Source organism: Planctobacterium sp. AWM4_229 (assembly GCF_056160305.1).
On sequence record NZ_JBSWWX010000012.1, the window covers coordinates 1 to 57,671 of the forward strand.

At 45.1% G+C, this 57,671-nt stretch carries 54 protein-coding genes (1 of these 54 running past the window's edge); 15 read left to right on the forward strand and 39 right to left on the reverse strand.

Annotation, left to right across the window (positions count from 1 at the left end):
• Together ACXAGP_RS20460 and ACXAGP_RS20465 are read right to left on the reverse strand one after the other, a co-directional pair.
• The coding region (locus ACXAGP_RS20460; protein WP_475263576.1) for a hypothetical protein at positions 1–672 on the reverse strand (672 nt) is incomplete at its 3' end.
• A 37-nt stretch (positions 673–709) separates the two neighbouring features.
• Positions 710–856, reverse strand: coding sequence for a hypothetical protein (locus ACXAGP_RS20465; protein WP_475263577.1), 147 nt, complete (start codon positions 854–856; stop codon positions 710–712).
• Positions 857–1,034: 178 nt separating this feature from the next.
• Here ACXAGP_RS20465 and ACXAGP_RS20470 point away from each other — a divergent pair, with 178 nt between their 5' ends.
• The 3 genes from ACXAGP_RS20470 to ACXAGP_RS20480 all read left to right on the forward strand — a co-directional run bounded on the left by ACXAGP_RS20470 (position 1,035) and on the right by ACXAGP_RS20480 (position 2,420).
• Positions 1,035–1,280 (forward strand): DUF2164 domain-containing protein, encoded by a 246-nt coding sequence (locus tag ACXAGP_RS20470; RefSeq protein ID WP_475263578.1) that lies wholly within the window; start codon positions 1,035–1,037, stop codon positions 1,278–1,280.
• A gap of 136 nt (positions 1,281–1,416) precedes the next feature.
• Positions 1,417–1,752, forward strand: coding sequence for a hypothetical protein (locus tag ACXAGP_RS20475; protein ID WP_475263579.1), 336 nt, complete (start codon positions 1,417–1,419; stop codon positions 1,750–1,752).
• Between the two features lie 47 nt (positions 1,753–1,799).
• Positions 1,800–2,420, forward strand: a complete 621-nt coding sequence (locus ACXAGP_RS20480) for a LysE family translocator (protein ID WP_475263580.1) — start codon at positions 1,800–1,802, stop codon at positions 2,418–2,420.
• Between the two features lie 4 nt (positions 2,421–2,424).
• On the opposite strand, the gene ACXAGP_RS20485 is transcribed toward ACXAGP_RS20480, so the two are convergent.
• From ACXAGP_RS20485 to ACXAGP_RS20495, 3 genes are all read right to left on the reverse strand, one after another.
• Positions 2,425–3,714: an NAD(P)/FAD-dependent oxidoreductase gene (locus ACXAGP_RS20485; RefSeq protein WP_475263582.1), complete on the reverse strand. Its 1,290-nt coding sequence runs from the start codon at positions 3,712–3,714 to the stop codon at positions 2,425–2,427.
• 294 nt (positions 3,715–4,008) lie between these two features.
• Positions 4,009–7,011, reverse strand: a complete 3,003-nt coding sequence (locus ACXAGP_RS20490; protein ID WP_475263584.1) for a TonB-dependent receptor domain-containing protein — start codon at positions 7,009–7,011, stop codon at positions 4,009–4,011.
• A gap of 807 nt (positions 7,012–7,818) precedes the next feature.
• Complete coding sequence (locus ACXAGP_RS20495; RefSeq protein ID WP_475263585.1) at positions 7,819–9,621, reverse strand: cyanophycinase; 1,803 nt, start codon at positions 9,619–9,621, stop codon at positions 7,819–7,821.
• A 320-nt stretch (positions 9,622–9,941) separates the two neighbouring features.
• Between ACXAGP_RS20495 and yfcC the strand changes: the two genes are divergently transcribed.
• Both yfcC and iadA read left to right on the forward strand, forming a co-directional pair.
• Entirely contained in the window at positions 9,942–11,426 is a 1,485-nt protein-coding gene (gene yfcC / locus ACXAGP_RS20500) for a putative basic amino acid antiporter YfcC (protein WP_475263587.1), read from the forward strand.
• A gap of 9 nt (positions 11,427–11,435) precedes the next feature.
• Positions 11,436–12,617, forward strand: coding sequence for a beta-aspartyl-peptidase (iadA, locus tag ACXAGP_RS20505; RefSeq protein ID WP_475263588.1), 1,182 nt, complete (start codon positions 11,436–11,438; stop codon positions 12,615–12,617).
• Between the two features lie 52 nt (positions 12,618–12,669).
• Here the strand turns inward: iadA and ACXAGP_RS20510 are convergent, their stop codons facing one another.
• Positions 12,670–13,476: a thioesterase family protein gene (locus ACXAGP_RS20510; protein WP_475263590.1), complete on the reverse strand. Its 807-nt coding sequence runs from the start codon at positions 13,474–13,476 to the stop codon at positions 12,670–12,672.
• 221 nt (positions 13,477–13,697) lie between these two features.
• Here ACXAGP_RS20510 and ACXAGP_RS20515 point away from each other — a divergent pair, with 221 nt between their 5' ends.
• The gene (locus ACXAGP_RS20515) at positions 13,698–15,146 is read left to right on the forward strand and encodes an MFS transporter (RefSeq protein WP_475263591.1); all 1,449 of its coding nucleotides are present in this window, start codon (positions 13,698–13,700) and stop codon (positions 15,144–15,146) included.
• 29 nt (positions 15,147–15,175) lie between these two features.
• Here ACXAGP_RS20515 and ACXAGP_RS20520 read toward each other — a convergent pair whose 3' ends face one another.
• The 6 genes from ACXAGP_RS20520 to ACXAGP_RS20545 all read right to left on the reverse strand — a co-directional run bounded on the left by ACXAGP_RS20520 (position 15,176) and on the right by ACXAGP_RS20545 (position 22,288).
• Complete coding sequence (locus tag ACXAGP_RS20520) at positions 15,176–16,405, reverse strand: allantoate amidohydrolase (RefSeq protein ID WP_475263694.1); 1,230 nt, start codon at positions 16,403–16,405, stop codon at positions 15,176–15,178.
• A 16-nt stretch (positions 16,406–16,421) separates the two neighbouring features.
• Positions 16,422–17,639 carry a pyridoxal-phosphate-dependent aminotransferase family protein gene (locus tag ACXAGP_RS20525; protein WP_475263593.1) on the reverse strand — a complete coding sequence of 406 codons (1,218 nt, stop codon included), beginning with the start codon at positions 17,637–17,639 and terminating at the stop codon, positions 16,422–16,424.
• Positions 17,640–17,668: 29 nt separating this feature from the next.
• Positions 17,669–18,493 carry a sulfite exporter TauE/SafE family protein gene (locus ACXAGP_RS20530; RefSeq protein WP_475263594.1) on the reverse strand — a complete coding sequence of 275 codons (825 nt, stop codon included), beginning with the start codon at positions 18,491–18,493 and terminating at the stop codon, positions 17,669–17,671.
• A 12-nt stretch (positions 18,494–18,505) separates the two neighbouring features.
• A complete protein-coding gene (locus tag ACXAGP_RS20535) occupies positions 18,506–20,065 on the reverse strand; it encodes a gamma-glutamyltransferase family protein (protein ID WP_475263595.1) in 1,560 nt (519 codons plus the stop codon).
• Entirely contained in the window at positions 20,062–21,234 is a 1,173-nt protein-coding gene (locus ACXAGP_RS20540; RefSeq protein ID WP_475263597.1) for an amidase, read from the reverse strand. The genes ACXAGP_RS20535 and ACXAGP_RS20540 overlap by 4 nt, the downstream gene beginning before the upstream one ends.
• Before the next feature lie 238 nt (positions 21,235–21,472).
• Positions 21,473–22,288, reverse strand: coding sequence for a MurR/RpiR family transcriptional regulator (locus tag ACXAGP_RS20545; protein ID WP_475263599.1), 816 nt, complete (start codon positions 22,286–22,288; stop codon positions 21,473–21,475).
• 50 nt (positions 22,289–22,338) lie between these two features.
• Between ACXAGP_RS20545 and cobB the strand changes: the two genes are divergently transcribed.
• From cobB to ACXAGP_RS20560, 3 genes are all read left to right on the forward strand, one after another.
• Positions 22,339–23,070, forward strand: coding sequence for a Sir2 family NAD+-dependent deacetylase (gene cobB, locus ACXAGP_RS20550; protein ID WP_475263695.1), 732 nt, complete (start codon positions 22,339–22,341; stop codon positions 23,068–23,070).
• A 32-nt stretch (positions 23,071–23,102) separates the two neighbouring features.
• On the forward strand, positions 23,103–23,741 hold the full coding sequence (locus tag ACXAGP_RS20555; protein WP_475263600.1) for a LysE family translocator: 639 nt from the start codon (positions 23,103–23,105) through the stop codon (positions 23,739–23,741).
• 113 nt (positions 23,742–23,854) lie between these two features.
• Entirely contained in the window at positions 23,855–24,688 is an 834-nt protein-coding gene (locus tag ACXAGP_RS20560) for a pirin family protein (protein WP_475263601.1), read from the forward strand.
• A gap of 770 nt (positions 24,689–25,458) precedes the next feature.
• Here the strand turns inward: ACXAGP_RS20560 and ACXAGP_RS20565 are convergent.
• Positions 25,459–26,070 (reverse strand): hypothetical protein, encoded by a 612-nt coding sequence (locus tag ACXAGP_RS20565; protein ID WP_475263602.1) that lies wholly within the window; start codon positions 26,068–26,070, stop codon positions 25,459–25,461.
• A 296-nt stretch (positions 26,071–26,366) separates the two neighbouring features.
• Between ACXAGP_RS20565 and ACXAGP_RS20570 the strand changes: the two genes are divergently transcribed.
• The 3 genes from ACXAGP_RS20570 to ACXAGP_RS20580 are packed head-to-tail and all read left to right on the forward strand — an operon-like array spanning position 26,367 to position 28,621.
• Positions 26,367–27,167, forward strand: a complete 801-nt coding sequence (locus tag ACXAGP_RS20570; RefSeq protein ID WP_475263603.1) for a hypothetical protein — start codon at positions 26,367–26,369, stop codon at positions 27,165–27,167.
• Positions 27,160–27,990, forward strand: a complete 831-nt coding sequence (locus tag ACXAGP_RS20575) for a glucosaminidase domain-containing protein (RefSeq protein ID WP_475263604.1) — start codon at positions 27,160–27,162, stop codon at positions 27,988–27,990. The genes ACXAGP_RS20570 and ACXAGP_RS20575 overlap by 8 nt, the downstream gene beginning before the upstream one ends.
• On the forward strand, positions 27,983–28,621 hold the full coding sequence (locus ACXAGP_RS20580; RefSeq protein WP_475263605.1) for a DUF2987 domain-containing protein: 639 nt from the start codon (positions 27,983–27,985) through the stop codon (positions 28,619–28,621). The genes ACXAGP_RS20575 and ACXAGP_RS20580 overlap by 8 nt, the downstream gene beginning before the upstream one ends.
• Positions 28,622–28,636: 15 nt before the next feature.
• On the opposite strand, the gene ttcA is transcribed toward ACXAGP_RS20580, so the two are convergent.
• The 11 genes from ttcA to ccoN form a co-directional block, all read right to left on the reverse strand.
• Positions 28,637–29,551 carry a tRNA 2-thiocytidine(32) synthetase TtcA gene (gene ttcA, locus ACXAGP_RS20585; RefSeq protein ID WP_475263606.1) on the reverse strand — a complete coding sequence of 305 codons (915 nt, stop codon included), beginning with the start codon at positions 29,549–29,551 and terminating at the stop codon, positions 28,637–28,639.
• 120 nt (positions 29,552–29,671) lie between these two features.
• Positions 29,672–30,604 (reverse strand): universal stress protein UspE, encoded by a 933-nt coding sequence (gene uspE, locus ACXAGP_RS20590; protein ID WP_475263607.1) that lies wholly within the window; start codon positions 30,602–30,604, stop codon positions 29,672–29,674.
• A gap of 102 nt (positions 30,605–30,706) precedes the next feature.
• Entirely contained in the window at positions 30,707–31,435 is a 729-nt protein-coding gene (fnr, locus tag ACXAGP_RS20595) for a fumarate/nitrate reduction transcriptional regulator Fnr (RefSeq protein WP_475263608.1), read from the reverse strand.
• A gap of 35 nt (positions 31,436–31,470) precedes the next feature.
• Entirely contained in the window at positions 31,471–32,136 is a 666-nt protein-coding gene (locus ACXAGP_RS20600) for a sulfite exporter TauE/SafE family protein (protein ID WP_475263610.1), read from the reverse strand.
• A complete protein-coding gene (gene ccoS, locus ACXAGP_RS20605; RefSeq protein WP_475263611.1) occupies positions 32,137–32,316 on the reverse strand; it encodes a cbb3-type cytochrome oxidase assembly protein CcoS in 180 nt (59 codons plus the stop codon).
• A gap of 1 nt (position 32,317) precedes the next feature.
• A complete protein-coding gene (locus ACXAGP_RS20610; RefSeq protein WP_475263612.1) occupies positions 32,318–34,717 on the reverse strand; it encodes a heavy metal translocating P-type ATPase in 2,400 nt (799 codons plus the stop codon).
• The gene (locus ACXAGP_RS20615) at positions 34,717–35,196 is read right to left on the reverse strand and encodes a FixH family protein (RefSeq protein ID WP_475263614.1); all 480 of its coding nucleotides are present in this window, start codon (positions 35,194–35,196) and stop codon (positions 34,717–34,719) included. The genes ACXAGP_RS20610 and ACXAGP_RS20615 overlap by 1 nt, the downstream gene beginning before the upstream one ends.
• A gap of 81 nt (positions 35,197–35,277) precedes the next feature.
• The gene (gene ccoP, locus ACXAGP_RS20620) at positions 35,278–36,231 is read right to left on the reverse strand and encodes a cytochrome-c oxidase, cbb3-type subunit III (RefSeq protein WP_475263615.1); all 954 of its coding nucleotides are present in this window, start codon (positions 36,229–36,231) and stop codon (positions 35,278–35,280) included.
• Positions 36,224–36,409: a cbb3-type cytochrome oxidase subunit 3 gene (locus ACXAGP_RS20625; RefSeq protein WP_475263616.1), complete on the reverse strand. Its 186-nt coding sequence runs from the start codon at positions 36,407–36,409 to the stop codon at positions 36,224–36,226. The genes ccoP and ACXAGP_RS20625 overlap by 8 nt, the downstream gene beginning before the upstream one ends.
• 8 nt (positions 36,410–36,417) lie before the next feature.
• A complete protein-coding gene (ccoO, locus tag ACXAGP_RS20630) occupies positions 36,418–37,023 on the reverse strand; it encodes a cytochrome-c oxidase, cbb3-type subunit II (protein ID WP_475263617.1) in 606 nt (201 codons plus the stop codon).
• A gap of 9 nt (positions 37,024–37,032) precedes the next feature.
• A complete protein-coding gene (ccoN, locus tag ACXAGP_RS20635; protein WP_475263619.1) occupies positions 37,033–38,475 on the reverse strand; it encodes a cytochrome-c oxidase, cbb3-type subunit I in 1,443 nt (480 codons plus the stop codon).
• Between the two features lie 264 nt (positions 38,476–38,739).
• Here ccoN and ACXAGP_RS20640 point away from each other — a divergent pair, with 264 nt between their 5' ends.
• Complete coding sequence (locus tag ACXAGP_RS20640) at positions 38,740–39,159, forward strand: hypothetical protein (RefSeq protein WP_475263620.1); 420 nt, start codon at positions 38,740–38,742, stop codon at positions 39,157–39,159.
• Between the two features lie 14 nt (positions 39,160–39,173).
• Here ACXAGP_RS20640 and bfr (ACXAGP_RS20645) read toward each other — a convergent pair whose 3' ends face one another.
• Together bfr (ACXAGP_RS20645) and bfr (ACXAGP_RS20650) are read right to left on the reverse strand one after the other, a co-directional pair.
• Positions 39,174–39,641, reverse strand: coding sequence for a bacterioferritin (bfr, locus tag ACXAGP_RS20645; RefSeq protein ID WP_338292560.1), 468 nt, complete (start codon positions 39,639–39,641; stop codon positions 39,174–39,176).
• A complete protein-coding gene (bfr, locus tag ACXAGP_RS20650; RefSeq protein WP_338292561.1) occupies positions 39,641–40,114 on the reverse strand; it encodes a bacterioferritin in 474 nt (157 codons plus the stop codon). The genes bfr (ACXAGP_RS20645) and bfr (ACXAGP_RS20650) overlap by 1 nt, the downstream gene beginning before the upstream one ends.
• A gap of 249 nt (positions 40,115–40,363) precedes the next feature.
• Here bfr (ACXAGP_RS20650) and ACXAGP_RS20655 point away from each other — a divergent pair, with 249 nt between their 5' ends.
• Positions 40,364–40,957, forward strand: a complete 594-nt coding sequence (locus tag ACXAGP_RS20655) for a hypothetical protein (protein ID WP_475263622.1) — start codon at positions 40,364–40,366, stop codon at positions 40,955–40,957.
• Here ACXAGP_RS20655 and ACXAGP_RS20660 read toward each other — a convergent pair.
• Entirely contained in the window at positions 40,954–41,229 is a 276-nt protein-coding gene (locus tag ACXAGP_RS20660; protein ID WP_475263624.1) for a 7(1) septoil knot domain-containing protein, read from the reverse strand. The genes ACXAGP_RS20655 and ACXAGP_RS20660 overlap by 4 nt on opposite strands.
• A 243-nt stretch (positions 41,230–41,472) precedes the next feature.
• On the opposite strand from ACXAGP_RS20660, the gene ACXAGP_RS20665 reads away from it, so the two are divergent.
• Positions 41,473–41,907 (forward strand): hypothetical protein, encoded by a 435-nt coding sequence (locus ACXAGP_RS20665; protein WP_475263626.1) that lies wholly within the window; start codon positions 41,473–41,475, stop codon positions 41,905–41,907.
• 31 nt (positions 41,908–41,938) lie between these two features.
• On the opposite strand, the gene ACXAGP_RS20670 is transcribed toward ACXAGP_RS20665, so the two are convergent.
• The 12 genes from ACXAGP_RS20670 to ACXAGP_RS20725 all read right to left on the reverse strand — a co-directional run.
• Positions 41,939–42,439 carry a GNAT family N-acetyltransferase gene (locus ACXAGP_RS20670; protein WP_475263628.1) on the reverse strand — a complete coding sequence of 167 codons (501 nt, stop codon included), beginning with the start codon at positions 42,437–42,439 and terminating at the stop codon, positions 41,939–41,941.
• Positions 42,436–43,296, reverse strand: coding sequence for a lipase family protein (locus tag ACXAGP_RS20675; protein WP_475263629.1), 861 nt, complete (start codon positions 43,294–43,296; stop codon positions 42,436–42,438). The genes ACXAGP_RS20670 and ACXAGP_RS20675 overlap by 4 nt, the downstream gene beginning before the upstream one ends.
• A gap of 8 nt (positions 43,297–43,304) precedes the next feature.
• A complete protein-coding gene (gene tssA / locus ACXAGP_RS20680) occupies positions 43,305–44,411 on the reverse strand; it encodes a type VI secretion system protein TssA (RefSeq protein WP_475263630.1) in 1,107 nt (368 codons plus the stop codon).
• Positions 44,411–48,385, reverse strand: coding sequence for a type VI secretion system protein (locus ACXAGP_RS20685; protein WP_475263631.1), 3,975 nt, complete (start codon positions 48,383–48,385; stop codon positions 44,411–44,413). The genes tssA and ACXAGP_RS20685 overlap by 1 nt, the downstream gene beginning before the upstream one ends.
• Before the next feature lies 1 nt (position 48,386).
• A complete protein-coding gene (locus tag ACXAGP_RS20690; protein WP_475263632.1) occupies positions 48,387–49,175 on the reverse strand; it encodes a DotU family type IV/VI secretion system protein in 789 nt (262 codons plus the stop codon).
• Between the two features lie 11 nt (positions 49,176–49,186).
• A complete protein-coding gene (gene tssK / locus ACXAGP_RS20695) occupies positions 49,187–50,575 on the reverse strand; it encodes a type VI secretion system baseplate subunit TssK (protein WP_475263633.1) in 1,389 nt (462 codons plus the stop codon).
• Complete coding sequence (locus ACXAGP_RS20700) at positions 50,575–51,072, reverse strand: hypothetical protein (RefSeq protein WP_475263634.1); 498 nt, start codon at positions 51,070–51,072, stop codon at positions 50,575–50,577. Before ACXAGP_RS20700 ends, tssK begins: the two co-directional genes overlap by 1 nt.
• Positions 51,069–51,473 carry a DUF4150 domain-containing protein gene (locus ACXAGP_RS20705; protein ID WP_475263635.1) on the reverse strand — a complete coding sequence of 135 codons (405 nt, stop codon included), beginning with the start codon at positions 51,471–51,473 and terminating at the stop codon, positions 51,069–51,071. Before ACXAGP_RS20705 ends, ACXAGP_RS20700 begins: the two co-directional genes overlap by 4 nt.
• Positions 51,474–52,031: a DUF3540 domain-containing protein gene (locus ACXAGP_RS20710; RefSeq protein WP_475263636.1), complete on the reverse strand. Its 558-nt coding sequence runs from the start codon at positions 52,029–52,031 to the stop codon at positions 51,474–51,476.
• A 1-nt stretch (position 52,032) separates the two neighbouring features.
• Positions 52,033–53,079, reverse strand: a complete 1,047-nt coding sequence (locus tag ACXAGP_RS20715; RefSeq protein WP_475263637.1) for a pentapeptide repeat-containing protein — start codon at positions 53,077–53,079, stop codon at positions 52,033–52,035.
• On the reverse strand, positions 53,057–55,603 hold the full coding sequence (locus ACXAGP_RS20720; RefSeq protein ID WP_475263638.1) for a DUF2169 family type VI secretion system accessory protein: 2,547 nt from the start codon (positions 55,601–55,603) through the stop codon (positions 53,057–53,059). The genes ACXAGP_RS20715 and ACXAGP_RS20720 overlap by 23 nt, the downstream gene beginning before the upstream one ends.
• Before the next feature lie 76 nt (positions 55,604–55,679).
• Positions 55,680–57,671: the 3' portion of a contractile injection system protein, VgrG/Pvc8 family gene (locus ACXAGP_RS20725; protein ID WP_475263639.1), read on the reverse strand. Its footprint extends 807 nt past the window's final position; the window shows 1,992 of its 2,799 coding nt (coding positions 808–2,799); its start codon lies off the right edge, out of view; it ends in the stop codon at positions 55,680–55,682.

Below are 57,671 nucleotides of genomic sequence, written 5' to 3' on the forward strand. Positions count from 1 at the left end.
GTCAGAGTCTTCATCTTCGTCAGAGTCTTCATCTTCGTCAGAGTCTTCATCTTCGTCAGAGTCTTCATCTTCGTCAGAGTCTTCATCTTCGGCAGAGTCTTCATCTTCGGCAGAGTCTTCATCTTCGTCAGATTCTTCATCTTCGTCAGATTCTTCATCTTCATCTGAGTCTTCATCTTCGTCAGATTCTTCGTCTTCTTCAGAGTCTTCATCTTCGTCAGATTCTTCATCTTCGTCAGATTCTTCATCTTCGTCAGATTCTTCATCTTCGTCAGATTCTTCCTCGATGATTTCCTGACAAAGTTCCTGGTCGGCCTGACACAATTGAACCAGCAGATCACAAAGGTTTTCATCCTCACAAATTTCTAATACTTGTTCGCAAAGTGCATCGTTGCTGTCGCATTCAAAATCATTATTGTTAACTCTGTTAAGTACATTGCTTATATCTGCGGCAGGTGTACCGTTGGAAGGTTGCTTTTGCATCACTGCGGATTGAGCATCACTTGCCAATGACTGCGGGGAAAATACGGTTAACGAGGAATACAAACCGGCAAGCATTGCCGTTCGTAATGTGGATTTTCTGAAATTCGGTTTGGTTAACACCGAAACACCTAAATAAGCTTTTTGAAATTTTACCGGTGTAATATTTGTTTTTTTGTTGATGGCTTTCACTTTTCACCTCCTGAGGCTCAAATTCATCGTGGTTTGTTCACTTGCGTAAATGCGCTGGCTTACTTTCAATAAACGCTGCAAAATCAAATTTGTTATTTGTTTTTTTGCCACGTTTTCCTGCAATGACGGATTGAGCCGAATTTTGAGGAATCGCTTTTTTAAGGAGTTGTGAAGCAGTTCTCATTTTCTAATCAATAAGAGAGTTTTTATGTCCGCATCAGGAAAGCATGAGAAGTGAAAAACTTGAAGCCAATCTCGCAATAATTGGATGGATAGCGGGTAAGAAATTTAGTAACCGTGATTTAGTCGGGGTATGATGACGCAAAGGTTAAACGCAAGGTAAAACAGGAACCCGATAGTCAATGTCAGATATTCAATTCAGTAGAGAACAAAAAGAAGCTATGGTGGCTAAATTGCAATCCTGGTTTGAGCGAGAGCTGGATCAGGAGTTAGGTCAGTTTGATGGGGAGTTTTTACTGGATTTTATCTCAAAAGAGATGGGCGCTTATTATTACAATCGAGGCTTGCAGGATGCCAGAGTTGTATTAGAAGAGCGATTGCAATCAATAGACGAAGACCTCTATGCCATCGAAAAGGATGTGCGCTAACTTTAGCTCGAGCTGTTGTAGCAATTCGGTGTGCTGATCACTGTGCGGTTCATTTTGCTTACATTTATCTCATTGCCTAATCGCTTAGTTGGATTAGAGTAGGGCAGCAACTCACTTCATGTTCAGGGGTTAATACATGGCACAAGACGCAATTGAACAAGCTTCTCGTAAGTTAATGGAGGGCGTTTGGCTTGCCCATACAAAAAGAGATTATAATGCCTTGCTTGAAGCCTTTGCGGGTAGTAAAGACGCGCATATACCCGGTGAAGAGCAATTTTATGATGCGGTAGACAGAGCGATTGCGCCATTGGGTAATTCCAGCGAATTGACTTATCTGGGGCAGGTGAACAAAGCCAAGGCAGGCGAGATATTGGTGCTGTGGAAGGTAAGCTTTGAAGCCACTGATGAGGAGTTGCTGTGGCACATTTATCTGGACGCGGGAAATAATTTAAAAGCTATCTGGTTTGGTTGAGATTTATATTAGCTTAAATTGCTTATTTTTTATCACAGGAGACAAGTATGGCATTTGAAAATTGGGTGGCGTTTTGCGCTATTGCTTTGTTAGCCACGGCTACTCCTGGACCTGCAGCTTTGCTGGTATCAGTGCACAGTGTTTCTTGGGGTTTCAGAAAGTCCCTTGCCACGATACTTGGCAATGTTACCGGGTTATTTGTCATGTCCGGTTTTTCGGTATTGGGTTTAAGTACGCTGGTCTTACATTCAGCCTGGGCCTTTACTTTGGTTAAGGTAATCGGAGCCCTTTATCTGGCTTACATGGGAGTCATGCTTTGGAAAAATGGCGTGGTGAACATAAATCCGGAAAAAGCTCACTCGCGGCAATCGAGAAAAAGTTTATATCTACAAGGTGTATTGGTTGCACTAACGAACCCTAAAGCCATAGTGTTTACCACGGCCTTGTTCCCACAGTTTATTGATATTTCACAAGCCCTGATACCGCAGTTTTCTTTGCTAGTGAGCAGTTTTATGATGTTGTCGTTTATTTGTCTATCCAGTTATGCTTTGTTGGCTCAAAAAGCCAAAACCCTCACAATAAAACAGGTATCCAATCAATTGCTCGGTAAAATACTGGGTTCAACCTTTGTTGGGGCGGGCTGTTATTTAGCGAGTACATCGCGATGATGTTTTACTCCAGTAGCGTCGCGAAGGCACTTTGGGCAAGACTCTGAATATCACTGTGCTTGCCGGCTTGCAATACCTTACTGTTGTGTAAAACCTTGCCAGGCAAATAGGGGTTGCCATCAGATTGCAGTGCACTTTGAGCGGATTGTTTAAATTGATTTAGCAATACCGTGCCGCGCTGGAGTAATGGCATCGAGGACATTATTTTCTGCGTGCCCAATTGATATAGGGCTTCTTTCATGGATACCAGTGCCGGACTGGCCAAAACTAACTCACCCGCAATCAGGTAAGTGTTCATATCGCCAAACGATAGTAGCACTGGTTTGACCTTGGGATGGAACTGGATTAACGGTTTGCCATTGAGTAAACACAGTGCATTAGCTCCCGCTATTTTGCCCATCTCCTGCGCGTAATAAGACTGCTTCGGTAAGGGTAAACCGTTCATAGTAAAACTGGCACTGTCACCAGCGCAAAATACAAGCTCAGATTCCCTGCTTTGTAGAGATTCATTAACCTGACTGTAATTTGCAATAGTAGGAGATTGCTCTGTATTCATTGATGCCGTCAATGCACCACTGGTGTAGATGGTGATATCCGACGGCAGTTTTGTATCATCAGTTAGAAAAACAGCGTCGTTTTCCTGTTTACTCAGGCGCTGATTAAAATGAAGGGTGGCGTTGCTTTTATCACATAGCCGGACAATATCCTGTGATATCACTTCAGGTAGTGTTTTCACTAGTCTGTCGCCGGCTTCTACCAATGCCAACTTAACCTTAGTGGACTGCCGGTATCTTCTGATTATTTCACCCAACACCTCTACGCCGGTAAAACCGCCACCAATGATGGTGATGTTAATGTGCTCTTTGATACGCGTTAACAGATCTATTTTGGCGTTGATTTTCAGCGCATCTGAGGCGCTGCGAAATGTGTACGTACCAGAATGATTATTGGCATTCGTTGGCATGCCTGTGGCTTTTATTAGAGCGTCAAATTTCAGTTTGGCACCTGAGGATAAGGTTATTGTCTTCTCCAGGTGATCAATGTGCGTCACCATGTCTTGAATAAAGCACCCACCAAGACTGTGCACCAGGGTTTTTCGGCATAGTTGCACATTACCTGGGTTTTTTGCGCCAGACAAAATTTCGTGAATGTTGGGCGTCCAGGTAAAGTTATCACTACTGTCTATGAGGGTGACATCCACTTTGGGGGGCAGTTGTTTGGTAATGGCTCGCAAGGCACTGATGCCGGCAAAGTTACCACCTATTATTACGATATGTTTTTTATTCTGAGCCATAGTTTATTTTTGCGTTACACCTACTGAGGAATTAATAGTGAATGACGCCGGCGCAAATGAGTCACTCTGGATTTCTGCGTTATTGGCACACATGCACTTTACAGGCTAAAAGGCTTGTTTCAAAGCTCATCCTTGTATATATGAGCCATGGTCATGATTGCTGGGATTCAGCAAGCCCTGGTCTGACAGAAATTTGTGGAGCAAAGATAGGTAGGTAAAGATTAGCCGGGCAAAATAAACAAAAAAGGCGCTTACCCTCTCAGTAAAGCGCCTTGGATTTGGTTGTTCGACTGTTTACTCAAAAAAGTGAGTGTAAGAGATACGATATGTTGTGCCATAAGCGTTGTGGTTTATCGTGTCAAAACCACGGCTTGAGCCGTATACCAGAGGTGGATCGCGGTCAAACAGGTTGTCGATATTCAACTTCAGTGTGGCATCTTTGAACAAGATTCCAAAACGCGCATCCACTGTTGTCCACGACGATACATTACGGGTGCTATCAATGTCAGCAATTGCGCCGATGTCGACTAACTCGTTAATTTCGCGACTGCGTAAACCAATAATGTCATCTTCATAGCCATCCACATAACGTACAGTTAAACCACCGTAATAGTCATCGTTGCCCCATAAAACGGAAAGGTTAGCGATATTCTCAGGATAGCGATAAGTGCCAACCAGTTCTTCGGTTTCATCTGAGCCAGGCTTGTTGCGCTCGAAGCTGATGTAATGGGTCCAGTCAAAATCAACAGACAATACGCCATTCCACAAATCCATATCGTGAGCGATATCCAAATCTAAACCGGAAACATCCTGAGTGCCGGTGTTATCCAACATGATCACATGGTCGCGGAATAGCGGCAAGCCATTATCACGTTCCAATCCTTCTGCATTCCAATTAGCTAAGATAGTTTCCAGGTTGGCATTGCCACTTTCAATGCTATTACCATTTTCATCAAAAAATATTTCTGCTTCATCGCCATCAATTATTCCGTCGTCATTGACGTCATAACCTGTACATAAGCGACTATCGAAAGAAATACCCAGCTCACCTGGTGAAAGGGCACCGCAATGCCGCAACGCAGCATCATCAAGCGCTTGGGCCATCACACCGGTCATATTGGTATCTACGATTTTCTTGTGTTCGAACTTCCAGTAATCAAGCGTAATGGTGGTATCGTCACTCGGACTCCAGGCAAAGCCGATGCTGTATGAATCTGACTCTTCTGCTTGAAGATTGGGATTACCTAACTCAAGAGTATTGGGGCTTGATTCAAAACCCTGACCATCACAGTAAAACTGCGAAACCAAAGCATTAGCAGCGCAATCATAAGTGGAAGTTGTGGTACGCAGTTCAATTCCTGCCTGAGTTAACGAAGGCGCGCGGAATGAAGAGGCAAAACTACCGCGTAAGATTAAGTCATCGCTGGGGCGCCAGGATAAACCGATTTTAGGGTTAAAGGTACTACCAAAATCATCGTAATGGTCGAAGCGTCCTGCTAATTGCATATCTACCGTTTCGTGCAACGGCACATAAAATTCTGCAAAAGCACCATATTGAGTTCTGTCCGCTTCAGCCAGGCTGGAGCCAAAGCCCATGACATCCACTAAAAACTGGTTCTCAAAGTTGGCGCGGGAGTTATCAGATGGAATATCTTCCAATTCTTCGCGTCGATATTCAACGCCGAAGGCGGCGCGAATGTAGTCATCGCCGAACTCCATTAACTCGCCGTTAAAGCGGGCATCAATCCCGAAAACTGAACTTTTTCCGTCTCGGGTGGGGCGCTCTTGCGCAACGGCAAGAATCGCATCATTGTTGCTATCACCTATCAGGAAGGGGTTAAAGGCACCCAGCAAGTTGCCGCTGTTACAACTTAACGTATCGGTATCGGAATTGTAGTTAGCGATGCTACCGTCGGAGCACAACTCACCGTGTGCCGCTGCATTATATTTATAGCGGTTGTAAATACCGGCTATGGCTTCTTGTTCAGATTCGGACTCTGACCAGGTGGCAGCCGCTTCCCATTGCCAACTACCGATATCGCCAGCCAATGAAGACACTAAACGAAAGGATTGGGTTTCGTTTTCAATTGTTCTGGGATCCTGGAAGCGTGCGTCGTAACGAAAACCAAAACGTCGTTGACCTGCTTGTGTGGTAAAGGGATCGTCCCAAATGATGTCAAATGGACTGGAAACCCCTTGCCATGCTTGAAGATCTGCTTCGCTGTAGATATCCAGAGCGCTGTATAAAGTAAAAGGGCCTTCCTCATCAAATTCATCATTAATGGGGGCCGGTGTGGATACTGCGACAGATTTTGAGCGACTTAAAAAGAAGTCGGTATTCCATTCAAGATCACCGATTTCCAGGGTGTAAATCGCGCCAACGGATTGTGATTCCAGCTCTGAATCCAGCAACACATCCTGGTTGGGGTAGTAGGCACAAATGTCTTCACCAAACTGGGTGCGCGTAGTGGCATAAGGGCAGTCTGGATTCGCTAATTCGTTGCCATCTCTGGAAGAAAAATAATAGATGTTGGGATAAGGCAACTTAGGTAAATAGCTGTAGCTGTTCACCAGCAAAGGTTCGGCAGAAATCGGACGGTCTGTGGCTTCAAAGGCGTTTTTGTCGTACAGGTCCGCAAACAGGGTTAGATTACCACCTGCGACTTCACCGCCCCAAACCAGGTTAACACTCTTTTTCGATTCATCGGAGCTTTGCACGCTGTCTTCAAAAGAGATATTCAGTTCCGCGCCCTGGTAGTCCTTTTTCAGGATATAGTTGATTACACCCGCAACGGCGTCGGCGCCGTAGATTGCCGAGGCACCCGTGGCCAGTACTTCTATACTCTCGATAGCTGCCAGTGGAATACTATTTACATCCACAAAGTTCTCGGTACCTGCGGCAAAAGAGCTGGGAGCCACTCGCCGACCGTTTATCAAGGTTAAGGTTGAAGACGGGCCTAACCCGCGTAACGACGCTGCTGCCTGACCTGCCGGCGTTGAATTGGAGGTACTACCTGATTCGGTAGTACTGAATGTGCCACTGCCACCGCGTGTCTGACCGAGGTTTTGCAGCAGCTCAAACACCGAATTTGCGCCTGATCGGGCAATATCTTCGGCATTGATGATTTGCAGGGGTTGAGTGCCTTCCAGGTCAACACCGCGGATATTCGAGCCAGTTACCTGGATTCGCTCTACGTTTTGCTCTTCTGAAGTGGCTTGAGTTTCTTGCGCAATTGCCGCTGCGACCGGCGTCAGGGCACAGGAAAGCCCCAAAAGCATCTGAAATGTTTTGTTCATGATCGTTTTCCTACAACAAAAAAGTTGCTTAACTTTTTATTGTTATTGTTTTACTGGATTGATTTTTATTTGAGAGTTCGACTGGATAACCACAGGGGGCGCAGCCGAGCAGAGGCGGGTTTTATTCGTCAAACCACTCAGAGAGATACCAAGGCGAGTAGGTATATTGTGATAATGAAATTGCTTTTTTTAACATAACTGGTTTTTCTGTTAAGTCTAAAACATTGCACTTACAGCACCTTCGGTATTGCCCGAAAATTAACGGCTGCTTTTTAAACAAATACCGCAAAAGCAACAAGAGGTAAATAGCTTGTTAACCACTTTATTGCATAGATGAGCCGAAAAGTAGGGCATTTATGCTAATTATTTGCATGAAATGCGAATACATACCTATGTATAAGGGAAAAACACGAATAGATATTCAATAGAAAAAAGTTAAAAAAATTGTAAATTCAACAGCCAGGCGAGCAAGTTAGCCATGAATTGCGGGGCGAATTATTCGGGGCCAGAAAGAAAAATGCCCAGATGAAACCATCTGGGCTAGGGGAATGGCTCATAAGAGCCGTGCGCTAACTAAAATCTTTACCGATTAGCAACAGAAGCTTGCTAAAAATTAACCGGAGGAATATTAGTGTAGCGCAAAGTCCGGTCATTAATAAAGTGATTATTCAAAAAAACTTTTTAGTTTAATTTTCAAGCACCTGAAAGCTGCTTTGGTTAAGTTATACACAGTTTTTGTTCATTTAATCACAACTTATCCTATTGTGGTGGTTAAATTGTGTACAAGTTGTGGGTGATTTGCACTCGCTAATTCTCAACCCCAAATAACAAGTTGATATAACTGCAAGTTTCTCTGTCGTACTGTTTGCTCAGGGTAAAGATTGTATCTTCGCTAGGGTTGACCAGCCAGGCGACATTGTCCGAGCTCCAGCGATGAAATTGTTGTGTGCCACAATTCAGCGCAACCTGGCGACGATATTCTCCCGGCTCGGTGATCAAAACCATGGTTTTATCTGACAGTTTTTGTGCTTCGGTATGTAACGAAAATTGCAGTTGTCGCTCTGGTGTGATGCTCATTCGGTCGCCGTGATTAAGGTAATGACTTAACCCAATGAGCTGGTGTTTACCTGACTGGGCTTTGAAAATGGCATCTTGCATGTCTGCGATAAACACACCACCAGCACCTAATACCTCCATTTCGAGCTGCTGGTTTTCTCTGAACAATAGCGCGGTATTTTCATCAATACCAAAAGTAAGCCGGGTTTTGGTGAAGGCGGCCAGCGTCACCAGACGACCTTGTCTGTCTCGCTCGGAAAAGTGGGTATCAATGATACCGGCTTTAAAAAAGCCTAATCCACCTGCGGGGCGATAGGTTAGATCATCTTCCAGAAGACCATTAGGACAGTTTCCGTCTTTTTCACAGCCAAACGGTGCGGGTGGTAATGCAAAGGCACCTCTCACCAGGGCGACGTTTGATTGGCCACTTGTGATCATGGGGACGGGCCTGTTCTGATGAACTCCACCGCTCATAACTGCAGCCCCAGCGCTGGTGCCCGCCAGCAGCATTTTATTTTGACTGACTCTTGAATTTAACAAAGATGCCAGTGTTGTGGAGGAGCTGATTTTCATCAGAAAACTCTTTAGGGTTCTAATCTGATCACCGCCATTGATAAACAAGCCATGAGCCCTTTTTATCTGGTTTGCAATGCTCTGTGGCTGTTGGCAGGCTTTGAGTAAACTTTCACTGTACCCTGGGTAACGTTGGTTACGGTTGTATAGCTCTGCCTTGGCCTGTAATACAAAAAGCTCATCGCAAGAGCGGCCATTATTGACCAGGGTCGCCAGGGATTCATCAAGCGGCAGCCAGTTCACTTCAATGTCTGATTGTGGATACAGGTGGCGAGCTGCTTGTTCTAAAGTTTGCTGATAAAAATCGATAGCGGCAAAGGGATCCCTTGCTGAAGCCGTAGTGAATAACAAGGTTAATGGTTCACCGTTTTGACGTTTGCTGTTGGCTTGCTCAATAAACTTCAGAAAAATGTCCAGGCTGGCTTTGCTCTTACTGGCGAGGAATTTGACCTGTTCTTTTTGCGCATCGACCTGCTCGGTAAAATCCACAATGGCGTAATACAGGGCATTAGGTAAATTGGTGAAAAAACTGGCGCCGTCAAACTGATTGCTGGCCTGCTCAAAGGCATCGCGAATACCGGCCGTTCCAATTACTTGAGTGGGGTTTGCATAAAAATACTCAAATAGCGTATTTAATTGCGATTTTCTCTGATTATCCAGCGCTTGATAAGCGTTTAATGCAAGCACCTTGGACAGAGTCTCAGTGGTTAAGCTATAGCTTTGTTGCTTTAGCGCGTTACCGGGAAAATCGTTGTCGTTACAGTGTTCAGGTTGCCTGCTGGAACATATTTCAAGACCGCCGCCCGCTATCAAGAGCTGCCATGAATCTTCTTTAAAATCAGAGGGTTGAATTGCGGTGGTGGAGATATCTGACTGAGCCTGTAATAAGTTTGAAAATGAAAAACTCAGCAGCGTTATGAGAGATATTTGAGTTAAAAAGCGTTTCATGTCTTCCGATGATTGTTGCAAAAGTGTTGACATTGAAACTGATTCTGAGTATCTGTTCAAAGGGTATTTCAATTTGATGTTGAAATTCTTCGGATTGTTTTAAAAAACGAGTGAATAAAATTTCGTGAACACTAAAACACTTTCTCATTCAGCTTTTTTCTATCAAAGCTTTTATTTGTCGGAATGGTTCGACGAGTAGAGTATTTGTCTGTCGACTGATTAGTAGAACTGAGTCGCACCCATAGTGCCGATATTAGTGATGTTCTGCTAAAATAGCGCGTTAATCTCATGTTTTAACTGTTTGTTCAGTTGAAACCCTAAGCCAACACCGGAAACCTGACGGCGGAAAATTTATGAAAGATGAATCCAATCTTGCAACAAGGATGCCTGACGCATTTGTGATTTTGTTTTTTGTGGTATTACTTGCAGCACTGATGACCTACATAGTGCCTGCCGGGTATTTTGAAACCGCTGAAACCACCCGCATTATCGATGGCAAGGAAGTTACCCGAACTTTAATCCAACCGGAAAGTTTTAAAACTGTTGAGGATGATAATGCCGGTGTCGCCATTTTTAGTGGTGGCAAGGAGCCCGGTTTTATCAACTATGCGTTTGAGGGCATGGTGTCGGGCGACCGCATGGGCTCGGCTGTGGGCGTTGTGGCTTTTATTCTGATTGTGGGTGGTGCATTTGGCATCATCATGCACTCTGGAGCTGTAAATAACGGCATCATGGCATTGATCAGCAAAACTAAAGGCGCGGATGTGGTGATTATTCCACTGATGTTCTTTCTGTTTTCGCTGGGTGGTGCTGTGTTTGGCATGGGAGAAGAGGCGATAGCCTTTTGTATTGTGCTTACCCCCTTGGTTATCGCACTGGGTTACGACGCCATAACTGCTGTACTCATTACTTATGTTGCCACGCAGGTGGGGTTTGCCACTTCCTGGATGAATCCGTTCAGTATCGCGATAGCCCAAGGCATTGCCGATGTTCCGGTTCTCTCCGGGGCTGATTTCAGGATCGCCATGTGGGTAGTCTTCACCCTAACCGGCATCATTTTTACAATGCGCTATGGAGCGAAAGTTAAGGCTAATCCGGAAATCTCTTTGAGTTATCAATCAGATTTTCACTTTCGTCGCCAGCAAAGCTCACAGGTTAAATCTCAATACAACAATGTTGATACCCTAATCTTATTGACTTTGTTAGCGGGCATTGTCTGGGTGATATGGGGAGTTGTCGTTCATGAATATTACATTCCACAGATTGCGACACAGTTTTTCGCCATGGGTATTGTGGTGGGGATCATTTGTGTGGTGTCCGGACGTATGTCGGTGAACTACGTTTCTGAGTCATTTCAAAATGGGGCGAAAGAGCTGTTACCGGCGGCCCTTATCGTGGGCATGGCTAAAGGTATCGTGTTGTTACTGGGCGGTGATGATGCCACCAGTCCTTCTGTGCTCAATACCATATTGCATCATGCCGGTAGCGCTATGTCGGGTGTATCTGAGACTGGCTCTGCGATATTCATGTATATTTTTCAGTCAATTTTTAACTTCTTCCTTGCCTCTGGATCGGGTCAGGCAGCATTAACCATGCCGTTAATGGCACCACTTTCTGATTTGGTGGGGGTTTCCCGCCAGATAGCAGTGCTTGCTTTCCAGCTGGGCGATGGATTAACTAATATCATTATTCCAACCTCTGCTTCCTTAATTGGTTGTCTTGGTGTCGCGCGTTTAGACTGGAGTACCTGGGTGCGATTTGCCTGGCGTCTCTATTTAATCTTCTTCTTTTTGTCTATTGCCACCATGGTGACCGCCGTTATGGTTGGATATCAATAAGGATCTTTTATGTTAACGCTTATCACGAATGTCGAACTCTATGCTCCAGCAGCTATGGGTGAAGTGGATGTTCTGGTTGCTGATAAACGCATTGCAGCCATTGCGCCGGGTTTGAAAAACAAAATCACGGCTGACGGCACCATTATGGAAATCATCGATGGCCGCGGCAAACTAATGTTTCCCGGTTTAGTGGACTCCTTAGTGCACATTTCTGGTGGTGGTGGTGAAGGGGGCTTTCATACCCGCACTCCGCAAATGAATCTTACTGACGCTACTTTGGGTGGGGTGACCACCGTTATCGGTGTTTTGGGTACAGATGCCACCACCCGCACCTTGTCTGATTTATTGGCTAAAGCGCATGCGCTGGAAACAGAGGGCATTAGTACTTACTGCCATACTGGTTCTTATCAATTGCCCGCCAGAACGGTGCTGGATAATGTTACCGACGATATTATTTTAATCGACAAATTTATTGGTATTGGTGAGATAGCTATTGCTGATCATCGCTCATCGCAATTGCGCTCTAGTGAGCTGATGCGGGTTGCCTCGGAGGCAAGAGTTGGCGGCATGATTTCCGGCAAAGCGGGTATCGTCAGTATTCATGTTGGGGACAGTGACTCCATGTTGTATTTGCTGCACGAGTCGATTGAGAAGTCTGACTTGCCCGTTACTCAGTTTTATCCCACTCACATTAACCGCAATGGCGCGTTGTTAGAGGCGGGTATGGAGTGGGCAAGGCAGGGCGGTTACATTGATTTTACCGCCAGCACCAATGAAAAGTTCATTGAAGAAGGGGAAGTTCCCGCGGCTAAAGCGTTGGCGGACTGTATTGATGCGGGCGTCGCAGTGTCTCAGCTCACCATGAGTTCGGATGGTAATGCCAGCCTGCCAGTATTTGATGATGCCGGCGAGTTGGTAGGATTGGAAGTCGGGCGAGTAGGCAGTCTTTACGAAGCATTCCAGGAAGCGGTGCTGGAATACGGAGTCGGTATTGTGGATGCCATTAGTTCGGTTACCCTATCACCCGCTCAGTTGTTAAAGCTGAAACACAAAGGGCGAATTGAAGTTGGAGCCGATGCCGATTTTATTCTGGCTACAAAAGATCGGTTGTTGCTCGAGCAAGTTTATGCCAAAGGGCGCTGCATGGTGCGCGGTGGCAAAGCCTTAATCAAAGGCACGTTCGAAAAGTAACACTCAGGTGCTAAGGGCATTGCACTTCTGCAATGCCCCTTTCATGCGAATCTTATTGATCAAAAATCGCAATCAGTTGACGGCTGATCGCCACCAGTTCGCCTTCTTCATCGTGGATTTGTGCTTCAGCGTGGCCATAGCCACCATAGGCTTGCACCGTATGGGCCTCATAAGCTAACCAGGCTTCAGGAGCCAATGGTTTGTGTGGGTGCACAAACTCTACATTCCAACTCATGGTACTGGCAGGCGCGGGACCTAAGGGCATTTGCAAGATGGTCGGTGGCCAGGCGTCAATCAGCGTTAATATGTGCGCGTCGGTAAATACCTTGGGCGCTTTTTTCAAGCGCATCCAGCCTTTGTAGCTGGACTGCTTACTGCCTGTGAATGGCACTTTCCCCTCAGAAATAGACAAATCAATATGGCGCAAAAACTTCGGCGTGATGCGGGGGATTTGCGGAATAAATTTGGCTTTTTTCGGCGGCTCGGGAAGCGGTTTTACATCTGCCTCTACCAACACTTTAGATTGTCTGTCCTGGGCGAAACAAGCAAGAGCCGTTAAACATATTTGCTCGTCCTGGACGATACTGGCGGTAATTTGCGTGGCGTTTTTTCCTTCTCTCAGTAGTTGCCAGGTAAAGCTGAAGGGCTGCTCAGTATTTAACGGCCCGACAAAGTTAAAGGTAATAGAGCGCAACACTCGCTCTGAGGGAACAATGCACTTTAAAACCTGGTAGAGAAGCCCGGCAGACAAGCCACCAAAAACCGTACGTCCTTGTGCCCAGTCACCCGGCACAGTCAGTTGTAATTGCGATAAATCATCAGATTCATTGATGAGCTGAATATAATCATCTGGTTGCATGGAAAATTGCTCATTTGATAAAGAAGGCAAAAGTATTACAGATAAGTGGTCCGATGTCTAACCAGTTGAGTTGTCAAAATTGCCTTCTATCATACTGATCGCTTCCCGTTCCGGGCTCGGTGTTAAACAATTGTTAGTTTGCAAACGTATGCAGATGGGCTATCTATTACAACAAGCAATAAAAAGTGCTTCAATAGCACAAAATACCAAGATAAATCAAAATGCTAAATATCCAGAGAAACCTGTCAAACCGCTTCTACGCTATTCTAAGCTTACCCGCTACAGCTATGGGCTTTGCACTGTCAGTGCAAATAGCCGCCATGAGCTGGATTTTACAAACCCAGTTTGGTTTGGATGTACATGACATTGGTTTTGTCTGGGCTGCGGGTCCTCTGGCCGGGATTATCGGGCAGGTCATTGTTGGTGCTATCAGTGATAACGTTTGGTTTTGGGGCGGCAGGCGCCGTCCATTTATATTGATTGGCGGTGTACTGGCGGCCCTGAGTTTATTGGCCTTACCCAACATTGATGTGATATCTGCCTCATTGGGGATTGAGGGTATCGTAGGTGTTGCCATCACGGTCGCTTTGGTATTGGATTTATCTATAAACGTAAGCTTTAATCCAACCCGCAGTATCATTGCGGATGTGACCCCGGAAGGGGAAGAGCGCACCAAGGGATACACCTGGATGCAAACCGTGTCCGGAAGTTTCGGGGTGTTGGCCTACGCTATAGGAGCAATCTGGAATAACTTTGCACTGATTTACTTTAGTGTCTTTTTGGTGCTGGCATTTTCCGTTATTCCCAACCTGTTTATCGAAGAGCCTAAAGAACTCAAATCTGAATTACACCCCGAATTAGAGCAAACAAAAATGGGATTTTTGGCTGGTTTGAAGGTAATTCAGCCGTTGTGGGGCTTTTTGATTTATGGCTTATATGCTTTAGTGGCGCGCCTTGCCGATATCAAATTTGATCATTACTACATTGAAATCGTATGTTTTGTTTTAACCCTCTTTTTTGTGGCCAAAACGGTGCTAGCTAAAGAGCAACAGGGTGGTAACAATACCGAGCACCTGGGTTTTCAAAAAGTGTTAGCCGCTCACTCATTCACCTGGGTGGGTATCCAGTCGATGTTTATCTATATGACGCCGTTTGTGCGCTTTAACCAACCGGATATTGACGATAATGCGCTAGGTTCCGTGGTGGGATACAGCTTTATGATCTTCAATGCCATTGCTGCGGTGTTACCGGTACTGCTATTGCAACCGCTGTCGGCCAGGTTCGGTGCAGTTAAGACTCACGGCTGGTGCATTGCCTCGATGGCGGTAGGGTATTTTGTAATGACCTTCATGGGCGCCAATACCTATGGCATCTACATGCTGATGGCGCTATTAGGTGTGGGTTGGTCTGCAACAATTAGCCTGCCTTTTGCCATCATGTCTCGCAAAGTTGAGCAATCAAAAATGGGCCTTTATATGGGACTGTTCAATTTGTCTGTGGTGTTACCACAGTTGGTAGCCAGTCTCGGGGTAGGCATGATTGTAGGCAACGCTGAAGATAAAAATGTGCTGTTTATCATCTGTGGTGTTTGCCTGGCGATTTCTGCCGTGTGTTGGCTCGGGATGACAGAAGAAAAGCTCGAAAATGTGGAAGCTGGCTCCGGGCACTGAGCCAGTTTAGAAATTTTAAATTACTAGAGTTAGTCTAATTGTTGTTGATAAAAGACAACGAAATTAACCAGTACTTTCAGGGCTGCTTCGATGTCTTCCACCAATACGGATTCAGCTGGGTGGTGGCTTATGCCTTTTTCGCAGCGCACAAATAACATGGCTACCGGGCAAATGTCAGCTAGAGCCATAGCGTCGTGCCCGGCACCGGATGGCAGGGAAATCTGACGGTATCCTGCGGAGCTAATGCTATTGGACACCAGATGCTGCAATTTTGGATCACAGGCCACCGCTTTGGCACTGTGAGTCATTTTCCATTCCAATGTTACTTTGCGTTTTTCGCTGATTTGCCCCAGTACCTGCTGCAAAATCTCTATCACAGTATCACGGCGGCTATCAATTTCGCTGCGGATGTCCAGGGTAAATTGTACTTCTCCGGGAATGACGTTGACGGCATTGGGATAGTTTGTGATCTTGCCCACTGTTGCCACTACATCTAATTCAGAAGCGACTTCCTCAATGGCTTGAATCATTTCAGCGGCGGCGACCAGTGCATCGGTGCGCATATTCATGGGCACTGTACCAGCGTGCCCGGCTTCTCCCAGGATTTTCAGGGCAAAGCGCTTTGCTCCGGCAATACCAGATACTGTTCCCACAGGAAGGTGTTCTGCCTCCAGGACTGGCCCTTGCTCGATATGTGTTTCTAAAAATCCGAGGATCTTGTCTTTTAACCTCGAAGCTTCATTGACCCGGTTGATATCGCAACCAAAGTTTTTCAGAGCATCTTCGATGGTTACCCCTTGGGCATCAATCAGACCAGACCACTGTTGTTGCCAAAGGCCAGTGATGGCACGGCTACCCAATAATGTGGTACCAAAGCGGGTGCCTTCTTCGTCACCAAAGGCGACAATTTCCAGGTGAAAGGGGAGCTTGATATTGTTGTCGTATAGGTACTGCACCAGTGATATGGGTAATATGATGCCCAGTATACCGTCGTAAATGCCGCCATTTGGCACGGTATCGATATGGCTACCCATAACAAAACTCTTGGCGTCGGGATCGGATGCAGCATAGCGGCCCCATTGATTACCCGCTTGATCAACCCAGGTTTCCATGCCAGCAGAGGCCATCCATTGCGCCACCTGCAGGTTGGCCATGCTGTGCTCGGGGGTCAGATAGCGTCTGTCCATTCCTTCATAAGATTGACTGTGTAGCGCTAGGGCGTCACAGCGGCTAAATACCTGCTGTGCATAGTCACTCATATCGAGGTTTTTAATATCAGGCGCCACTGTAGACTCCCAAGGCATTATCTACGGCAGCTCCGGCAGACATTGCATGTCCTGCGCGACGCAATACCGTTTCCAGAGACTGCAGGGTGTGCAATACCGCATCTTTGCGCGCATTGTAGCCCATGGTACCCAAACGCCAGATTTTGCCGTGCAGCGGCCCAAAACTGGTGCCAATCTCAATGTTAAAATCTTCCAGTAGTTGGCCGCGGATCTTCTCACCGTCAACATTTTGTGGAATGTAGACACCCACGACATTGGTCATTTTGTTGCTTTGGTCACCAAATAATTTGAGATTCAAACCTTGGGCGCCTTTGGCCATAGCATCGCCATGGAGTTTGTGTCGCGTTATGCAACTCTCGATACCTTCTTCTAACAAGTTGATGGCGCACTCGCGCGCACTATAAAGCATGGATGTGGCCTCTGTATGGTGATTCAGGCGCTCTTCTCCCCAATAATCGAGGATCATAGGGATATCAAAATAATTGGAGCGAATACGGCTGGCTTCACCATTTTCATGATGTTCGCTGCGAATACCGGCTTCTACGTGGTGACGCTTTCTGACAAGCTCAACGTAGCGTTCACTCAGCGTGATAGGGGCGGAGCCTGATGGACCGCCTAGACACTTTTGCAGGCCCACAGAAACGGCATCTAGTTGCCACTGATCGGTTTCAAATGGGTTGCCGCCAATCGAAGCGGTGGCATCAGAGTAAAATAGCACGTCGTAACGACGACAGATTTCGCCTAAGTGCTCCAGCGGTTGCAACATAGTGGTAGAAGTATCGCCTTGTACCATGGCCAATACTTTCGGCCGGATTTTTTTTATGGCGTCTTCCACTTGTTCTGGTTGGAACACTTCCCCCCATGGTACTTCAATGGTGTGTACCTCAGCGCCCGCACGCTCGGCTATTTCTTGCAACAGGTGTCCAAAACGACCAAAAATCGGCACCAGCACTTTGTCACCGGGTTCGATACAGGACACTAATACCGCTTCGATGCCAGCGCGTGAAGTGCCATCGATCAATAAAGTTGCCTGATTGTTGGTCTTGAAAACCTCACGATACAAGGACATTACCTCGTTCATGTAGCCTGTCATAACCGGATCGTATTGACCAATCAACTGTGTTGACATGGCTGATAATACGCGTGGATAACAATTGATGGGGCCGGGACCCATTAACAACCTTGGCGGGGGATTTAGTCTGTTCATAATACTCCTTCCAATTCCTCTATCGCGCTTTACATGACAAGCTGTGCGAGCATGCGCACGCCTGTGATACAAAGCACGATGGCAAATACTTTTTTCAGTTTGGCACTATCTAATTTGCTGCCGATGTGGGCACCCACAGGCGCAAACAATACGGTAAGGGGTACAATGCAAAGCAGCCCAGGTAGATTAACCAGACCAAATGTCCCCAATGGTGCGTCTTCAGGCGTTTGGCCTAGTATTAACATGGTTAGTGCCCCCGGTAGTGAGATAAGCAGGCCTATGGCAGCAGCGGTACCCACCGCTCTATGTGCGGGATAGCTACAGGCAGTTAACATGGGTACCGAAAGTGTACCTCCGCCAATACCTACCATAGAGCTAAAGAAACCGATAATTGAAGCCATTAGACTTTGTCCGGCTTTACCGGGCAGTGAGCCTGCAATGGTGGAATTGGCGGTACGAAATAGCATGTTGAGTGCTGATAATGTGGCAATCACCCCGAATAACAAGGTAAACCAGTAGCCGGATACAACCGTTACCAGATAGCTTCCAGCGAAAACACCAAACAAAATAAATGGCCACCAGGCTTTTAACAGTTCGCTATCCACATTACCTTTTTTGCGGTGCGCTTTAATGGAACTCAAAGAGGTAGGAATAATGGTTGCCAGCGAAGTGGCGGTAGCCACCACCATCGCAGTTTCAGCGGACACGCCAAAGCTTTGAAACAGGAAGTACAACACGGGGACTATGACTATTCCGCCACCCACGCCTAACAATCCGGCCAATAAACCGGCAAAAACCCCCGTGACCATCAATGCGGCGATGGTGCTCCAGTTTTCTATGATTAATTCCAACATACTTTCCTTACGTTATTTCGCTATGGCTTTACCATCACTGCGCGGATCGGTGGCTGCAGTAACACTATTTTTCGAATCGAGATGCACGGCACCTGCATGCCCCATCATTTCGCTTAAAACAGGGACAAGGGCGATATCATGGCCTTTGTTCTTGAGCTCCTTGATCACACTTTCCCCTAAATTTTCTTCTATTTTGAGGTTGTGACTGACATCACCCCAGGTTCTGCCCAATAGCCAGCGAGGTTCAGCAACGGACTCTGTGAGTGAGCGATTTAGCCAGCTGTAGCGGCTGAAGAGTGCTGCCTGGGTTTGCGGTTGGCCTTCGCCCCCCATAGTGCCATACACCATACGGTTACCATTGTGGTATTGAGCATAAGCTGGATTGAGGGTGTGAAAAGGCTTTAAGCCCGGTTGTAGGTATTGCAATGAATCTGGCTGTAACGAAAACGAGGTACCGCGATTGTTCCAAACAATGCCTGTTTGACCTGACACTATGCCACTGCCAAATTCCCAATAGAGACTTTGGATATAGCTCACCATCCGGCCTTGATTGTCACAGGCACCCATCCAGATGGTATCGCCGGGTTTCGCCTCATGTGGCCATGGCAGGGTGTTGTTTAGGGAAATCTCACTGGCCAGTTGGTCAAGGTAGTTGTCTTTCAGCCAATCTTGTTGCGGCTGTTTGAGTCTTTGCGCATCGCCAATCGTCGCATTGCGCACAATAAAAGCGCGCTTGGTACATTCAACTAGCAGGTGAATGGCCTGTGCTTCGTTATTGGCTTGCTGTTTTACCCTGTCAAATAGCGCCAGAATCATTAAGGATGCCAGTCCCTGAGTCGGAGCGGGCAAGTTATACAAGCGGGCAGTACTGGTATCGACCGAGAGTGGTTCAACTAATTTAGCCTGATAGCGTCGAAAATCTTCAATATTGATTGGCGAGCCAGCGCTGCTCAAATCATTGGCCAGCGCTCGGGCAATATCTCCTTGGTAGAAGTCTTCAAGTCCACTATCTGCAAGTTGTTGCAGGGTGTTACCTAGCTGCGTAAGTTTTAATGTGTTTCCTTTTTTAAGGACTGCACCATCAAGCAAAAAGGTTTTTGTAAACTCGCTGAACTCTTTGAAATCAGGATGCGTTTTTCTACTGGCATCCTCCAGGCTTTGAGTAACTTCAATACCGGATTTTGCATGATTAATCGCATTACTCAACAGGCTTTTGAGGGGAATTGTACCTTGCCATCCCGCACTTATTTCGAGCGCTTTTTGCCAGCCTGAAACCGCACCCGCCATGGTAAGCGCTGCCAACGCGCCTCGAGATGGAATTGTCTGATGGTCAGCATAAAACTGTGGTGTGGCATTTTGTGCTGCAGAGCCTGCTGCATCGATCGCTACTGGGGCTTTGCCCGGCTCACTAATAAGCCAAAAACCATCGCCACCTAAGCCATTCATGTGGGGGTATACCACGGCAATGGTTGCTGCTGCGGCTACCATTGCTTCGATAGCGGTACCGCCTTGTTGTAATATTTCGCTGCCCGCTTCGGTTGCAGCACTATGGGGGGCCGTAAATCCTATCACGCTTGCTCTCCTGTTAAGTTTGCCGCCAATTCAATTAATGCTAAATCACTATTTGCGGGGCCAATCAGTGAAAACCCGGCAGGGGCGCAGTCTTCACTATTGAATGGAATGTGCAATTGCGGCAGGCCACAAAGCCCTGCAAGTGCCGTTAATCCTAATAGATAATTGCGATAATGGCCCAAATCTTCCGCAGTGGTGTTTAGTAGTGGCGCAGGTCCGGGGGTTGTGGGCAGCAAAAGCGTTGTCCCGTCAGCTAAAAGCGTATTCATCAATTGCTGAATTTTATCGGCTTTTTCCTGAGCCGATTCTTCATGTTCGGTGGTTAAGGTGCTACACCACTGAAAACGCTGCTGGATATCCGGCGCAAAAAGTGGACTGTGCTCGGTGATCCAATCTCCGTGCTGCAACCAGATTTCTCGACCTTGTAATACTCTGAAGGCTTCACTGGCATTTGAGAGTATTTCTTCGTCAAAAGCGGTTTCGGAAAAATCGGTGAAACCACAGTTTTTGATAAAAGACTTTATCTGCGCAGCGTGAGATACGCGGTTAATTAATGCTGGTACGGTACAAATGCGACCGTTTAAGCCTTTGGAGGATGATGACAGCAAAACCTCTGCAACGGCATAGAGTGTTTTTAAATCTCTGGTCATCCAGCCCACAGTATCAAAGCGAGGGGCGAGTGCCACCATGTTATCTGTGGAGATAACGCCATGAGTTGGTCGTAAACCGAATAAACCATTGTAGGAAGCGGGGACTCTTATGGAGCCACCTGTATCTGTCCCTAAACCAATATCCGCTTGATGATTGGCGACGGCAGTCGCCGAACCACTGGATGAGCCGCCCGGCAATCTATTTGAAGCCCTTACGTTGACAGGCGTGCCATAATGCACATTTTGTCCATTGAGACTGTAGGCCAGCTCGTCAGTAATGGTTTTGCCAACAAAATCAGCGCCATGGGAGAGTAATTCGCATACTACCGAGCTTGTTGAATCAGGTGTAGGGTGGGTTTTTAACCAGTCAGGGTTACCTGCTGTTGTGGGTATTCCGGCAATATGGAACAAATCTTTAACTGCCAGAGTTAAACCCGAAAGTTTGTCACTTTGTTGGCTGTCTGAAGCACGGTGTTGCTTAGGCGGCCGATAAATAAAGGGATCTGTATTGGTTTTCATCGTTAATTCAAATTAAAAAAATAAAATGCGCTGGCGGTGATATAACAACTAAGGGCTAGCGGTAGAGCTAAGAATAGTTCACGCAGTCGAAGAAAGAGTATTTGCGCATCTGATTTACTCACAATAGAACAATTTAATGAAAGTTACAAATTGTTTTTATTGTGAAACAAATGTTTCATTGGTTGGACATGTCCGGTCCCACAAAAAGCAACGCCTTGTTGCAGCGAAAAGCCTCTCTTTATATATCTTCTAATTCACCGAGGGTGCGATAGCCATCTGAGATGGCGGCACTGCGCTCAGCAGCTGATTCGCCGAGTGTATTATAGACGGAGTGGCACAGCATGGAGATCATGCTCATTGGTGCCGCGTAACTGTCCATAGCCAGCTCTTCTCCAAGAGAACACACTAACAGGTGGTCTACATCGTCTTTGTAAATTTGGCCAGTACTGTCGGTAAGCAGGATGATACTGGTGCACTTTTTTAACTCGGTTAATAGCGACTTGAAAACCCTGGGACGTCTTCTGAATCCTACTACAATGGCCACTTCACCTTTTACGATGCCATGTAGCTCTTCACTGATGGTTTGTCCGGGTTGAGGCAGCAGCCTGACTCTATCCCTTAGTTGCAATAGTTGCCGTTGCAAATGCATGGCCATAGGATAGCTATTGCGGTAACCAAAGATACTGATGCGGTCAGCGTTGCAAATAGATTCGGTGATTTGTTCTAAGCCATAACGCTGCAGGTATTCCCACGCCGCTTTAATGCGCTGGTATTCACCCTCCAGGAAGCGTTTATCACTTTTGTTGGACGCGATGGGTTGCCCTTGCGCGCGAAGCTCTTGTTTAACCACCAAATGGTTTTCATAACCGAGCTGTCTGAAAAAGCGGCTTACAGTTGCCTTTGAAGTATTACAGGCCTCGGCAATATCACTGGTAGACAGTTTAAGCACCAACAGTGGATCGTTTTGCAAAAAGGTGGCGATATCTCGTGCACTAGGGGGTAATTCTCCATAGTTTTGCTCTATACGTTGCAAAAAGGGCAAAGTGTTGTTCAAATGCCTGTTCTCGTTAGCCTTTTGGATTATTAGAACACAAAGGCTTACAGATCCTCAACTTTGAAAAAATAAATGAGCAAGAAGTCAAAATGAGCAAAGTTGTCGTATTGACCGGGGCCGGAATATCGGCGGAGTCGGGACTAAAAACGTTTCGTGATAATGACGGATTATGGGAAGAGCACCGTGTAGAGGAAGTGGCAACGCCCGAAGCATTTGCGCTGAATCCCGACCTGGTTTATCGATTTTACAATCTACGCAGAGCGCAATTGCAATCTCCCGAAGTGCAGCCCAACACCGCCCATTATGCCCTGGCGGAGTTGGAAAAAAAGTTAGGACGCGATTTACTGATTGTTACTCAGAATGTAGATGATTTGCATGAAAGAGCGGGCAACAAAAACGTACTACACATGCACGGTGAGTTGTTAGCGGCAAAGTGTTGTAAGACCGGAAAATCGATTCCCTGGACTGAGAATCTCGATCAAGGTAATGCTTGCAATTGTTGTTATCCAGCGAGAAGAATGCGTCCCGATATCGTGTGGTTTGGAGAAATGCCATACCACATGGAAGCCATATATGATGCCCTTTACAATGCAGACATATTTATTGCCATTGGCACATCTGGCCATGTTTACCCGGCCGCTGGTTTTGTCTCGCAAGCGGCCAGCTTTGGCGCTCGTACTGTGGAAATTAATATGGAGCCCAGTGCGGTAGAATCGCATTTTGATGAACAATACTACGGGCTGGCTTCTGAGCGAGTTCCCGAGTTTTTAAGTTCACTTTGATAATCATAATTAGATAAGGAAACACATTGCTAATGGACGCTTTTAATCTCTACTGGGTAGAGTTTCTCACTATAGCTGTTGCACACCTCGTCGCGGTCGCCAGTCCCGGGCCAGATTTTGCTATTGTATTAAAAAATAGTGTGAGTTTTGGTCGGCGTGCCGGCATTATTACCAGTATTGGGGTCGGGCTGGGTATACTTTTGCATGTAGCTTACTCTCTCGCTGGAATAGGTTTGTTGATCAAAACGACACCTTGGCTGTTTACCGTGTTTAGCTACGCTGCAGCGGCTTACCTCATCTGGATTGGTGTAAACGCCCTGAGAAGTGCACCAACAGCACCATCCGAAGCTGAGACCCCGGTAGCATCCCATCTCACTATTTCTGATAAAAAAGCCTTTTGGACCGGCTTCTTAACCAATGGTTTGAACCCAAAAGCGACGTTGTTCTTTCTCTCTTTGTTTGCAGTTATTGTCAGCGTTGATACACCGATGTCCATAAAAGCGATTTACGGCGTATATCTGACAATTGCAACGGGTGTCTGGTTTTGTTTTCTCTCTTATGTTTTAAGTTCTCGCAAAGTACGAGACTTCATTGGCAGCAACAGTCACTGGTTTGATCGTGTAATGGGGGTCATCTTGATAGCCTTAGCGATTAAGTTGTTAACTTCCTGAATACTAGTTTCGTTCAATTGTTCAATTTTATCGAATAAAAAAGCGCAATTAATGCGCTTTTTTATTTCCTTTTTAGCGCAATAATAGTCACAGTTATTTTTCTGGAGACTGTGATGCATATACTCTCAAAACGCCCTGCAATGAATACCCAAGATGGCGATGGGGTGAAAATACGTCGTGTGGCGGATTTCAATTTTCTCGCACTGGATCCTTTTCTGATGATAGATGAGCTCAAATCCGATGATGAGCAAGACTACATTGGCGGCTTTCCGCCGCATCCCCATAGAGGCATTGAAACTTTTACCTATATTTTAAAAGGTGGCTTTGAGCATCAGGATCAGATGGGCAATAAAAAGGCCATAAAGGCCGGGGATGTACAGTGGATGAGTACGGGGTTTGGGGTTGTGCATTCAGAAATGCCACTGGCTGACGCAAATGAGGGCATGCATGGTTTTCAAGTATGGCTCAATATGCCAGCAAGTGAAAAACTGCGACCTGCGCAGTATCAGGACAGTACTGAAAATCCGGTTGCTGAATACACTTTACTTCAAGGCAAAGTGCGTGTTTTAGCCGGTGAATTTCAATTGCACGGGCAGCATTGTGTCGGAAACCTGAACGGACTTGCAGGTAATGGTGCTATCGCTGATTTGCAACTGCAGGCCAATGTTGTGTTGAACATCGATGCACAACAAGCGGGCTTTTTAGGCGCTTATATCTACAAGGGCAGTATTTGGGGAGCCAAAGAAGGGGAGTTTGTGATCCTCAATGCAGAGCAAGTTAATACTATGGAGACCAACAATGAGGGAGCCGGGATATTGTTATTTAAGGGACAGCCAATCAAAGAAAAGATAGCCCACATGGGCCCCTTTGTGATGAATACTCAGGAAGAGTTTCAGCAAGCTGTTCGAGATTATCAATCTGGTAAGTTTGGTGAGCTGACACTCTGATTTTTAAGTTGGTTATAGTAAATCATCTATTTTCTTAAGAGGATGACTTAGAATTAAATGCCTAAAAAGTGATTTCTGAAAATTTGCACTATGTTTAGTTCGAAGTACTGTACGGGGTTCCCTTTACACGCAGTAAGCTAAGTATTCAGATGACACAACAATGAGAGGTATCAGGGAAGATACCCATACCAATAAGTAGCCCTCAGCATGCTACTCAGTGGAATTTGAAATGCTTTTAGGCAAGGCAGATGTTTACAGGTCTGGTGGCTCCAAATCAAAAACATCTAACGCGGTATAAAAGCATTTCAAATCCATCGAAGACGACACCCCAGCGGCTTATTTCTTTGTTACGTAATTTCATAAGACCACCAGTATTATTTCAATCACGCGCCTCGAACTAAGCTCGCTGGGATGTCGCTGAGCGAATGCAGAGAGTTATTTATTGGTATCATCATGCCAGCACAAGGATGTGCTGTCATTGATGGTCATTGTTGTGCTGAATACGAAGGTTACGCTTTGCGTGTCAAGGGCTGCGGAGGATTCTCAAGGAGTGCCGCAGGCAGCATTCCTTGAGGCGCTGCCGGCGCCCCGGCAAAGACAACATCAAATATTGGAACTTTAGTATTTTGCAGGCAAAAAGCTATTCTCCGAAGATTACACACTTGGTGAAATAGGTAATTTGGTACTTAAAATAAAAAGCCCCCGAAACTCGGGGGCGAACACGCCCAATTAGCGCATAACGGGAGACAACCGTTTAGTTAATGTGAGGGTTAGTCACGTACGTCAATGTCACCAACGCCCACATCGATTTCAATTTCATATTCACCAGTACCGCGCCACTCTATGGATTCATTAACAATATTGCGCTCGCGTTCAGCGCCTTTGAAACCATCCAGATCTGCGCCACCTACGCCAGACTCTAATTCAATTTCGCGATAGTCATCAGAAGCTAACTCAATATCCACCTCACCGACACCAACATCGATGGAAGCACTGCGTTCAAAGTCTTCAATTTCGACTTCACCGACACCAAGATCAATGTCAACATTTGCCGTTTTGGGTAGTTTGACAATCCAGGTTTGCACTACGTCTTCAACGTCAATTTCCAGTGAAATATCATCGGCATCACCGCGGACTTTGAGTTCTACATCGTCCAGGTCTGCTGAACTAAACCAATCGTTATCACTTTCTTTTACTTCGATATCCAGCTGCATGGTATCGCCGTCGTAGGTTTCGATTTGGATACTACCTACTGCAACTTCAAAGTGAACTTGAGCATTCTCAGATAAGTCGATGGACTCAGACAGGTTAACCCGGTCTTTGGCGAAACTGGCTGATGTGAATAAGGTTGCAGCGATGGCGAGTGCGATTTTGGTTTTCATTGTGTTCTCCAGAACCTTTTTTCGTAAATAACGCGTATGTGCTCTAACTTAGTTTTAACTATGGCAAATTGAATGCCAATTGAAATGTCCAATAAAAACAATAAGATATGATTTTCATCGGACGTCTTATGGAATCAAAATACTAATTTCTGGCCAATATGACTAATAAACTAAAGTTTTCACTAACTATAAGAACAGGCGTGAAATATTTATTTATCGTCATAGCTGTTCAGGCAATGCATTCCAATTTCTTGCTGCTATACTAGTCGCCCTCAAAATAGCAAAGGTTTAAATCGTTGTTAGAAAAAAACACGCAAAAAACACAAGCCAGTGTTGAGTCTGCCCTTAATGGCGATTATGAGTTTGATTTAAAAGCGGTTTTTGATGAAGGTTGGAAACTGACACAAGCCGATAAATCTTCGATAGTTCAGGGCATGTTGGTGGTGATTGTGATTGCCATGACCATCATGCTAATGGCCGCTTATGTTTCTGAGGCAAAAGGCATTTCCTGGGAGGAACCTGGTTTTCGCTTCGGCCTGGATATCATTATGGCAGTACTGATTGCCCCATTAACCGCGGCATTGATGATGATGGGGATTAAATCCAGTGTGGGGCGTAAAAATTATTTGGCGGATCTGTTTGGCTTCATTAATCGCACACTTGTCATTACCGTTACTGTGGTCATGACCACGGCTATCGTGCAAATTGGCCTTTTATTCCTGGTGTTGCCGGGTCTATATTTAATGATAGCTACTGGCTTTGCGATACCATTGGTGCTTGAAAAAAACATGTTGCCCGCAAAAGCCATATTTACCTCCATTAAAGTGGTAAATCATCAATGGCTTAACTTCGTAAAATTATACGCGGTATTTTTTGCGCTGTTGTTGTTGGTGGCACTTACATTCGGTATTGCAATGATCTGGGTTGCTCCTTTCTACTATAATGTAAAGGGGATTTTGTATCGGGATATCTTTGGAGTACAAAGTGCAGAAACGATTTCGCAATCAGAAGGTGAAGTTATGACAACCGCAGAAGCTCAATCTTCTGAGTTCAAAACACTTGATCAGAGCGGTAAAGACGACCACTTCAATGCATAAGTCATTGCGTTCTCGGTTGTGGATTGGAGGCGTAACATTAATAGGTGTTGTTGCGTTTTTATATCCGTTCCTGCTGCCCCCCCAACCACCGGCAGAAGCCGTTACTACTCGGTTAGTCACGGCGGAGCCGATCCCCGATTTTGCATCTTTTCAGCAGGTGACAGAGAAAAAGCGCGCGTTTTTCAGTTATCTGTTACCAGAGATAGAAAAGCAAAATGAAATCATACTGTCGCAACGTACATTTATTTTAGCATTACAAAGTTTATGGCTTGCCAAAGGTCAAAAAGCTGATGCGCTTAGTCCCGCACAGCACAAACGCCTGGCGGAACTAGCGCAAGAGTACAATGTTAAGTTTCCGGGGCTTAGCGCCACTTTTTTTGACAAGCTACTGACTAAAGTCGACATTGTTCCCAAGGAACTGGTATTGGTTCAGGCGGCTAATGAGTCAGCCTGGGGAACATCTCGTTTTGCGCGCCAGGGTTATAACTTTTTTGGTATGTGGTGTTATCGCAAAGGTTGTGGTTTTGTGCCGCGCCAGCGGGACGACGACATGAATCATGAAGTGGCTAAATACAGGAATTTGTCCCAAGGGGTGGCCAAATACTTAAATACCCTAAATCGACATTTTGCTTACCAGGATTTGCGCTATATACGCGCAGTATTACGCAAAACACAGCAACCTATTACCGCTGAAATGCTGGCTGAGGGGTTGTTGCATTACTCAGAGCGCGGCCAGGCTTATGTGGAAGAGCTTCAAGCCATGATCCGCGTAAATCGAAAACATATGAACTATGCACAGGAACAAACAGTTGAAAATGGTTAGATGGATTCTATTGTTGGTAATTGGATTAAGTAGTAACTCTCTCCAGGCAGGTGAGTTGCACCTTGAGTACGCCGATTTTTATAGTCACCTGAGAAAACTAAACGGTGAAGAACTACAGTCCCTACAGTTCGCCTTTGGCTTTTTACACGTGCAAAGCAAAGATTTGTGTCAGGTATCATCTGTGTTGATTGATACTGATAAAAAAGATATCGATGTTCCGGTTCAGGCGAATCGTCGCTTTGTATTGCCCAATGAAAAAGCGTTAAAAATGGCTAAGGCCAGATTACTGGTCAAGTTAGAAGAGCCCCAAAACCAATGTGATTTATCGGTGCTTTTGGAAGTGAAACCCGAGTCGTTAACCGAGCCCGTCAATGCTTCGCAGCTGCTGAGCTATTTTCATTCTTTTGAGGCATTCTTTGACAAAATGGGGGGCTTTTTGTCGTTTATGATGCCATCGCCTGAGGGGCTACAAATTACCTTTACCGAACCCAACACTGTACCCAAAGCCTTTGCCACCATTGCAAAGTTTGATGGTGAACATTGGCAGATAAAACAAGAGGATATTCAGCGACTATTGGCTGATACTCAGTTGAGCGGCATCAAGCAGATCACTGCGTTGATGCCAGATTAATACCTAATTTATACCCTAGCTTAATTCTATCGTTTCAACTTCTGAATTCGTTGATTCAACCGCTGGATCGGTAAATTCCGGCGTATCAAAAGCGATATCACCTTCTTCAGGGACTTCGCCCGTAGTGCTGATGTCGACAAAATTATACAAATTGGGATCCGCAAGGTGGGATGGGGTGACATTTTGCAGTGCACGGAACATGTTCTCAATGCGTCCCGGATATTGTTTCGACCAGTCCTGTAGCATGTTTTTAATCATCTTACGCTGCAGATTTTCCTGTGAGCCGCAGAGATTGCAGGGAATGATTGGGAATTCCATTTTTTCCGCGTATTTGGCGATATCTTTTTCACTGGCATAAGCTAGTGGACGAATAACGATATTCTTGCCATCGTCGCTCACCAACTTGGGCGGCATAGACTTCATGCGGCCACCATGGAACATGTTGAGTAACAGGGTTTCCAGCATGTCATCACGATGATGTCCCAAAGCTATCTTGGTGGCCCCAAGTTCCTGTGCTGTGCGGTACAAAATGCCGCGTCTTAGCCTGCTGCACAAAGAGCAGGTGGTTTTACCTTCTGGGATTTTTTCTTTGACTATTGAATAAGTATCTTCGTTTACTATTAAATACTCGACGCCGATTTTATCCAGGTATTGCGGTAGCACATGCTCAGGGAAGCCTGGCTGTTTTTGATCCAGGTTCACCGCCACGATATCAAAATGGATAGGGGCGATATTTTTCAAGAACATCAAAATATCCAGCAGGGTATAACTGTCTTTTCCACCCGATAAGCACACCATCACCTTGTCACCGTCTTCAATCATATTGAAGTCGGCAATGGCTTTTCCAACACAACGACGCAGTCGTTTCTGCAATTTGTTGAAACTGTATTGCTGTTTACTTTTAGTGAGGTGATTAACTGCTTCGGACATCGACCGCTACTCTATACTTGTATGAAAAACATGCTGTAAAAATGGCGGCAGAGTATAACGCAAAAATCCCCCAAAGTAACATATTTGCTACTGTGGGAGATTGCAAAGTCGTTTAATTTATTAGAGCTTTACTGGGGATTCAAAACCTTCGGGTTTGAGAGCCAATACATCGCAGTCCAGCATATCTATGACATGTTCAGCGGTATTGCCAATCAGCGCGGCTGAAATACCTTGACGGCCAACCGTGCCGATAACAACGAGTTCTGCATCAAACTTTTTCGCGATTGCTGGGATCACGTCTTCCGGTAAACCTTCTTTCACATGGCAATGTGCCACATCCACGCCTAAATTTTCAGCATGTTGTTTCATACAGGCAACATGATGATCGTTGACTGATTGATTGTAGGTTTGCGGGTCGAATTCGGGGATCTCAATAGCAATATTAATGGGTGTGCCGGGGAAGGAATTCACCAGATGCACATGGCCTTTTAGAACGGTAGCCATGTCTTTACAGGTTTCAGTGATGCGCTTATTCAGTGATTGGTGAGCTTCGTCTTCTGTGCCGACATTGACCGCACCAAGAACAACACCATTTTCCGGCCAGGCATGATCTTTAACCAGTAATACGGATACTGGCGCTTTGCGCAACAGGTGCCAATCGGTGGGGGTGAATATGACTGATTTTAAGGTGTCGTGTTGCTGCGTGCCTTTGACGATGAGATCATAGTTCTCTGCCATGGCCTCCACAATAATGCTCTCATAAGGACGGTTGTGCCAGACAACTTTTACATCTACTTTGACGCTTTGGGCATTGGATTGTTGCTCAATCATGCCCACCAACCACTCCGTGCGATCATCAACTACCGCCTGTCGCATCATTTCACGTTCTTCAACAGACAACATAGTCGTCATGTCATAAGAAAAATCGTAGATGCTGAGAAACGCAGTGACGCTTCCGTCACATTTGTTAGCCAATTCAAGCGCTCGCGCCAGCGACTTTTGTTGCTCCTGGGTCGGATCAATAACAGCCAAAATTTTGTTAAAACCACTCATAGCCATTTCCTGATGTAATAAACGAACACTCTTAGTGTAAGAAAAGCATCAAAAATTTGCCACTATGAGCCTTGTTCTGGATCAATTAGGTGCTGATTTTTCTCACTTGCATTCAGGAGAGAAGGTTTTACTTTTTTCTTCCAGCAGTTGCGTATCAAGGATATTGATAAGTTTACCTTCCACTGAAAGCAAACCTTCCTTGTTGAATTTAGATAGTAAGCGAGAAATGGTTTCTACCGTTAAACCGAGAAAGTTGCCGATTTCGCTACGAGTCATGGTTAAGCGAAATTGGGTGGCGGAAAAACCACGTTGATTGAAGCGCAGCGACAACGAATGTAAAAAATAGGCCAAACGTTCTTCGGCAGTACGTTGATTGAGCAACATAAACATCTGTTGGTCTTGTTTAATTTCAGCACTCATTAAGCGCATCAGTTGTTTGCGCAGGGCGGGCAGTTCATCAGCTAGATTGTCTAGCGTAGCAAAGGGAATTTCACATACCATGGAGGTTTCAAGCGCATGAGTTACAGTTTGATGTGCTTCTTCAGACATGCTGTCGAAACCAATAACTTCACCCGGTAAATGGAAAGCCGTGATCTGCTCTTCACCACTTTGACTGATGGCATAAGATTTAAAGGAGCCTGAACGGACGGCGAACAAGGAGGTAAGCTTATCGCCGGTTTCAAACAAACGCTCGCCTTTTTGAATGGGGCGCTTGCGTTGAATGATATCGTCCAGTTTATCTAGCTCGTTATTGCTTAAATTAAACGGTAAGCAGAGTTGACTGAAACTGCAGTTTTGACAATTTAGAGGATAGCGAGCTTGACTTACCATTTAAACAAAAGGCTCCTTGCAATAATTTAAGCGTACTATAAATGATGCTGTAGGCTTTGTGCAATGATAAAGGCACCATAAGCAACAAGTGCCAGTGCAATTATCTGTTTTGTTCGGGGGGCTTGTGTCACAGCCAGCAATTGTTTAGCGGACAGCGCCAGTAATAAGGTGGCAGGTAATGTGCCCAAACCAAAACACATCATCAAAAACGCACTATTTACGGCATCACCTGTTGCCATGCTCCATGCCAGTGTTGAATATACCAGCCCACAGGGTAACCAGCCCCAGATCAGGCCATAGGGCAGTGCATGCAATGGTGTTTTAAAAGGAACGAAGCGTTTTGCGATGGGGGATATCTTGCGCCACAACCGTGCGCCTGCTGATTCAAGCTTTGAAAGCACTCGCCACCAGTTGCCGATATAAGCCCCAAGTAACACAAGCATAATGCCACTGAGTAGTTTAAGTAGCGCGATGCCTGAGCCAATTTGATGGCTGAATACCTGGCCTAGCGCACCCGCTATTAGACCCGCCGCACCATAGCTCAGGATACGTCCCAGATTGTAAGACAAAGCGTAAGGTAGCAGTGGTTTGTTGTTTGGAATTGCATAGTTTAATCCAGCAATAACACCTCCGCACATGGCACTACAATGCACGCTACCAGCAATGCCTATGAGAAAGGCAGCAGCAAATTCTGGTAGCACTTAGAGTTTGTCTTTAGGTCGTGAGGCTTGGGCGTCTTTAATGTCATCGTCAAACAGAATACTGTGACCGTGGCGTTCCAGGTCCTTAAATTGCTCACTTTTTACAGCCCAGAAAAAAATTGCGATGGCCACAATCACCAGAATGATGGCAATGGGGATCAAAACGTAAATAATACTCATATCAAGTCTCTTTTTTCTTGCTAATTCTAAGCGAGTTAAATGTCACAATGAGTGAACTCAACGACATACCTATGACTGCACCCCAAGGAGGTAATAGCCCGGAAACTGCAAAAGGTAATACCAATAAATTATAACCCAATGCCCAGGCGAAGTTTTGCTTGATAATGCGTTGGTTTTTTTGGGCAACTGATAACAGTGCTGAAATAGCAAAGAAGTTGTCTTTCAGCATAATGATATCCGCGGCATTTTGAGCAAAGTCGCTGGCGCCATTTACGGCCACGGAAATATTAGCACCAGCCAGTACCGGAGCATCATTAACGCCATCACCAACCATTAGTACAATATTACCGTTGTGCTGTAAATTTTGTAGGTAGTCTAATTTTTGCTCTGGTTTCATGCTGTGTTGAAAACCAGCAAGTTTGAGCTTTGTGGCCAGGTCAGACACTTTGCGTTCATTGTCACCGCTGAGTAACAATGTGTTTTTGCTTTGGAATTTATTGAAAAATGACTGCACGGCTTCTCGAAGTGCATCTTCTAAGGAAAAACTCGCTATCAGCTCGTAGTTATCACCTGACTGACGAGCAAGATAAACATCGGCACCTAATTGATTGGGATTTTGTGTGGTAAATTCCGGATTACCAATACGGTATTTCTCTTTGTCGATTTGTCCTTCGATACCGGCTCCCGGGTGAACTTCTATGCCTGAACAAGTTAGCTTTTCATCACTTGTAAATGCCTTGGCGATAGGGTGCTCGGAGTGTTCTTCTAATGATGCAGCAATGCTCAGAACCTGCTCATCTGCAAGGGAACTGTGGTTTTTCCAGTTAACGATGCCCGGAGTTCCCTTGGTTAAGGTCCCGGTTTTATCAAAGGCAAAAACATCCACCTTAGTAATGGTTTCCAACAGGTCCGTACGCTTTATCACTAACCCCACTTCATTGAGTTTACTCATAGCGGCCGTAAAAGCCGTAGGAGTAGCCAAACCCAGTGCACAAGGGCAGGTGGCGACTAATACTGATACTGTGATCCAGAGCGCATCTTGTGGTGATGCGTAATACCAATAACTGAAGGTAAGGACCGAAATTATCAATACTAACGTAACAAAAATACCGGCTAACCTGTCTGCAGCAATGGCAAACCGAGGCTTTTCTGAAAAGGCGAGCTCCTGTGCGCGACTAATCTGATTAATAGTAGAGTTGGTTAAAGTCGCTGAGACCCGAGCATTAATGGGGTTTGAAATATTGATACTACCGCCATAAAGCGCATCGTTTTTACTTTTAACCACAGGGGAAGATTCGCCGGTCAGCAAGGCTTCATCCAGCTCAGCTGCATCTGATAGTAAAACACAATCAACCGGAACGGTATCGCCGGTTTTTATCAAGATTTGCTGTCCCGCTTTTAAGGATTTAGCTGGTACTTCATGCGCCGCATTGTCGTCGTGAATGAGTCTTGCAAATTGCGGTAATTGCTTGGTGATATTGTTGCCTGTGATCACTGCTTTTTGTCGACCTCTATGCTCAAAATAGCGACCTATTAAGAGCAAGAAGATGAACATACAAATGGATTCGAAATAAACTTCGCCATACTCATGCCAGGTTGCCCATGCACTGCTGCACCAGGTAATGAAAATGGCAATACTAACGGGCAGGTCCATATTGAGTGTACGCGCAGAGAGTCCATTGAGGGCGCTAATAAAAAACACTGAGCCGGAATAAAACACCACAGGCGTACTCAGTACCAGGCTTACCCAATGTAAAAAGTTACGAGTCTCGTTGTCCAGATTACCAAACACACCAAAATATAAGGCAAAAGCAAGCATCATGACTTGCATTGTCAATAACCCGGCAAGGCCTAGCTTTTTCAGAAAGGTTTTATTTTCAGCCTGAAATATGGCTTCGTGTTGATCAGGTTGAAAAGGCCGTGCTCGATAGCCAATCTCAGCGAATAAATTGAGAACCTGACTTAAACTCAGTTGGTCCTTAAACCAGCGCACAGTTGCTCTTCTGGCACTGACATCAACACCTACCTGACGAACGCCAGCCTGGCCGTTGAGTCGCTTCTCAATGAGCCATGCGCAAGCGGGGCAGTTTAATCCTTCTACTGTTAGCTGCGCTTCTGCCAGTTCTTTATTGTTGCTGATGTATTCGTCGCTAAGCTCAGGCAGGTCGTAAATTTGATTTTGCTGAAGCAACTCGGTGGGAAGTGCATCTGCTTTTGCGGCGGGCTCTGTGCGGAACTTGTAATAATCTTCCAAGCCCGCTTCTACGACTGAGCGGGCGACTTCTTTACAACCGGGACAGCAAAAGTGTCTGTCACTTTTTAATATGTTCGCCGTGTAAACTTCACCTTGGGGGATGTTTTCATCGCAATGAAAACAATGGCCCTGCGCCGTTTGATACATCAGGGCTCCAAAATAACTTCGTCAGTTCTTGGAAATGCAACGGTTTGTCGGATCTTCCATGACTCATCAAAAGGAGTCAGCGTTACGCGCCATTTGCCATCAACAGATTTGGGTAAGCTACCACTGTAGTCTCCCTCCGCATTACGGGTGAGCATGACATGGAAGTCACGGTCTTCCAGAGTGGCGTGGAAAAAATCTAACTTAATGGCTGCAGAATCTGGTGGCAGAGCCTGTTTGAAATTAACTTTAACCCTATCTGCATCGATGCTCAGCCCAGCGATGAGATTGAGCTGTTTTGCCATGCGTTTTTTGCTAATAGATTGGTTTATGGCTTTACCTTCTTTGTAATAATCGTCGGACACCATGGAGTTTTCTGAAGTGATCGCAAGGTAAACGATAGTAAATCCAAGTACAATGGAGATTGCTGGAACGGTGATTAAAAACCACGGCCAGAATTGTTTATACCATTTTTCAGTCATAGTATTGAAGAAACTCCAAATTCAATATTACCCATAAAAAAGCCTCGGTGATCCGAGGCTTTTAGCAGAAGTTTAAATGCCTTACTCTTGATTAGAAAGGCTGTATACGTAGGCTGCTACAACGTGGATCTTATCTTCACCTAAACGTTCGTCAAATGCTGGCATAACACCATTTCGACCGTAGGTTAAGGTTTCGGTTACCGCTTTGTGGCTACCGCCATATAACCAGATGTTGTCAGTCAGGTTAGGTGCGCCCAAGGCTTGATTACCTTTGCCGTCCATACCGTGACATGCTGCACAAACCGCAAATCGCGCCTGGCCTTTTTCCTGTAAATCTTGATCTACACTGCGACCACTCAGACTTAAGGTGTAGGCAACAACCTCTTCAATGCCTTTTTCACCCATGGCATCAAGCCAAGCTGGCATGGCGCCTTGGCGACCAAGGCGTAAGGTCTCTTTGATCTTTTCAGGCGAGCCGCCATACAACCAATCGTCATCAGTAAGGTTAGGGAAGCCTGTTGAGCCTCTGGCATCTGAACCGTGACACATTGAACAGTTTTGCAAGAACAGTCTTTGACCTACTTTCAGCGCTTCAGGGTCGTTAACCAGTTCGCTGATAGGACGGCTGGCAATTTCCTTGAAAACTGGATCGAATTTTTCTGCAGCAAACTGCATCTCGCGGTCGTATTGAACCAGCTCACCAGATTCTTTAGCTGCCGCTACCGCAGCTCTAGACTCCTCTAGAGAGCGGATGTCCTGGTGCGAGCTTTTCCAACCCAATAAGCCCTGGAAGTTACCTAGTCCAGGATACAAGGCGAAATACACAAGCGCCCAAACGATAACCGCGTAAAACATATAGGTCCACCATACCGGCAAACCATTGTTGATTTCGACGATGCCATCAAATTCATGATGCATATCATCGCCTTCCTCAACACCCGTTTTATTCTTTAAACACCAGCGTAACAGCAGGAAACACCCTAGTATTGTACCCAGTGAAATAACACTTATGAAAATGCTCCAAAAGCTACTCATTGTCAGAAGACTCCCGTTTTGTGCTTGATGCTTTGTGTTGTGGCTCGTCGTCGAAAACTAAATTGGCCGCTTCATCAAACCCTGGCTTGGAACGCTTACTGTACGCCCAAAGCACAATACCAATAAAAAATACAAATACTGCAACTGTGAATATGCTGCCTATAGTACCGTAATCCATAATGACACCTACTTAAGTGCTGTACCTAGCGACTGAAGGTAAGCAATAAGGGCTTCCATTTCAGTCTTACCAGCGACAGCCTCCTGGGCACCTTCAATATCTTCATCTGTGTATGGCACACCGAATCCTCTGAAGATTTCCATCTTCTTGGCAGTGTACTTGCCGTCTAACACATTTTCGTCCAACCAAGGGAAGGCGGGCATATTAGACTCTGGTACCACAGAGCGAGGGTCCATCATGTGTGCATAGTGCCAGTCATCACTGTATCTGCCACCTACACGTGCCAGGTCAGGACCTGTACGCTTTGAACCCCACAAAAACGGGTGTTCCCATACGGATTCACCAGCGACGGAGTAGTGACCGTAACGCTCAGTCTCTGAGCGGAACGGACGGATCATTTGGCTGTGACAGCCTACGCAACCTTCGCGGATGTAGATGTCACGTCCTTCTAATTGCAGAGCCGTGTAAGGCTTAAGGCCATCTACAGGCTTCATGGTTTGTTGTTGAAACATCAAAGGAGTGATTTCAACCAACGCGCCAAATGAAATAGAAATCAAGATAAATACCGCTAGCAAGCCAGCATTTTTTTCTACAAGTTCATGTACGTTCTTCATTGTCGTTCCTTATGCTGGCTGAGCTTCTGCAGAGTCGGCTTCTTTTGTATCCACCGTTTCATCACTCGTGATGGTTTTGTAGCAGTTGTATGCCATGATTAACATACCAACAACCACGAAGCATCCACCTAAGAATCGAATAAAGTAGAAGGGCATTGAAGCTTCAAGACTTTCTACGAAGCTGTAGGTCAAGGTGCCGTCGGCATTAACAGCGCGCCACATCAGACCTTGCATAACACCTGAAATCCACATTGCTACGATATACAGTACAACACCCACTGTTGCTAACCAGAAGTGAACATTAACCAGTTTTAAGCTGTACATGCCTGGCTTGTTAAACAGCACAGGGATCAGGTGGTAAAGTGAACCGATAGATACCATGGCTACCCAACCTAAGGCGCCAGAGTGAACGTGACCGATGGTCCAGTCTGTGTAGTGCGACAAGGCATTAACCGTTTTGATTGCCATCATAGGACCTTCAAAGGTAGACATACCGTAGAAAGACAGAGAAACGATCAAGAAGCGCAATACTGGGTCAGAGCGCAGTTTATGCCACGCACCGGATAGCGTCATAATACCGTTGATCATACCGCCCCAAGAAGGCACGAATAAAACAACTGACATAACCATACCAACTGACTGAGTCCAGTCAGGCAATGCGGTGTAATGTAAGTGGTGAGGACCAGCCCAAATATAAAGTGAAACCAGTGCCCAGAAGTGGATAACAGAGAGACGGTAAGAATAAACCGGGCGACCCGCTTGTTTAGGTACGAAGTAGTACATCATGCCCAAGAAACCTGCTGTCAGGAAGAACCCAACGGCGTTGTGGCCATACCACCACTGCATCATAGCATCTACGGCACCGCCGTAAATAGAGTAAGACTTGGTAAGGGAAACCGGTACAGCAAGACTGTTACCAATATGAAGTACGGCGACGGTAATGATAAAGGCGCCGAAGAACCAGTTGGCTACGTAGATGTGTGACACTTTTCGGATGATGACTGTACCGAAGAAGTTTATCAGGTAAGCCACCCAAACCAACGTAATCAGAATGTCTATTGGCCACTCAAGTTCCGCATACTCTTTTGAAGCTGTGATGCCCAATGGTAGGGTAATTGCAGCTGCGACAATAATGGCCTGCCACCCCCAAAAGGTAAAGTTGGCCAATTTATCGCTGAACAATCTTACTTGTGAGGTGCGCTGCACCACATAGTAAGATGTCGCGAATAACGCACAACCACCAAAGGCAAATATTACTGCGTTGGTGTGCAGCGGTCTTAAGCGCGAAAAGGTTAACCATGGCGTATCAAAGTTCAATGCAGGCCAGATAAGCTGTGCCGCAATTAGAACCCCAACGCCCATGCCAACGATACCCCATATTACTGCCATGACAGCGAATTTGCGGACTACGTCGTAGTTATATTCTGGATGTGTTTGAGTCATTTCACTCATTTTTATACCGTCTTCCACATGTGTTGAGTGTTAATTTCTATGCAATTAATGCTAGCCGTCCCCGATTAACAATAGATAACTAATGAAAATTGTACAAATCGTACAAACATTAAGCTACATAATTGTAACAGGTTGTATAGGCGCGCAAATAATAAGGGTTTTGTCGCCAAAAAGATAGTTACAAAGCAACTAACTTGATCTTGATCAAATATCCTTTAATCTAGGCTAAGCCATTGATTAGTATTGTTAACTTGGTATTTACATTTGACCAAATTTACGCCATTTGCCGCGCTTATACTGCTGCTTGTTGCAGTGTCTTACTTTACAGGAAAAGATCAAAGCAACTTTGAGCTACATCAAGCTTTTATGACAGAGCCGGAATTCCGGTTGGACATCAGTCCATGGCCAGTTTTAGTCGAAGAAGAAATCACGCTGCTGTTTACCCTGAATTTGCCCGAAAAGCAGCAAATAGAGACTATTTCAGCTCGGGTAGAGGGCGTTAACATGAATATGGGAGTGATTCCGGTTATCTGGTCAGAGGCGGATACATCTGGACAAACTATCGGCAGTTTTATGTTGGGGAGTTGCAGCGAGCCAGTTATGCGCTGGCAGTTGATACTTGATGTGCGGTTAACATCAGGGAAGAAAATCCAACGTATCGCTGAATTTTCTTCCAGGAGTTAGTTATCCTTGTTTACTTACAACTGGCTTTGCAGATAATTCTGTAGGCCAATTTTATCAATCAAGCCGATTTGTTGCTCTAACCAATAAGCGTGATCCATCTCAGTATCATCAATCAAGGTCTGTAGCATATTCCGGGTCACGAAGTCCTGTTCTTGCTCACACAATGCCATTGTATCCTTCAACAGTGAGTCCACGTGATATTCGATTTTCAGATCATTTTTTAACATTGAAGGCACATCGCTACCCACCATGATGGGGTCGCGCTTGGTCATGTCTGGTACGCCTTCAAGAAACAATATACGCTCGATTAATAGTGAGGCATGTTGTTTTTCGTCATCAAACTCGTGATCAATGCGTTCATAAAGCTTATTGAAGCCCCAATCTTGATACATGCGAGAATGAATGAAGTATTGATCCATGGCTGTAAGCTCATTGGCCAACAGTCGATTTAGTGCATCTATAATAACTTGTTTGCCTTGCATTATTCGTCTCCTATTTGAGCTTGTAAGTAGTTTTCAATACCCATTTGGCTGATTTGGTATTGTTGCGCCTCAATCCAGTCGATGTGTTCTTCTTCATATTCCAGAATATCAGTGAGCAGATCCCGTGATACAAAATCTTTAGCCAATTCGCACTCAGCAATGGCGTTTTTTAGGGTAGGGATTTGTTGTAGCTGGAAGGTGAGGTCACAGGACAGCATTTCTTCGCAATGTTCACCAATAAAAAGCTTGCCCAAGTTTTGTAAGTTGGGCAGGCCTTCGAGAAACAGGATTCGCTCCATTAATTTGTCAGCCTGTTTCATATCCTTGATAGACTTTTTGTAACAGACTCCATTGAGTTGTTCGAAGCCCCAGTTTTTGAACATACGGGCATGCAGGAAGTATTGATTAATTGATGTCAATTCAATGGTCAATACTTCATTTAATAAGCCTATTATTTGTTTATTACCTTGCATTATTCAGGTCCCATGCGATTTGATGAGTGGAAGTATAGTTGTAGAATTGCTAAAAATAAAGAAAAATCCTTATATAACAATGGGATAGTAAGTGTTAATGGTTCTTATTTAGTTCTCTTTTCTTATTTGTCTTCAGAGCAACTGTGCAGCTCATTTGACCATCATTAACACAAGAGGTGTTTTTGTTTGTATTTACCTGTTTGCGGAGTAAACTGCTGATTTACAAAACGAAAAATATAGTTAGATAACATGCTAAAAAAGCTAATTATCGCCGCGCTTTTGATTGGTTTCGGTTACACGCTGTCTGTGTTCTGGCCGATGCAACCTGCCTGGCAAGATGAAGTGAAGGCACCGTTTAAAGCAGATGGCTTAATAGGCGGCTCTTTTGTGGGAGATTGGGTCGGTGTGGTGGAAGACCCGGCAGCCGAGGTTGAAGCCGAGGAGGAAGATAAAACCCAGTATGCCACTCAAAGAGATTTGCTGGTCAGTCCGATGGAAACTGGTGTAACCTTTTCAATTTTATTAGGGGAGTACACCTCTCAAGAGGCTGGTAATGCTCAACTGGAATCAATAGGTATTCAAGATGTAGCTCCTGTTTATATCCCTTACAAGAATCCCCTTGGCAATAAAGCGTTGTTACTGCTGCTTGGGGAATTTAAAGACGAACAAAGCGCTCAAATTCAGGAAAAATCCTGGGAGTCACAGTACGATGTGAATCTGCAAGTGGTTAAAAAACCCGTACTGCCAGATCCTGAAGAAGAAGCCAAGAAACAGCAAGCAGAAGAAACCGCAGAAGCACTTGCAAAAATTCTCAATCCAGAGACTGAAGTGGATAACGACTAAAGCTTACCTTTAAGGCTGTGGTTGGTTTGCCAGCCAGCATCGCCTGGGTTCTTTACAAAATAAACCGTTAATGCCGCTCTTCCGCTTTTGCCAAAATAGACTGTGCTGCTGGCATCAAAATCATTATTAGTGATATACCAACGTTCGTCACTCCAGGCCATACCCGGAGAGCTTACGATAAAAACACACAGGTCGGCTTTGCCTTTATCTTGCGTTATATCGGCAATGATATCCGCTTCACTGATGCTAAATGTTTGTTGGATTTTGGGCATGTAGTTTCCTTTTTCAAAGTGCCGTTATTTTAGTTCCTGATTGGTAAAAATCTATCATTTCATCACTGGAAATTAAATATCCGACGAAGACAATAAGTGTTTGCAAAACAGGCGTTTTGCGCCTATGGTGAAGGGGTAGCGGCCAGTTTAGCCACGAAACAGAGAATATTGACTTCTGTTTGTTCGATTGTGTAAGTGATGAATACTCAATCATAAAAACCAGCAACTCAGAATTAGAATTTTATGCGATACGGTGAACAAAGACTTGGTAGAAATCCGGTAAGATTGATTGGTGTGAATGCGCCATTTCAACCGGCATTACAATTTGGTCGCGAATATGCCGCAAATGACGACCCCAGACTCCGTGCAAGTCAGTCTTGGGGGGGCTCTACAATGGAAGGCCGTAATAGCTCAGGTAATGCTATTCAGGAGCCTTTACCTACTCGTCAGCAAACGGCACTGGCTCATCAACTTACACCTCAAATGCAAAACATCCTGCGTGGCGGTTTACGTCCAATAGAAAACAAGGGACGAAGTGCGCAAGTTAAACCTGCTGAGCTGGATTCGGTGCACTTAGGTGAAGCGATAGGCAGTAGTGAAAAACGCGCTTCAACCGTAGCGGTCGCTGCAAACCCCAATGGTCCTTCAGGTTTAAGACGCGTCGTTGGCGAAGTTTAGCCTTAAGAGCAATTACAAATAGACAAGTGTTTTATTGTTCAGGATTAATTTCTTTGAACATATGAAACCAGTTTTCGCCGTCTATATAGCCCGACACCTCAGATAGAAGTTGGAATCCATTTTTCAAGTAAAACTGATAGGTATGCAGAGTACTGGTCTCCAGTACTAAAGCTTTACCTCCCATCTGTAATGCTAAATGCTCTGCCAATGTTAATAAGCGTTTGCCCAAGCCAATACCGCGCAAAGATTCGATAATGTAAAAGGAATATATATACACGGCGTTCCAGCGCCGTTGCAGGATTAAGCCACCCACAAGCTCGTTGTCATCGGCAAATACATTCAAGTAGCCTTCGTACTCGATAGCATAATAGCCCAATAAATTGGCCTCGTGCTGTGCTATCTTAGCTTCCAGAGGATGGTTGCGGGGTTTCAGCGCTTTAAAGCCTATATCAATGAGTAATTTTTGCTTAGGTGCATCAAATACTTCCTGATATTCGCCAAAATACTGTTCCGTGGCGTCAGATGAAGTCATTTTTTGTGAAAAACAACATTCTTTGCTCTGTTGTTGAGCGCGCCTTGGAATTTAGCCGTAACATTATCAGATCTTGCCATAGCTGTTTTAATTCGTTCACTTGATCGCGCATCTTGGCGAAGCAGGTGGTTCGTCAGGCCACCAATTTTAGCATCGTGAGTGTCGGAGTGAGCCTGAACGGAAGGAACCCAAGCGCCAGTTTCTACTCGTATGTTGGTTTGAGGTGTAATGCTATCTTTTTGTGAGAATTTGTTGTCAACAGAGACCAAATTGCCCATAACGTGTTCATTAGCTCTTGCCGTAGTTACCTGAACCGCGTCTTTGTTGTCATAAACGTTGTAAATATTACCGGTTACCTTATCCGCTGCTGAGCGACTCCAGGAGGTGTTTTGGCCACCTTTTGACATTTGAGGTGTCCCTAACATTACAGCGTTGCGTATTTCTTGCGAGTTTTGATTGCTGAGAGCCTTACCTAAAACATTACCGCCATGACTGTGGGCAATCGCGTTGACGTCATTTGAGCTGGAACGGTTAATTGTGGGGCGCTTAACATCTTTTAAAAATGCGTTTAGTTGCCCTCCAGCTTCTACTCGGGCCGCTTCAGTTTGACCTCCGCTCCACTGGAAATTGGTACTAGCGGTGTTTCTGGCTCGGAGATTTTCTTTATTGAAGGATGAGCCACTTTGAACCCAGTCTGCACCTCTGGCAAAGGTGCCGTGAATATTAACGTCAACTGCACGCCTACCTTGAGATTGACCACGCAGTTTGATCAGGCTGTTCACATTTTCTCGCGCCAGCTGCTGGTTTGTGGTGAGTGCGGCTTTTCTCGCTGCTACGATCTCTTTAGCTGACGGCATGCAAGCTCCTAACGTCGTTGAGCTTGTTTAGGATCTAACTCAAGCCCCATGACTTCGAAAATGTTGAGTTGTCCCTGATATTGAATAAATAACTCCTGATATAGCTCAGCAGTATTCATTTGACCCCATTCTATGGCCTTGTAAACCAGGTAGGGAACAGGACTATGGGGATCGTCATGGGATAGGTATTCTGCTGCCTCGGCCAATTTTGCATAGGCGGCTTCTCGGTTGCGGATGGGGCCACCTGAACCATAAGATTGCGTATCTGGACTAGCCTCATCTAACTCTTCTTCCTCCGAAGCTTGTGCTGCTTCCAGGCCACGGTGTTTTACATGGCTATAGAGGGTGTCGTGAATTTCTTCCAGCAGCGTCGTTAAGGCCGACAGAGACGGAGCATGACGACCACACAAATCGTCTAGAGACGCAGAAAATTGCTCTAGTGCTACGATACCCAGTTTTAAGTCCGTAAATACTTCTTTGTAAAACTCTATCGGTGTGGCGACAACCGAGCTTACGATGGTCTGAGTTTGCAATAAGTCATTCTGCAATTTTTTACGAGTTTCAGGAGGCAACTGTTCATGTTGCGCCGCCAGTTCCCAATCCGACCAACTGTAGTAGGCATCACCTCGAGTGGCCGTAATGGACAGCTGTTTGACAGTGGGGAGTAACTTTTGATTTACCCAAACGATGAGGTTAGTGCGATACTCCAGGTCATCATCTTCAATTTCGGGGTAAAGCGTATCCCAAAAGGTTTCGCACAATACCTGGATGAACTGCACCACTGGACCAATTGCAGCAAATCCCCATTTGTTAATCTGAGCTTCTAATAACCAGATGGCAATTTGTAAGTCTTTGCTTTTAGTTTCCAAGGTTTCCAGCGACAGACGGGTAACTTCGTCCCAATCAGCCGATTTAAGATCGTGCTCCCACTGTCCCATTGGAACAGATGTATCATCAGCAGTACGTGCCGCTTTAAGGGATGAATAAATACTGTGATGCTTTAAGTATTCACCAGAAGGGTTGTCACCGGGGATGGGTTGCAATAAGGCATCAACGGGAACACCACACAATTGGCCAAAGCGCTCCTGTAAGATGTTGTTATATTCATCGCTCATCAATTGTTTCCTTTTAAAACCTTCGGTGCAAATTCTGGGAAATGTTCTGGCACACTCAATGCAATCTTTTGTTTGCTCTCAGGGTCAATGCCATACAGAGTAAATCTGGCAAATGCACGCATCATATTGGGCTGTGGAGCAGGGTGCTGTCCAGATTTTGAAGAAACGCTGGCTTCAAACTTGAGTAGTCTTGATTCTGCCACCAGAGATTCGCTGTCTATCTCATTAGCTTGGTAGGTATTAAGGAAACTCAATAGACCCCAGATGTCATCAATTCTGTAGTTAAGGAAACCTTGTCCGGAATTACGACCATCAACAGCAAAACCTCGATAGGGTGATTGAGTTGCCCAGCCAAGTGACATGGTAACTGGGTCATTAGGTGTCCAGAATACCGCCGTGGGAGCACCAGGGAATGCCGTTCTATATTCTCCTGAGGTAAAGCTCCATGAAGACAGATGTTCGGTAAACTGAGCGTACTCACTCATCACATTGAACTCGACTTCAACTTCTATGCCCGCTGCATCTTTGCCCGACGCAAGTAAAATATTTTCGAAAAGCAATGCGGTTGAATCTAACTTTCGAATGAAGTCTTGCGCTTCTTTGTAAGATTTATCTTTCCAGGCCAACACTGCCATGCGCTGCACCAGACCGTCTGCTAACGGCTCATACTGCTGTAAAAATTCGCGCATAACTTTAGGAGACACGTTACGGGCTTTGGCTCGGGTAGTGAAGGGCGCTTTGTCAGCCAATAAGTCGGTGAACAAAGTGGAAATTTGTGCGTATTCTTTTTTGATTTGGTCTGCTTTAAAACTATTACAGTGCTGAATGGCACGCTCAATGATGGTTTTGTGGCCTAAGGAAAAGGCATCACTGCCTTCAGGTACCACCATTTCAGCGGTAGTTGCGAAGCAGTTTGATTGATCCACCACGGCCAATTGGTTAGTCATAAATTGATTGAGCTGCTCAAGACTATTGGATGGGTCTTTGTTTTGCTCTTTATTGAGTTCGATAAGGGTATTTTGCCACTTACCAAATAACTCATAATTCACATATTTTCCCTTGGTATTGAGCAAAAATACAACCAGCGGCTCCGCGTACTCAAAAGCAATGTTATTGGCACGCTCCGCCTGTGCCGATAAATAATCTTGTAGTTGCCCATCGCCATTGATTCCAAATAGCACGGCATTGTATTGGTGTGCGCTCCATTTGGGCTTTTTCAGCGGCGTAAAAATGCGATTGTCCCGGTAAAGCTTATCGACGCGTTCTAACAGTTTGAAGGCGTGCTCCTGGCTGATTTTCAGCAGCCACGCGTGGCTTTCTTCGAATTCCAGTTTTTGATAAGCCAACAACAGCGCGAGAATGGAATCCATGGATTTGCGGAAGTTACCCACAGCCGCGGATAAGTATGCCTCTTGTTGACTTACCGGACGCAATGATTCTGGTCTGAATTCTGCCACTTCTTCCACTTGTGCCTGCAGTACGTGACGATTCATGGCGAATTGCAGTTGTTTTAAGGCAATTCCTTGAGCGAAGTATTTTTGGTTGTCTTTTACTTTTTTGTTGGGTAACCAGACGCTCTGGTATTCGGCACCAGCAAAGCGCACATATTCGTCATAGAGTTCAATGGCGCGATTTAGCTGTTCTGTGGACCAGAAGAAATCTTCGCCAGTTTCCACATAATCATTTGCAGCCACTACGTCCATATAACTCAAAGCATTGGTTTTCTCTACTGACTCAAATAAAGCTTCCGCATCAGGCGTTAATGCCATCGGGTATTCAGTTTTAGCGTAGATCTTCATGTAAAGCTGCTGGTTGTCGCTTTCCATTACATCAGAAACAGCTTTCTGACAGTTCGCCAAAAACTGTTTAGCCGCAGTTTTGTCTTTACCGAAATTATCGCTTAAAGAGGCGAGTGAGTCGTGTATTAACATGCACTCGTTGGGGGTGGCATGAGATGCTAACCAATAATTTTCCAGGTGACCTAGCCACTCTTTATAGGTGCTCAAACTCTCTGCGAATTCAGGGATCTTGTTATACCAACTGATAACCGTAGGAAGGCTCTGTAATTGAGCACTTAGCTCAAAGAATTCTTTAGGCGCAGCTACTTCGTTAGCAATGACATTAATTTCCTGGTTTGCTAAAGCCAGTATTTCATTCCATTGTTGTTGGGTTTCCAGCGGCGTGATGTCACAGAATGTATTAAAACCGATGTCATTGTTATTATTGGATATTGCGCGAATATACAACGAAGAGTGTTCATAAAAACTGTCGGGTAATTTGGTTTCGTATAAATAATCGACGATATCAGTGATCTTGCGTTCCGTATCGAGTGACGATTGATGATCATTGGTGATCAAATCATATAACTCATCGTAGCGAGCATAGCCTAAAGAAAGGTCCTTTAACCAATCAGTAAATTGCTTGGCTTTTCCCAGGTTCTGCACATTATTGAGCTTTTCCTGCAACTTGCTTTGCATCTTACATTGGAAGGCGGGGAATACCACTTCGCCGAAAACATGGGAAGAAAAGTAATTCATAATGCGATCATTAAAGGAGTTGTGCCATGACAGTGGCATACTCAGATAGTTGATCTCACTAGCATCCATTGCTGCGATGTGATCTAAAACTCTATTTACGTGCGTGAGTCCGGTAACTTCTTCTATTTTGGGTTCGTTTTCAATAGCTCTAACCAAACTATTCGTTTGCTCATTTAACGCCATTGTATCCATCACTAACAAAGTCGATAACGCCGCGAAAGTGATAATAGAAGTGTATTGGTAAGCTCTTAGTCGACTGTTGCTGGATAGCAATTTATTTTGCGGGGGGAAAGCCAGTCGATTCTCAGCAAATATTTTCTGCTCAAACAGCTCTTGCAAACAAATAAAGTGTTTTTCCTGCTCGCCTGACTCGGTATTGGTCTGAGTATTTTGACCAGCAAAATACACACCACGAAACATCAGCGGCATTTGCAAGGCAGTGTTGCCGAACAATTCATTGCAGATGATGGTAAGGGGCGATTCCATCGCATCCAGACTGTTGGCTAATAACAGTGCTTCAGTCGGTTTAGCTTTGTCCAGCGCCTTATCATTGCTGATAATCGACATTTGTGCACTACGTACCTGATGTGAGACTGCGTTTACCGCCTCGGAAATCCAGCTGGATTGATAGGGTTGTGAATCGTTGTAGGGATTAGCCCATCCGAACTGCTGATGAATGTAACGCTTAACTCTGTCTTGTGACCAAAACGCGTCAAAACCTTGCAGTTCTTCAGACCCGGTAACAATGAGATAAACGGGTAAAATAAACCCGACTTTTTGTTGTGTCTGCCAGACCTCTTGATAGATCTCTGTTGCCCAGTTTTCAAGTTCTAGCTTATCCAACTCTTTAATTTTGCTGATGGGTAGGGTAACTATAATGCCATCAAGCGGTCTTTCCGGACGGAACTGTTTTAACTCAGAGACAATCTCCGGGGTTTTTTCATGATGGACAACGCAACCTTGTTGAAACAGGTACCAGCTGTCAGATTCATCTTTTTTTTGCAATAAGCGTTGTTCTTTCTTTCCCAAAAGCGATTCCAGTTCACTGAGAAGTTGCTTATCGGGTGTGATTTCACCGCCGCTTATCATCAGATAAGTGGGCAGGTTGTAGCGTTTTTCGTGCCCACCGCTTAACAATTGCACCGCATTGACCAGGCCGCCGACAACGTTAACTTTGGGTTTAGCTACCTGTTTGTCTTTTCGCTCTTCTGCAGCATCATCGGCTTTTTTCTTCCAACGAAACAGGTCGTCTCGAGAAAAGCTGATGCGATTAAAGCCGCGAGGTAAGAAGGGAATAACGATTTTGATTTGTTTGCCGCTGGCTAATATCAGCAGAAAAACCACAACTATTAACAGTACTAACAGCCAGATGAGGTTGTAATCCCCAAAAAAGCCATCCAGCTTGTTAAACATGCGCTTTAATTCATTTAAATTCATGTTATTTGGTACTCGTACTGATAACCGAGGACAGCTCCTGACTCAAATCCATGGTCAAGACGCCCCAAATCCCGGCACCCAGAGCCAGGTACAAAATGAAGGCGAACAGGGTAACACGGTGCCATTTGGACAAGGGTGCTAGTCTTGCTGCTTTGTCGTTGTTTCTGTTGTGCAAATAGGGTTGATGGAATAAGTGCTTGTGAGACAAATCAACACTGTTGAAATCAGAGATTTCTACCAGCGAGTTCATCAGGTGTTCTACTCTGGAGGAATTATTTATCAACTTGCCTCTGAAACCTTGCCAGAAAACGGTCAGATAGATATAGGCTAACTGCTTCACCTGTGGTGACAGGGTTTTACCGGTTGCGTCAGATTCGATCATCTCTTCAACCCTTTGCACCAGCTTGTGCCCCGCATTGCGGCTTGAATAAAGGGTTCGCTCTAGCAGCATCCCTAACCAATCGGTTTGATGCGGCCAGGCAACCATGCGCAGCAGTTGATCATCAATCAAGGCAACAAGAGCATATTGAGCTTGTACGTAAATGATATACTGACCCGATGAGGCAATGGTTTTTATGCGCAGCTCCTGAGCGGCTAAATGCTCAGTAATTTCGCGGTGCACGTAGCGCGGCACATCTTTTACCTCTTTGCCTTCGCGCTCAGAGAGGTTTAAGTTGTCTTTATAATGAGCTTCAACATCAACACGCAACTGATTCCAAAACGCCAGGCTCTCTTCGAATGCCCGGAGGATCAGTTGGCTCTGTTTAATTGATGCTGGTGAAATACTCATTTATCTCTCCATCACCCTGATTTACGCGGGATAAACCAATTGATGACCGTCGGTTGGTGCTCAGCCAGGGACTGGTCAGAACCGCTTATCATTAATCGATGTTTCGGTGCAATAAACTCTCTGTCTACCTTAATCTCGATAAAGATTTCTTCATCGCCAGCCAGAAGTTTCAGATTTTTAAATTCTTTAACAGGTAAGCGGTCCGCACCTAATGTACGTGACAGCAACAATAGCTCCCAATTGTTATCTGTGGCTATCATCGCATTTTCAATCCACTGCTTCAGTTTGTCTGGGCTGGAGCCTTGAGCTTGTTTTAATGACAAGTAAAACACGCCATCCTCAGGTAGCTGATCGATTGCTACAGAGTACTCGTGATCATCATTCAATTCGAAAGGAATACAGGTGAAGTCTAATCTGATACTTTCTGTGATATCGGTAATGAAACTAAAGAGCGCTTTGAACGTACCATCAATATCGTTGTGACGATATTCAGAAAACGACGGTGGCAATAAATCCGGATGAATAATAGCCATATTGCCAGCAAGATTCACCAGTGCCAGATATAGTTGTTGTGGGTGAGTTACCTGGCTGTTAAGCAGTACTTCTACTGTTGGCAAACAAGCTGTTAGATAATGAATTCTCTGCCTTTGAACAGCACTAACAATACTATTTTGTCCCTGGGTATCCGTGAAGAAGTTTCTTAATCCCGTGGCTTTAGTGCGAAGATCACCCAGCAGAGCTTCTATGTCTTTTCCTAACTTAACCTGGTAAGGTGCGTCGACCTTAGGTACATAAAGGGTCGGCGGGGTGTAATTCAATATTTGGAAACTACCATCATAGGTTTTCTCCATTTTTAAAATGGGGAATGAGCGGAAGTTTGGAGAAAGCTGCGAATCCACAAGTAATAACAACCTGGCTCTGAGTCTGACCAGATCTATCTTGTTTTGAATATCATTTTGGTCAATGACCTTGCCTTCATTGACGCTGTCGTAGCGTTTTAATTCACTATCCACATCGCTAGCACAGCCGTCGCTTAAAGCAGGTATAGCGAGATGTACGTGGAATGGCTTTTGAGGTTCAATATCGGGAATTTCTGACAACTGAATTGAAAGCTGTTTTAATCCCTCGTTTTCCATACTTTGTTGTTTTGAAATAGCGTGTTTCACCACAGTGCCATCAGGCATTACTGCGTGAACCTTATTCACTATTAACTGATCGAAAGTAACCGCGTCCTGATCTATCTCCAGCTCACAAACTCCCCAATAAAACGGGTTGGAGCGTTGTAGTTGATGGAACAGTGCTTGTTCAATGTAGATATTGTTTTGCTGAAAATGCTGCGGAGATAACAGCATTCCTTCAAACCATTGCACCGGATCTGGCATAGGAGAAATATTCTTCATTATTCTTGGTCCTCTGTGGCGCCGCCGGGTGCTGCTGATACCATAGTCATTTGAGCTGCATCAAACACTAACCACGGTGTGGCAACCTCTGTGAGGACTGCTTTTGCATTGGGATTATTGGGATAGTAAGCAAACGCAAAAACGCCTTTGGCCAAAGCGCTTCTGTCGGAAAATTTATCTAGTAACTCACTGTATCCGGGCACAATTTGCCGCTGGATTACATCCATATTGACTCCATAACTCGCAATATAACCTTGTTTTTCCTTAAACCACTGATCAGAAGAGGTGCTGGTGAGTAAAGTAACCAGGTTTTCATCGTAGGCGAAAATGATATCTACCGAAACCGCATAATTCATTGCTGTTCCGGTATTCACTTTTAATCCAACACTTTCCACTGAGTTGCCGCTGTACCATGGCATATACTCGTTTACTACCTGAACAGTAGAACAAGCGTTAAGAAACACCAAAGTTAAAGCTGCTAAAAACAGGTTTTTCATGTCAACACCATCACCTTCACCTGGCTCGGTGATAAATTTAGCCCGGGAATATTGGACAGTAACCCGTTTTGTCCGCTTAAGTCTAGCATCCTGGTGCAAGGCATGCATTGGAAATAGGTTCTGAAACTACCTAATAGGTTACGCTTACAGCCCATAAACTGTTGGGAAACTATTCCCCCTGTAGGTATTGATACTTCATTGCCATTACTCAGTGCGGTTGTGGTCAATAAGTTGTGCACTGGCATACAAGTGATGAAATGATTAAAGATCGTGGGAATTGCCAAGGTTGAAAATGCAAAGTTTGGCAATGGAATAGGGATAAGCCCGACTGGTGTGATTATTTTACACACATCGGGAAAACCGAGGCTAAGAGCAAACATTTGAGTCTTACAAAACATCATTTACCCCATGTTAATCCGGTCCGCATCCATCTTGATGTCTTTTTCTGCAGTGATAAGTTGTTGAGTAGCATGACTTTTTAACAATTTTTCTGCATGTAAATCAAGGTATTCTGACCTGTTTATTAGGTGTTTTGTGAACTGAACCAGTGTACCTTGTATCATTTGGCAGGCAGAACGTGCACATTCGTTCAATTTTCCCAGTGCGACATTTAGGTTAATTTCTTTGATTGCGTTCAGACGAATACTTTTTGAAGCATTCACTGTCAGGTTGTCTACGTTGATTTTTATACTGGCATTTTGGGGTAGCGATATCTCTCTTTCTTGTTGTTGCTGCGAATGCAGCACACTGATAATCCAGCCTTTGTTTTGATCATCTTTCCAGTACAGAACCGTGTCACCTTCAACAGGGACAATCAAACAGCTAAGCGCTTTTTGCGTATTGATATGGCCATTAACAATACAGCCACCATCGCTGTTAACAGTGGTGACTTTGCCAGCGAATAAAGGGCGCTCAAAAGTGCTTTCTAACGCAATGTTGTCGTTTATTTGTGTTCCCATATCAGGCTGCTGCCTCCGATTTTGCCTGTAACTCGTCAGTTTTCCTGAGCATTTTTTTATTGTTTTTCTTCCAAAGAGTATTATCTTCTGCCAGCTTATGCCAGTTTGCTGCAGTAAAATCACAATTCTTCACAGTAGACTCATTGATTTGTGCCCGGGACCAGTCGCTAAATGCCAGCTTACAATCTAGCCAGGATGACGCTTGCCATACTGAGTCCTGCCACTGACTTTTTTCTGCATTGCCGTGTTCGAAGCGAGTATTTTGGCCATTAGCCTCATTAAAAATCGCTTCTGTTGTCTGGCAAGCATTAAATACAACCTGGTTAAATTGCGCTTTCAAAAATAAGGTTTGCTGCAAATTGCAGTGATTGAATTGGCACATCTCAAATTTCGCTGCGATAAAATTATTGGTCTGCCACTGTGCTTCGGTAATAGTACAGTTGGTGAACTGACTTTCATTAAATGAGCATGCCTGCCAGCTTAAGTTAGTCCACTCCTTATCCTTGAAATTACACTTCAGAAACAGGCCTCGTTGCACCTTACAGTTCTCAATATTAACTTGCTCAAAATCGGACTCGTTCAATACAAAGTTATTCAGTTCGGAACCAACAAACAAAACAGATTCACTTTGAACCTGCATGAAAGCACTGTCTAACCACTTTCCAGCCTTGAAGGTAAATGATTTAATTTCCCCTTGAGTCAGAGCAACACGTTGAGTTGTTGAGTTTTCAAAGGTTACATCTTGCTGTTCACAAGATGCGAATGAACTTCCAATAAGAGTACAGTTGTCAAACCGAGAGTTCTGAATAGTAGCAGCATGCCAGGTGCAAGTGTCAAAGTGACAATCTACAAATTGACAGTCAATAAAGGTACAACTTAAAAACGTACATTGTTCGAACTGGGTTTTACTAAAAGTCAGTTCGTTAAACACAACATCCTGAAAGGTGGCCATGGATAATTCCAGTTCACCGAACGCCACACCATCGATTTCTTTTTGGGTGATAATACGATTGAGGCGGGCGAGTTTAAGCAGCTTTTCTGTCGGCATTGCGCCACCTCTTCTTAATAATAGGCTCAAGGTTTTCAGCTGCATTAAAGTTACTGTCGAAAGCAGCGGCAGCAATGGCATCGGCGCGATAGAAGTTGGCATTTTTAAGTTGGCAATTATCCAGCAGGGTTGCGCGCATCAGTGCCGTGTAGAAATTACTTTGTTCAAAGCTGCAATGGACAAACCGCGATTCACTCAATATTGATTGAATAAAACTACTATTTTTAAAATTGCCATAGTGAAAATCAGAATCTCCAAGATCACACAGATTAAGTGCTGCATCAGGAGCGTGCCAATATTTTCCATTGATACGTCTGAAACCACATTGCTCTGCGTTTACTTGGGTTAAACAAGCGCCAGATAAGTCACCGTCGCCACTGAATTGGCATTTTTCCAATTCGGCTTGTGCGAAGTTGCACACTTGGAACAAGGATTCCAGAAACGCACAACGGTTTAATTTGACGTTGCAAAATTGACTGAGGTTGAAGTTACAAGTCATGGCAACGAACATCTCGCCAGTGATGGCGGAAAAGTCGCTGTCGTTACATTGACTATTGACCATACTTAACTTGGTAAACTGGCTGGCAACAAAACGACTTCGAATCAGGTTAGATTCAAACACCACAACCATGCGCATATCACAACCTGTAAAGTTGGCGTTTTCGAAGTTGGTTTTCATCAATAGGGCCTGGCTCATATCTGCGCCAGAGAAGTCAGGGTAGTGACCCACAGCACTGCTTAAATTGGCTTCACTCAGTCGGGCCTTTTTAAATGAGGCATTACTGAGTTTACACCCTAATAACGCTGTTTGAGCCAAATTGGCTTTGTCCAATAGGGTCCCTTCGAGATTGCAGTTTTCCAGATTTGCCTGACTCAGGTTGATGCCTTTTAAATCTAAAAAGGATAAGTCCGCACCGGACCAATTGCGGGCAGCCAGTAATTCGCCGTTATTCAGGGCATTGAGGAAGATTGCTCTTTTTTCCTGTGCATATTCATCTTCTGGCCAGTCTGAAATAGGCGTCATGCTGTATTGTTGAGCTTTAAACTGCTGTTCTTGCAACATTTTGAGTTGCTCATCATCGAGCTCTAAACTCTGGTTCTGGGAAAGGGATTGTAAATCTTCAATTTTATCGGATACGTTGCCTTTTGCCTTTATCTCTTTCACCTGCTCGGCATCCAATTGCTCTAACTGCTTATCACTGAGTTCTTGTGCTTCATCCAACTGTTGCTGTAGTTCCACTTGCAATTTTTCTGCTTCGGCTTTTTGTTTAGCCACTTCTTCCATCATAGGGCCAGCGTTAAACGATCCCCGTTTAATTGCTTCCTTGCTGATTAATACTTTCGGTTGCTCCATTTCAGGCATAACAAATCCCGGAGGCAGGGTGCCACCATTGGCTTCCTTGGCATCTTCCAGAAACTGTTCTTGTTGTTCTTTTTGCAGCGCTTCCGCCGCAGCAAGTTCTTGGGCTATTTCGGCTTCTTCGGCAGCGAGTTGCTCCGGTGTTTTAAGCGGAGATATTGGGGCTTCATCGGACATGGCCTGTAGTGCAGTATCCTGGTTCGTTCTAAGTGCCAATTGTTGCTGATAGTGATTTTTATCTCTGGCTTCATCCTTTAATGCTTCATAAGCGATTAAATTAGCTGCAATGTCGCGAGCATCAAGTTGAGATACTTCCAACTGTCCGTGCCAGATAGCCGCGCCGACATTAATATCGGGAAACAGCCATACAGTATCCAGGTGCAAGGGGATTTCGCGGAAATTATCTTTTGCGTCGTTGGTTTGTATAAAACTGCGAGGATAAACACCCGGCAGTTTACCGTTAAATATCGGAGTGCCGGGTACCAGATTTGTTAATGTGTAGGATTCATCACCGCGCAAATAGTCGGGTAGCTGCTGATCTTCTCGGGCAGCCTGAAAAAGTCGAAAGTCGGTATCGGGTGCGAGATTGGGAAAGTGGTTTTCCAACCAGTCTTTAGTTTTGTAATTACCGTTGTATTGACTGCGCTGTGAGTGATTAATGGTTAAGCTGCCAAAACCTGCAGGGGGGTACTTTTTACCGATGCGCTTGATGCTGACTTTTTCGTCTTCGATATTGGGAGCCGCAACTACTTTATCTTCAATTTTAAAACCTGTGCCGACCGGATTGTCGTTGTAACCTTCGCCACCATAGGCCGCCTGGTCATTGATAAAAACCGATTCCCATGGTTCAGCTTGGGTCAACTTGTAACCCATCAACCCTTTGTGCCAGTTGCGATTGCCATTGATTTTTAAACGCTTTTCTACGTTTCCAAACTTGATGCTAGCTATTGCCGGTTTGTTTGAATCTGCTTGTGGATTCCAGGCGCTTCCCGCCAACATAAACTCTGCTGTAGGTTTCGGCATCACCATGTCTAAAATCTGAGTGCCTAGCTGTTCTTGCACCAATGGCCATTGCAGGTTTTCGGTAAATACCCCATAAGGGTTATGCGGGTCTGGCTCGGAAGGCTGTGTTCCCATCTCAAAAAACACAACAGGTGCAGACACAAAATAATGTTTGAACTTAAAAGTATAAGCTTTGTGTAATAAACCGATTTTTTGGGGTTTGATCACTTTCATCAGTTTATAACACCAATTTCGCCGCGCTCAGAATCTCCAGCATGGCCCCCTCGATGGACAAGGTTGCTCTGTTGTCGATACTCAGCGTAGCACCGCCACCGGTGATGTTGATATCGGTGGCACTGCCTGTGAGGTTAATTCCGGTGCTGCTTCCTGTCAGATTGAGTGATGTGCTGCTGCCAGTTAAGTTAAGAGAGCTACTGGAACCCGTTAAATTTAGACCACTGCTTGAGCCGGTTAACCCGAGGTTACTTGAAGCTCCAGTCAGTGACAGACCGCTGCTTGCACCTGTAAGGGATAAACTGGATGTCGCTCCGGTTAAAGACAGGTTACTAGATGCGCCTGTCAAAGATAGTCCAGCCTGAACGCCGGTTAAGCTTAGACTACTTGAAGTACTGGTTAAATTCAGCGAGGTGGACATATTGGTGATACCAATACTGCTGGACATGTCAGTAATTGAGATATTGTTCGACATCGTGGTGATGCCTATGCCATTGGACATATCTGTAATGGAAATACTATTACTGGTGCCCGTGGTACTCATGCTGTTACTGGTGCCCAACGTACTGGTACTGTTGGAAGTTCCTACTGAACTGATACTGGTAGAGGTGCCAACGGTACTGTTACTTATTGAAGTGCCTACGGTACTGGTACTGTCACTTGTATCAATCGTACTGATACTCACTGAACCACCTGTTTGAGTGGATTCTGAATAGGTGCCTCCAGTTTGAACCGAGTAGTTTTCAGACTTACCAATATGCAGGTTCTTACTGTAGGTATTACCGTAAATCGCAGAGTCACTGTAATTGACGTATCCCATCATATCACCGGGATCATCACCCAAGTCGGCGCCAACGCCCATACGAGAAATCGAATGGCTACGCTCTGTTACTGAATACCCATAAGAGCTGCTTTCTGAATAGTTAACGCTATTGTAGTTACCACTGTTTCTGTGTTTTTCTACAATGGTTCGGGCTTTGCTCAATGATGTTGTGACGTTGGCGCCAAAACTAATGCTGGTATTATCGCCATAGCTAGTGCTGTAATTATTGCCAACATTGGTGGAGCAGGTGTAATCCTCGGGCATGATGGTTTTGTTGCCCTTGTTCTGCATTATCTGGGTAACTTCCGGGATTTCATTGTTATCCTGGCTGCGAGAAACGGTCACCCATGCACCGGTTTCCGGTATGGTTTGCATGTGCTCTGCAAGTTTTACCCAGTGGATCGAGTCGGGATCATCGATAAAGTTGACATAAATGCCGCGACAGTTGAATTTTTGCTGACCGTTATCATCGAATTGAAAATCTTTTTTGTCGTACGCGAAGCCGTCTTTTTCCAGATACTTTGCTGAGCTGCCTTCATAATCCGTTTCGCCATCGTGATCCACCACCAACGCAAGAATACTACCCTGGTTTTCTTGTGGCGGAGTAAAGGGCGTCGCCAGACCATTGGCATCCATTGCTTGAAAGGAATTTGAATAATCACCCGCAGCGCTCCCTTGGTGCTGTACTTGTGTAACCACAAATTCTAAGCCGTCCAATGTAGGGCATATGGGCATTTCCGGATCATCGTCATAGCGTTCTTTTACCACGAACTTATGACCGGCTTTAAGCTCTGGACAAGATGACGACCCCGAGAATTCAAAGCGTGACGCCACCAGGCGATTCATATGTTCGTCGGTCAGGGTGTTGATTTCTTTCTCCGATGCGCCGTATTGCACCATGTTGAGAAACTCCATATTGAGTTTCTCTTTTTTGTTGGCCTTGTTGATGAACACAGGGGTGGCCATCGCGGTGTTTTGCGATTCCCAAGTGGCTTCTTTTTGTGCCAGTACAGTGGTGATACCAGATGATGTGAGGTTCTGCTTGTAACTAAACTGGGTAATGTAGTCGTCACGCTCCAGCGATTGCTGATGGGTGTAGCTCAGATACAGCTCTTTTAAATCGTGGGTTTCTTCTACTTTACCTGCATCGTTCACTTTGTATTTATAGATGCC

Coding starts and splice junctions, on each gene's coding strand:
- ACXAGP_RS20465 (WP_475263577.1), bottom strand. CDS start 856: ATGAGAACTGCTTCACAACTCCTTAAAAAAGCGATTCCTCAAAATTCG.
- ACXAGP_RS20470 (WP_475263578.1), top strand. CDS start 1,035: ATGTCAGATATTCAATTCAGTAGAGAACAAAAAGAAGCTATGGTGGCT.
- ACXAGP_RS20475 (WP_475263579.1), top strand. CDS start 1,417: ATGGCACAAGACGCAATTGAACAAGCTTCTCGTAAGTTAATGGAGGGC.
- ACXAGP_RS20480 (WP_475263580.1), top strand. CDS start 1,800: ATGGCATTTGAAAATTGGGTGGCGTTTTGCGCTATTGCTTTGTTAGCC.
- ACXAGP_RS20485 (WP_475263582.1), bottom strand. CDS start 3,714: ATGGCTCAGAATAAAAAACATATCGTAATAATAGGTGGTAACTTTGCC.
- ACXAGP_RS20490 (WP_475263584.1), bottom strand. CDS start 7,011: ATGAACAAAACATTTCAGATGCTTTTGGGGCTTTCCTGTGCCCTGACG.
- ACXAGP_RS20495 (WP_475263585.1), bottom strand. CDS start 9,621: ATGTCAACACTTTTGCAACAATCATCGGAAGACATGAAACGCTTTTTA.
- yfcC (WP_475263587.1), top strand. CDS start 9,942: ATGAAAGATGAATCCAATCTTGCAACAAGGATGCCTGACGCATTTGTG.
- iadA (WP_475263588.1), top strand. CDS start 11,436: ATGTTAACGCTTATCACGAATGTCGAACTCTATGCTCCAGCAGCTATG.
- ACXAGP_RS20510 (WP_475263590.1), bottom strand. CDS start 13,476: ATGCAACCAGATGATTATATTCAGCTCATCAATGAATCTGATGATTTA.
- ACXAGP_RS20515 (WP_475263591.1), top strand. CDS start 13,698: ATGCTAAATATCCAGAGAAACCTGTCAAACCGCTTCTACGCTATTCTA.
- ACXAGP_RS20520 (WP_475263694.1), bottom strand. CDS start 16,405: ATGAGTGACTATGCACAGCAGGTATTTAGCCGCTGTGACGCCCTAGCG.
- ACXAGP_RS20525 (WP_475263593.1), bottom strand. CDS start 17,639: ATGAACAGACTAAATCCCCCGCCAAGGTTGTTAATGGGTCCCGGCCCC.
- ACXAGP_RS20530 (WP_475263594.1), bottom strand. CDS start 18,493: ATGTTGGAATTAATCATAGAAAACTGGAGCACCATCGCCGCATTGATG.
- ACXAGP_RS20540 (WP_475263597.1), bottom strand. CDS start 21,234: ATGAAAACCAATACAGATCCCTTTATTTATCGGCCGCCTAAGCAACAC.
- ACXAGP_RS20555 (WP_475263600.1), top strand. CDS start 23,103: ATGGACGCTTTTAATCTCTACTGGGTAGAGTTTCTCACTATAGCTGTT.
- ACXAGP_RS20560 (WP_475263601.1), top strand. CDS start 23,855: ATGCATATACTCTCAAAACGCCCTGCAATGAATACCCAAGATGGCGAT.
- ACXAGP_RS20565 (WP_475263602.1), bottom strand. CDS start 26,070: ATGAAAACCAAAATCGCACTCGCCATCGCTGCAACCTTATTCACATCA.
- ACXAGP_RS20575 (WP_475263604.1), top strand. CDS start 27,160: ATGCATAAGTCATTGCGTTCTCGGTTGTGGATTGGAGGCGTAACATTA.
- ACXAGP_RS20580 (WP_475263605.1), top strand. CDS start 27,983: ATGGTTAGATGGATTCTATTGTTGGTAATTGGATTAAGTAGTAACTCT.
- ttcA (WP_475263606.1), bottom strand. CDS start 29,551: ATGTCCGAAGCAGTTAATCACCTCACTAAAAGTAAACAGCAATACAGT.
- uspE (WP_475263607.1), bottom strand. CDS start 30,604: ATGAGTGGTTTTAACAAAATTTTGGCTGTTATTGATCCGACCCAGGAG.
- fnr (WP_475263608.1), bottom strand. CDS start 31,435: ATGGTAAGTCAAGCTCGCTATCCTCTAAATTGTCAAAACTGCAGTTTC.
- ccoS (WP_475263611.1), bottom strand. CDS start 32,316: ATGAGTATTATTTACGTTTTGATCCCCATTGCCATCATTCTGGTGATT.
- ACXAGP_RS20610 (WP_475263612.1), bottom strand. CDS start 34,717: ATGTATCAAACGGCGCAGGGCCATTGTTTTCATTGCGATGAAAACATC.
- ACXAGP_RS20615 (WP_475263614.1), bottom strand. CDS start 35,196: ATGACTGAAAAATGGTATAAACAATTCTGGCCGTGGTTTTTAATCACC.
- ccoP (WP_475263615.1), bottom strand. CDS start 36,231: ATGAGTAGCTTTTGGAGCATTTTCATAAGTGTTATTTCACTGGGTACA.
- ACXAGP_RS20625 (WP_475263616.1), bottom strand. CDS start 36,409: ATGGATTACGGTACTATAGGCAGCATATTCACAGTTGCAGTATTTGTA.
- ccoO (WP_475263617.1), bottom strand. CDS start 37,023: ATGAAGAACGTACATGAACTTGTAGAAAAAAATGCTGGCTTGCTAGCG.
- ccoN (WP_475263619.1), bottom strand. CDS start 38,475: ATGAGTGAAATGACTCAAACACATCCAGAATATAACTACGACGTAGTC.
- bfr (WP_338292560.1), bottom strand. CDS start 39,641: ATGCAAGGCAAACAAGTTATTATAGATGCACTAAATCGACTGTTGGCC.
- bfr (WP_338292561.1), bottom strand. CDS start 40,114: ATGCAAGGTAATAAACAAATAATAGGCTTATTAAATGAAGTATTGACC.
- ACXAGP_RS20655 (WP_475263622.1), top strand. CDS start 40,364: ATGCTAAAAAAGCTAATTATCGCCGCGCTTTTGATTGGTTTCGGTTAC.
- ACXAGP_RS20660 (WP_475263624.1), bottom strand. CDS start 41,229: ATGCCCAAAATCCAACAAACATTTAGCATCAGTGAAGCGGATATCATT.
- ACXAGP_RS20665 (WP_475263626.1), top strand. CDS start 41,473: ATGCGATACGGTGAACAAAGACTTGGTAGAAATCCGGTAAGATTGATT.
- ACXAGP_RS20670 (WP_475263628.1), bottom strand. CDS start 42,439: ATGACTTCATCTGACGCCACGGAACAGTATTTTGGCGAATATCAGGAA.
- ACXAGP_RS20675 (WP_475263629.1), bottom strand. CDS start 43,296: ATGCCGTCAGCTAAAGAGATCGTAGCAGCGAGAAAAGCCGCACTCACC.
- tssA (WP_475263630.1), bottom strand. CDS start 44,411: ATGAGCGATGAATATAACAACATCTTACAGGAGCGCTTTGGCCAATTG.
- ACXAGP_RS20685 (WP_475263631.1), bottom strand. CDS start 48,385: ATGAATTTAAATGAATTAAAGCGCATGTTTAACAAGCTGGATGGCTTT.
- ACXAGP_RS20690 (WP_475263632.1), bottom strand. CDS start 49,175: ATGAGTATTTCACCAGCATCAATTAAACAGAGCCAACTGATCCTCCGG.
- tssK (WP_475263633.1), bottom strand. CDS start 50,575: ATGAAGAATATTTCTCCTATGCCAGATCCGGTGCAATGGTTTGAAGGA.
- ACXAGP_RS20700 (WP_475263634.1), bottom strand. CDS start 51,072: ATGAAAAACCTGTTTTTAGCAGCTTTAACTTTGGTGTTTCTTAACGCT.
- ACXAGP_RS20705 (WP_475263635.1), bottom strand. CDS start 51,473: ATGATGTTTTGTAAGACTCAAATGTTTGCTCTTAGCCTCGGTTTTCCC.
- ACXAGP_RS20710 (WP_475263636.1), bottom strand. CDS start 52,031: ATGGGAACACAAATAAACGACAACATTGCGTTAGAAAGCACTTTTGAG.
- ACXAGP_RS20715 (WP_475263637.1), bottom strand. CDS start 53,079: ATGCCGACAGAAAAGCTGCTTAAACTCGCCCGCCTCAATCGTATTATC.